We start from the raw sequence: 54,501 nt of genomic DNA, 5'->3' as shown, positions 1-54,501 counted from the left end.
GGCCACGAGCCAGATCCGTCGCGGGGCAGGTGCGGTCACGGGCGGGCCTCCAGGCCGAGCAGGAACAGGCCGAGCCGGTCGGCGGCAGCGACGGTCTCGGCCCGGTCGAGGATCAGGGTGGTGCCGGCGCCGACCGCGAGCCCGGCGCAGCCCGCCGCGGCGGCGTGCCGGACCGTGCGCGGGCCGATCGCCGGCAGGTCGACCCGCAGGTCCTGGCCAGCCTTGGCCTCCTTCACCAGCACCATCCCGGCCGGCGCCCGGCCGAGGCCGAGGGGGCGGCGCGCCAGCGCCCGGGCGCGGGCGAGCATCCGGTCGGTGCCCTCCGGCCCCTCGACCGCCAGCACGCGGTGCTCGGCGATCACGGCCGCCTGTCCGACATCGTGCGGCGACAGGCTGGCGAGGAGCGCGCGGCCGGCCGCCACGGAAGCCGGCGCGACGCCCTGCGGCGCGACGGCGCCGAGGAGTCCCGCCGGCGCCATCAGGTCGGGGGCGAGGTCGTGGACGCCGAGGATGCGGTGGCCGTGCTCCTCCAGGAGGTCGAGGACGCCGCGCAGCAGGCGGTCGTCGCCGCCCGAGGCCAGCGCCCGCAGGGCGTCGCGGTTGCGGTAGGCCGCGAGGGTGTTGAGGAGGGCGGCCGGGCTCGGCCGGGCGACGGCGCCGGCCAGGGTCACGCCGGCCGGCGCCCAGGCGGCGAGCCGGGCGAGGGTCCCGCGGATGTCGAGGAGGTCGACCGCGGCCTCGGCCCGGCGGCGGGTCGCCGCGTCGGCGAAGCCCCGGATCGCCAGGATCCGGCACGGGCGCCCGGCCCGGTCGAGGGCCTCCGCGATGAGCAGCGGCAGGCGCCCGGCCCCGGCCACGACGGCGACCGCCCCGGTCCCCGGCGCGCGCGCCGCGGCCGGGCGCGCGGCGTCCGCCTCCGGCATCAGGCGGCGCCCGGCGCCTCGCGTGGGGTGCAGACCGACCGCTTGCCCCCCACGCGGATGAAGGCGAGGATCTCCTGCACCACCGGGTGCTGGTCGAACTCCGCCGCCACGTCCTCGACCCGCTCCATCAGCGTGCCTTCCTGGGCGAAGAGCAGCCGGTAGGCGCGGCGCAGGGCGTGGATCGTCTCGCGGGAGAAGCCGCGGCGCTGGAGCCCGATGATGTTGAGGCCCGACAGGCTGGCGCGGTTGCCCATCGCCATGCCGTAGGGGATCAGGTCGTTCTCCAGGCCCGAGAGCCCGCCGACGAAGGCGTGGGCGCCGACCCGGGCGAACTGGATCACCGCCGCGCCGCCGCCGAGGATCGCGTAGTCGCCGACGCTGCAATGCCCGGCCAGCATCACGTTGTTGGAGAACACGACGTGGCTGCCGACGCGGCAATCGTGCCCGACATGGCTGTTGGCGAGGAAGGCGCAGGCATCGCCCACCACCGTCTCCAGCCCGCCGCCGGCGGTGCCGGGATTCATCGTCACGCCCTCGCGGACGAGGCAGTCGGCGCCGACCGCCAGCGTCGAGGGCTCGCCGCGGTACTTCAGGTCCTGCGGCGGATGGCCGAGGGAGGCGAAGGGATAGACCTTCGTGCGCGGGCCGATCGTCGTGCGCCCGGCCACCACGACGTGGCCGACGAGCTCGACCCCCTCGCCGAGGACGGCCTCCGGGCCGACATGGCAGAACGGGCCGATTACCGCGCCGTCGCCGACGACCGCGCCGTCCTCGACCACCGCGCTCGGATGGATGCGCGCCCCGCTCATTCGGTCACCAGCATCGCGCCGATCTCGGCCTCGGCCACCAGCACGCCGTCGACCTTCGCCTCGCCCCGGAACCACCACATGAAGCGGCGGTTCGTGATCTTCTTCATATGGTACTCGACCCGGTCGCCGGGCACGACCGGCTTGCGGAACTTGGCCTTGTCGATGGTCATGAAGAAGACCTTGCTCGGCTTGGCCTCGCCCGCGAGCTTGTGGGCGCAGCAGATCGCGCCGGCGGTCTGCGCCATGCCCTCGATCAGCAGCACGCCGGGAAAGACCGGCGCGGACGGGAAGTGGCCGGTGAATTGCGGCTCGTTGAACGTGACGTTCTTGATGCCGATGCAGCTGTCGTCGCCGTCGATCGCGATGATCCGGTCGACCATCAGGAACGGGTAACGGTGCGGCAGCAGCTCCATCACCCGCTGAATGTCGGCGGCGCCGAGCTCGGCAGGCTTGTCGGTCATCGGTGAGGGCTCCCTGGCGGCATCGGGAGCCGGCGCTGGGCGGCCGCCCGGTCGTGGATGTGGCGCCGTCTTTGGCGAGAAAGCCCGGCGATGCAAGGGCTTTGCGGCGGGAGCGGGGCGGGTGGCTACTCGGCCTCGTCGCCGCCTGCCCGGCTGCGGGCGGCCAGCGTCTTGAGGGTGGTGATCTCGCGGAACCACTCGCGCACGGGCTTGGCCGGCGTGCCGCCCCAGCGGGAGCCCGGCGGCACGTCCTTGTTGACGTTGCTCGACCCGGCGATCTGCGAGCCCATGCCGATGCGCAGGTGGCCGACGACCCCGACCTGCCCGCCGAGGACGACGTAGTCCTCCAGGGTGGTCGAGCCCGAGATGCCGACCTGGGCGACGATCACGCAGTGGCGGCCGATCACGACGTTGTGGGCGATCTGCACGAGGTTGTCGATCTTGGTACCCTCGCCGATCACCGTGTCGCGGCTGGCGCCGCGGTCGATCGTGGTGTTGGCGCCGATCTCGACGTCGTCCTGGACGATGACCCGGCCGACCTGCGGCACCTTCAGGTGCCCGCCCGCCCCCATGGCGAAGCCGAACCCGTCCTGGCCGATGCGGGCGCCGCCATGGATGATGACCCGGTTGCCGACGAGCGCGTGCAGCACCGAGGCGCCCGGGCCGACCGCGCAGCCGCGCCCGATGCGGACCTCCGGCCCGACGACGCAGCCGGCGGCGAGCACGGTCTCGGCCCCGATCTCGGCGCCGGGCCCGACCACGACGCCGGGATCGACCACCACGCCGGGTTCGAGCCGGGCCGAGGGGTGGACGAAGGAGCCGGGCGAGACGCCGGTGGCGCCAAACAGCGAGGTCGGCCGGGCGGCGCTCGGAAACAGCCGGGCCAGCACCCGGGCGAAGCCGCGATACGGCTCGCGGGTGACCAGGGCGACGACCCCCTCGGGCACCCGCCCGGCGAAGCGCGGCGAGATCAGGCAGGCCCGGGCCCGGGTCGCGGCCAGGGCCTCGCCGTACCGGGCGTTGTCCATGTAGGCGAGGTCGTCGGGACCGGCGCTCTCCAGGGGCGCCGTGCCGTGGATCGGCGTCTCCCCGTCGATGCCCTCCGGCAGGGCGGCGCCGGCAATCTCGGCGACGGCGCGCAGGGTCAGGGCGCCCCCGCGGGGAAAGAAGACCGGTTCTGACATGGGGCAACCCGGGACGCCGGAAGGGAGGCGCCCGCACTAGCGGCTCGGGTCCGGCGGCACAAACGAAAAGAGCCGGCTCCGCGAGGAGCCGGCCCGGCGATGTCCGTGGGTGATGGCGTCAGAAGCGCGAGCCGCCCGAGAAGCGGAACGCCTGGGTCTGGTCCTTGCCGACCCGGCCGACGCCGTCGAACACGCCCTCGTCCTTGGTCAGGGCGTAGGCGTAGTCGAAGCGGATCGGGCCCAGCGGGGAGTTCCACAGGATCGAGGCGCCGACCGACGAGCGGATCTTGGCGCTGTCGCGGACGTTCACGCATTCCGGCTCGACGCCGATCGTGTAGGCGCTGAAGTTGCACGAGCCGGACGGGCTGAAACCGTTGATGAACCCGTCGCCGTTGACGTCGAAGGTGCGGCGGGCCTTGTAGCCGAACAGCGTACCGGCGTCGGCGAAGACCGCGCCCTTCAGGCCGAGGTCGCGCGGCAGGCCCCAGATCGGGAACTGCACTTCGACCGAGGCGCCGACATAGGTCGTGCCGCCCAGCGCGTTGGAGCGGGAATCGCCGATGCCGATGTCGCGCGGGCCGATGCCGTTCGGAGCGAAGCCGCGCACCAGCGACGGGCCGAGGAAGAACTGGTCGGTGACGCGCAGGTTGCGGTCGGTCGGCTCGACGTGGCCGCCCTGGAACTTCACGAACCCGACGACGTCCTCCCACAACTCCTTGTAGTACCGGGCCTCGCCGGTCACGCGGAAGAACTTCGAGTCGCCGCCGATGCCGGCGAATTCAGGCTTGACTTCGCCGTAGAAGCCGTTGCGCGGCAGCTGCAGATTGTCGAGGGTCGAGTAGGCGAGCGTCAGGCCGGCGAGCGAGGTCAGGGTCGAGCCGACCGCCTCCTTGAGCGCGATCGACGCCTCGCCGTCATAGGCGCAGCCCGGATACTGCGACAGGCCGCCGACGTTCTGGCCATTGATGACCGTGCCGCCCGGATAGATCGCGGTGTAGCCCGGGATCGGCGCCGAGCAGTCGTTGTAGGGCCGCTTGAGCGTGTTCGGGATCTTCAGGTCGGTGTTGTACAGCGAGTAGCGCAGGGTGACGCCGAACTCCTCGGTGATCGGCAGGCCGAGGCGGAGCTGGCCGCCCACCACGTCGGTGACGTAGCGCGAGTAGCGGGTCAGGTCGCTGTACTTGTTGAAGACGTCGAAGCCGGCAGCGAGGCGGTAGCCGAGGAAGTACGGCTCGGTGAACGAGAAGTCGATGCCGCGGGTGTACTGGCCGGCCGAACCGGCGACGCGGACGTACTGGCCGCGGCCGAGGAAGTTCGATTCCGAGACCGAGACCTCGCCGATGATGCCGTCGGCGGTCGAGTAGCCGCCGGCGACCGAGAACGAGCCGGTCGGTTGATCCTCGACGTCGATGTTGACGACGACGCGGTCGGGGGCGGAGCCCGGCTCGTTGGAGAACCGGACCTTCTTGAAGAAGCCGAGGCCGTTCAGGCGCCGCTCGGCCCGGTCGACGAGGACGCGGTTGTAGGCATCGCCCTCGGTGATGTCGAGTTCGCGCCGCACGACGTAGTCGCGGGTGCGGGTGTTGCCGCGCACGTTGATGCGCTCGATGTAGACCCGCGGGCCGTCCTCGACGATGTAGCCGAGGGAGACGGTGCCGGTGGCGCGGTCGCGCTCGCCGGTCGGGCGGACCTGGGCGAAGGGATAGCCGCGCTTGGCGACCTCGGTCGTGACCTTGGTCAGCGTGCGCTCGACGTCCTCGGCGTTGTAGACGTCGCCGACATCGGTGCGCAGGTCGTCGCGCAGCACCGTGCCGTCGACGCCCGGGATGCGGGAATCGATCGCGACGTTGCCGACGCGGTACTGCTGGCCTTCCTCGACCGTGATGGTGAGGATCCAGCCGCCAGCGCCGTCGTCGTAGTTCGCGTCGGCGGAGACGACGCGGAAATCGGCGTAGCCGTTCTTAAGGTAGTAGCGCCGGATCAGGTCGAGGTCGTTGGCGATGCGGTCCGGATCGTAGACGTCGGAGGTCTTGATGAAGCTCAGGAGGTTCATCTCCGACGAGGTCATCAGGTCGCGCAGCCGGCCGTCGGAATAGGCCTGGTTGCCGTTGAACCGGATCTCCTTGATGCCGGTCTTGTCGCCCTCGTCGATGGTGTAGACGACGTCGACGCGGCCGTTCGGCAGGTCGACGGTGCGGACCGAGACCTTGGCCTGCCCGCGGCCGAAGCGGCGATAGACGTCGCGGATGCGCTCGAGGTCGGCGTTGACCACCGCCGGGCTGTAGCCGCCACGGGACTTGGCCTCGACGACGCCTTCCAGCGTCCCCTTCTCGACCTTCTTGTTGCCCTCGAAGACGACGCGGTTGATCGTGTTGTTCTCGCGCACGCTGACGACGGTGCGGCCGCCGCTCTGCGACACCCGCGCGTCCGAGAACATCCCGCTGGCGAGCAGGTTGCGGCGCGCCTCCTCGGGCGAGACCCCGGTCACGTAGGAGCGGACGGTGTCGGCGTCGATGCGGCTGTTGCCCTGCACGACGATCTGCTGGGCCTGAGCTGCGCCGGCGACCATAGCGGCTGCCATGACTATGGCGCCCGTGGCCGACACGCGCCGGCGCTTACCCGTCATCGACATCATCAAATGGCCCGTCTCATTCTTATCGATACGGGTTTGCACCCGCGGATCGTCGTTCCTCGCTTTGGGGCGAGGACGGCGTTCTTCTGGTCCCAGCCCGCTTCTATCGGGATTCCCCCGCAGCGCAAACGCCGAGGGGTCGGGCTTGCCGGGATTTTGCGTGGACGTGGCCTTCCTGTCACGGGGTACGGCCAAGCTTTTCAACGCTTAAGGTGAGCGGGGCCTGAAACGACGAGCGCCGCCGCATTCCCATTCTGGGCCTGCGGCGGCGCGAAACGGCCGGTCGGGAGGGGAGGGGGGTCAGGTCCCCCGCAGCGACGTGCCGAGATGGACGATGTCGTTCCAGGTCGCGAACAGCATCAGCATCAGCACCAGGGCGAGGCCGATGCGGAACCCGATCTCCTGCGCCCGTTCGCTGAGCGGCCGGCCGCGGACGACCTCGATGGCGTAGAACAGAAGATGGCCGCCGTCGAGGAGCGGCACCGGAAACAGGTTAATGAGTCCGATCGACACCGACAGCACCGCGATCAGGCCGATCAGGGCGCCGATGCCGCCGACCTTGGCGGCCTCGCCCGAGACGCGGGCGATGCCCATCGGCCCGGAGAGCTGGTCGGCGGATTCCCGGCCGGTGACGAGCTTGCCGAGGTAGTCGAAGGTGCGCTCGACGACGTAGTAGGTCTCGGACACGCCGATCGTCAGCGAATCGACGAGGCCGTAGCGCACGAGCTTGGCGTCGGAGGGGTCGCGCGGCCCCTGGATGCCGAGGCGGCCGAGGCGGTGGGTGCCGAACGGCGTCTTCTCCTCGACGCTGTCGGGCACCGCGGTCAGCGCGGTCGGCACGCCGCCGCGCTCGACCGAGATCGCCAGGGAATCGCCGGCGCTCGCCGAGACGGTGCGCTGCATCTCGGCGAAGTTGCGCACCGGCGCGCCGTCGATGGAGAGGACGAGGTCACCGGGCTGGAAGCCGGCGCGCTCGGCGGCGCTGCCCGGCTGCACCGCCGAGACCCGCGGCGAGACCTCATAGCGGCCCGAGACGTAGATCGCGCCGGCGAAGACCGCGATGGCGAGCAGGAAGTTGGCGATCGGGCCGGCCGCCACGACGGCGATGCGCTTCCACACGCTCTTGGTGTGGAAGCTCGCCGCCCGCTCGGCCGGGTCCATCCGGGCGATCGAGCCGGGATCGGGCACGCTGGCGCCGTTGGCGTCGCCGACGAACTTGACGTAGCCGCCGAGGGGGATCGCCGAGATCTTCCAGCGCGTGCCGCGCCGGTCGTAGAACCCGGCGATCTCCGGCCCGAAGCCGATCGAGAAGCTCGTCACGCCCACGCCGCACCAGCGCCCGACGAGAAAATGGCCGAGCTCGTGGATGAACACCACGATGGTGAGCACGAACAGGAACGGCACCACGTAGCCGAGGAGGCTCGTGGAGTAGCCGCCCAGGGCAGCAAGGAAATCCATCCTGATTGTCTTCCGGCGTCGCGCCGGCTCCTCTCGGTCGCTTCCGCCCGCGGGAAAGCCGCGATCCTAGCGCCTCGGCGCCCGTTGGGCCAGGGCGCCGATCAGGCGGCGAGGGCGGCCTGCGACCAGGTCCGCACCTCGGCGTCGATCGCCAGGGCCTCGTCGACGTCGGCCGGGGCGTCGGGGAAGCGCGGGGCGTGGTGCTCGCAGGCGCGCTCGACCAGGGCGGCGATGTCGTAGAAGCCGATGCGCCCGGCGATGAACGCCGCGACCGCGATCTCGTTGGCGGCGTTCATCACCGTCGGCTGCGCGCCGCCCGCCGCCATCGCCGCCTTGGCGATGCGCAGGCAGGGGAAGCGCTCCTCGTCCGGCTTCTCGAAGGTGAGGCTGCCGGTGGCGGCGAGGTCGAGGGGGCGGCCGCGGGCGATGCTCAGGCGCTCGCCGAGGCCGAGGCAGTGGACGATCGGCACCCGCATGTCGGGCAGGTAGAGTTCGGCGGTCACCGCCCCGTCGCGCCAGGTCACGAGGGCGTGGATGATCGATTGCGGATGCACCACGACGTCGAGGCGCTCGGGCTCGACGGAGAACAGGTGGTGGGCCTCGATCAGCTCCAGGCCCTTGTTCATCATCGTGGCCGAGTCGATGTTGATCTTCATCCCCATCGACCAGGTCGGGTGCGCCGCCGCCTCGGCGGCGGTCGCGGCGGCGATGCGCTCCCGCGGCGCGGTGCGGAACGGGCCGCCCGACGCCGTGATGGTCATCCGGGTGACGTCCTCGATCCGCCCGGCGCCGATCGCCTGGGCGAGCGCGCTGTGCTCGGAATCCATCGGCAGGATGCGGGCGCCGGAGCGGGCGGCGTCGCGCATGAAGGCGGCGCCGGCGCAGACGAGGCTCTCCTTGTTGGCGAGCGCCACCGTGCGGCCGAGCCGGATCGCCGCGTGGGTGGGCGCGAGGCCCGCGGCCCCGCTCACCGCCGCGACCACGAGGTCGGCCTCGCGGGTCGCCGCCTCGATCACCGCCGAGGGGCCGGCGCCGGAGGCGATGCCGGTGCCGGCGAGCGCCTCCTTGAGGGCGGGGCCGCCGGCCGGGTCGGCGAGCGCGGCGAACTGCGCCCTCAGGTCGATCGCGACCCGGGCCAGCGCGGCGGCGTCGCGCCCGCCGGCGACCGCGCCGACCCGGAACCGGTCGCGGTGCTGGTCGAGGAGGTCGGCGGTGGAGCGGCCGATCGAGCCGGTCGCACCCAGGACGGAGACGGTGAGGGTCACGGGATCAGGTCCTCGTTGGGCGCGGGATCAGGCGAGGCGGGCGAGGGCCAGGATCAGGCCGGCGAGCAGCGCCACCGCCCAGAAGCCGTCGAGCCGGTCCATCACGCCGCCATGGCCGGGGATCAGGCGCCCGGAATCCTTGGCGCCGCAGGCGCGCTTAAGCGCGGATTCGGCGAGGTCGCCGCCCTGGCTCAGCACCGAGCCCAGCGCCGACAGCGCCAGCGCCGGGACGAGCGGCAGGGCGTCGGCGGCGCCGAGATGGCGCGCGCCGGCCGCGATGGCGCCGCCGACCAGCGTGGCACCGACGAGGCCGCCGCAGAAGCCCGACCACGTCTTCTTCGGGCTCACCGCCGGCCACAGCTTCGGCCCGCCGAGGCTGCGGCCGGTGAAGTAGGCGGCGATGTCGGAGGTCCAGACGACGCCGAACAGCCAGAGCGGGCCGGCGAGCCCGATGCGGGGATCGTCGCGCAGCAGCACCGGCACCAGGGCGACGACCGCCGCGCTGGCGAGGCTGAGCGGCGCCCACAGCCGCCCCGAGCGCGGCCGCGCCGCGAGCGCGAGCACGGCGCACCCTGCGGCGAGCCCGGCGGCGAGCCAGGACGGGGGCCAGCCGAGCCGCGTCCCGACCGTCAGCGCGGCGAGCGCCACGGCGCCGACCGCCAGCAGCAGCCGGTGCGGGGCGGTGCGGGTCATGGCGAGCCACTCGCCGACGATCGCCACCGCGGCGATGAGCCAGACCGCCGCGAACATCCAGCCGCCGGTGAGGGTGGCGGCCAGCACGAGCACGCCGAGCACCAGCCCGGAGACCGCCCGCACCCCGAGTTCGGTCGCCGGCCAGGGCGGGCGGCCGCCGGGCCCCGCCGGCGCGCGCAGGCCGCTGCCGCCCCCGGCCGCCATCAGCCCGCCTGCGCGCCGAGGCCGCCGAAGCGGCGGTCGCGGCTCTGGTACTCGCCGATCGCGGCCGCGAAGGCGGCGTGGTCGAAGTCCGGCCACAGCTCCGGCGTGAACACGAACTCCGAATAGGCGGTCTGCCAGGTGAGGAAGTTCGAGACCCGCTGCTCGCCGGAGGTGCGGATCACGAGGTCGGGATCGGGGATGCCGCTGGTGTCGAGGGCGTCGGCGATCGTCGCGAGGTCGATCTCGCCGGGGGCGAGGCGCCCCTCCGCCACCGCGGCGGCGAGGCTGCGCACCGCGCGCACGATCTCCTGGCGGCCGCCGTAGTTGAACGCGACCTGGAGCGACAGGCGGGCGTTGCGGGCGGTGCGCTCCTCGGCCTCGCGCAGCACCTCCTCAATGTCGGGGGGCAGGCCGACGCGGTCGCCGATGATGCGCACCCGCACGCCGTTGCCGTGCAGTTCGGCGAGGTCGCGGCGCACGAACAGCTTGAGCAGGCCCATCAGGTCGGCGACCTCGGCCGCCGGCCGGCGCCAGTTCTCCGACGAGAAGCTGTAGACCGTGAGGAAGGGGATGCCGAAATGGATCGCCGAGCGCACCGCGCCGCGCACCGCCTCGACCCCACGGCGGTGGCCCTCGACCCGCGGCAGGCCGCGGCGGGAGGCCCAGCGGCCGTTGCCGTCCATGATGATGGCGACGTGGGCCGGCACCGGCCGGCCGGGAACGGGCCCGGCCGTGCCGAGGAGAGTTGCCGTCTTGCTGTCGCCCGCCATGCCCGTTCCGCCCCGTGCAGTCCGGACCCGTCCTCCTGCACGCCACCTCGCCCCGTTCGATCGTGCCGGCCGTCTCAGACCTGCATGATCTCCTTTTCCTTGGAGGCCAGAACGCCGTCGATCTCGGCGATGTGCTGGTCGGTCGCCTTCTGGACCTGATCGGCCTGACGCTTCTCGTCGTCCTGGCTGATCGCGCCGTCCTTCTCCAGCTTCTTGAGCAGGTCGAGGCCGTCGCGGCGGACGTGGCGGACCGCGACGCGGGCCTCCTCGGTGTACTTGTGCGCGACCTTGACCATCTCCTTGCGGCGCTGCTCGTTCATCTCGGGGATGCGCAGGCGGATGGTCTGACCCTCGGTCATCGGGTTGAGGCCGAGATCGGATTCGCGGATCGCCTTCTCGACCGCCGCCACCATGCCGCGGTCCCAGACCGAGACGCTGAGGAGCCGGGGCTCGGGCACGCTGATGGTGGCGACCTGGGCCATCGACATCGCGGCGCCGTAGGCGTCGACCGTGATCGGATCGAGGAGCGAGGGGGTGGCGCGTCCGGTGCGGAGCGAACCGAGATCGTGCTTGAGGGCGTTCACCGCGCCCTGCATGCGCCGCTTGATGTCGGCGAGGTCGAAGCTGGGGGTGGCCATTCTGCTCTTCCCGGGCGGAGTGGGACATCGCGGGGGGACGGACCGGCCCGTCCCCGGGGTCCGGCCTCAATGGACCAAAACCCGACCTGCCGCAAATGGCTGCGGGACCGGATCGGGTCCCGGGCGGGTCGGGAGCGACACTTTACGGCACGACCTGGGTCGCGGGCGCCCGGCCGGTGAGGATCGCCGTCACCGAACTCGGGGCGTGGACCGAGCCGACGACGATCGACAGCCGGCTCTCGCGGGCGAGGGCGAAGGCGGCGGTGTCCATCACCTTGAGGTCGCGGGCGATGGCCTCGTCGTGGGTGAGGCGATCGTAGCGCACGGCGTCGGGGTTGGTCTTCGGATCGGCGGAATAGACGCCGTCGACCTGGGTCGCCTTGAGCACGGCGTCGCAGCGCAGCTCGGCGGCGCGCAGCACCGCGGCGGTGTCGGTGGTGAAGAACGGGTTGCCGGTGCCGCCGGCCAGCACCACGACCTGCCCCTTGTCGAGATGGTGCAGCGCCGGCTGGCGGGCGTAGGTCTCGCAGATCGTCGGCATCGACACCGCCGACATCGTGCGGGCGGCGACGCCGGCGGCGTTCAGCGCCGTCTCGAGGGCGAGGGAGTTCATCACCGTCGCCATCATGCCGAGCGAATCGCCGGTGGCGCGGTCGATCCAGCCGGCGGCCGAGACGCGGGCCCCGCGGATGACGTTGCCGCCGCCGACCACCAGGGCGATCTGCAGCCCGGCCTTGACCGACCCGGCGATGTCCTCGGCGAGGGCGGCGAGCGTCGGCGGGTGCAGCCAGTAGCCGTCCGGGGCCGCCAGGGCCTCGCCGGAGAGTTTCACGAGCACGCGGCGAAACGGCGTCGTCTCCGACATCTGGCTCTCCTGCCGCCGCCCCGGGGGCCGGCTCACGGTTGGGAATCGGGCGGGCACGGGGTGCCCGGGCGGCTTCTACCCCCGGGCGCCGGCCCCGTCGAGGCGTCGCAGGCGCTCCGGCGTCCCGCGTTGCGGGCCGTGGGCGTCGCCGCCCGGCCCCGAAACGCGACGGGCCGGACCGCGGATTCGCGGTCCGGCCCGTGACCGGCGAGGGTCGACGCCCCGGGCGTCGGCCCGCGGCCTCAGCCCTTGGCGGCGGCCGCGACCTCGGCGGCGAAGTCCGGGGCCTCTTCCTTCTCGATGCCCTCGCCGAGCGCGTAGCGCACGAAGCCGGTGAGCTTGACCGGAGCGCCGGCCTTGCCCTCGGCCTCCTTGAGCACCTGGGCGACCGACTTCGAGGTGTCGTGCACGAAGGGCTGCTCGAGGAGGGTGACCTCCTTGTAGTAGGTCTTCAGGCCGCTCTCGACGATCTTGGCCAGCACGTGGTCGGGCTTGCCGGCGTTCTTCTCGCGCAGGATGTTGCTCTCGCGCTCCAGCGTGGCGGCGTCGACGCCCGAGGCGTCGAGGGCGACCGGGTTGGTGGCGGCGATGTGCATCGCGATCTGGCGGCCGAGCGTGCCGAGGAAGGCCACGTCGCCGGCCGATTCGAGGGCGACGAGCACGCCGATCTTGCCCAGCCCCTCGGCGACCTGGCTGTGGACGTAGCTCGCGATCAGGCCCTGGCTCACCTGGAGCGCGGCGGTGCGGCGCAGGGTCATGTTCTCGCCGATGGTGGCGATCAGCTCCTGCAGCTTGTCCTTGACCGTCGTCGGCGAGCCCGGGAAGTGGGTCGCCTCGAGGGTCTCGACGCTGCCGCCGGCACCGAGCGCGAGCTTGGCGGCCTCGCGGACGAAGGCCTGGAAGCCGTCGTTGCGAGCGACGAAGTCGGTCTCGGAATTGACTTCGAGGATCGACGCGTGATGGCCGGCGGACTCGACCGCGACCAGACCCTCGGCGGCGACGCGGCCGGCCTTCTTGGCGGCCTTGGCGAGGCCCTTCTTGCGCAGCCAGTCGACGGCGGCCTCGATGTCGCCGGCGGTCTCGTTGAGGGCGGACTTGCAGTCCATCATGCCCGCGCCGGTCTTCTCGCGCAGGTCCTTGACCATCGCTGCCGTGATGTTGGCCATGGGACGTCCTTTCGTGTGGTCTTCGATGGATCGCCCGAGATCGCCGTCGCGATGCCGCGACCGGCTCCGTCCGGGCGCCGCGCGGGCGGATGATCCGATAAAGGGAGCCCGGCGCTGGTGGGCGCCGGGCTGGAACGGTTCGGGGCCGGACGCGGCACGCGCCCGGCGGATGGCGGAACCGGCCGCTTGCGCCGCGGGGCGGCTCACGCCGCCGCGGCGGCCTCGACGAAGCCGCGGGCCTGGCCGACCCAGCCGTCGCGGTCGATGCGGCCGTTGAGCTTGAGGTCGGCATCGACCTTGGCGACGTCCTCGGGGGTCATCGCGGCGACCTGCCAGTAGTGGTAGATGCCGGCGTCGTTGAGCTTCTGGACGAGCTGCGGGCCGACGCCGGTGAGCTTGGTGAGGTCGTCCGGCGCGCCGCGGGGGGCGGCCAGCAGCTCGAAGGGCTCGCCGACATACGGCTCGTTGACGTCGACCGGCGCGACCTCGGGCTCGTTGAGGTTGGCCGGCAGTTCCTCGACCGCCGGCTCGTCGGACTCGCCGAGATCGATGCCGAGGGCGCCCTGGCCGCGGGAGATGCCGTCGATCGCCGCGCGGGCGATGAGGTCGCAGTAGAGCGCGATGGCGCGGCCGGCGTCGTCGTTGGCCGGGACCACGTAGGTGATGCCGTCCGGGTCGCAGTTGGTGTCGACGATCGCCGCGACCGGGATCCCGAGGCGCTTGGCCTCCTTGATCGCGAGCTGCTCCTTGTTGGTGTCGATCACGAACAGCAGGTCGGGCACGCCGCCCATGTCCTTGATGCCGCCGAGCGCCTTCTCGAGCTTGTCGCGCTCGCGCGACAGCATCAGGCGCTCCTTCTTGGTCAGGCCCTGGCCGCCGCCGGCGAGGGTCTCCTCGACCTTGCGCAGGCGCGAGATCGAGCCCGAGATCGTCTTCCAGTTGGTCAGCGTGCCGCCGAGCCAGCGCGAGTTGACGAAGTACTGGGCCGAGCGCTTGGCCGCGTCGGCGATGGTGTCGGCCGCCTGGCGCTTGGTGCCGACGAACAGCACCCGGCCGCCCTTGGCGACGGTGTCGCTCACCGCCTGCAGCGCCTGGTAGAGCGCCGGCACGGTCTGGGCGAGGTCGACGATGTGGATGTTGTTGCGGGTGCCGAAGATGTAGGGCTGCATCTTCGGGTTCCAGCGGTGCGACTGGTGACCGAAATGGGCGCCGGCCTCCAGGAGCTGACGCATGGTGAAATCGGGAAGGGCCATGGTGGTGTCTCCGGTTCTCTCCGCCGCGGAGGCATGCGACCGGCGCAGGGCACCGGCCACCGGAAGGGGCCTCATTGCTCCATGAGGCCGGCTCCGCGTGTGGGATGGGCGGCCCTTTATCGGATCGGGCGCACGATGGCAAGGTGGCCGGAACGGCCGGGCAGGGCCGTCGCTCGAACGCGATCGCCCTGGATTTTCGGCTCGGCCTCGAGCGCCGGCGTTCGTGCGCGACCCATCGTGTCGCCCGCTCACCCGGCTTTCGCTCCGCGCCCGGCACACGGCGCGATCGCTCTTCGCGCGATCGCCCTGAGCGGCCGGCCACCGAGGGTTGCAGCACGGCTTCTACCAGGAAAGGTTGTATGCGATAGCCGGCCCCGGCCGACGGGCGGGCGGGGACGCCTCTCCCGCGGCCGTCCTCATGCCCGGCGGCGGCCGGGAGGTGAGCCCGTCCCGCCGGACCTCAGGACGCTGCCCGCGATGTCCCACCGCTTCCTGCACGAGGCCCGCTCCGTCCTGCCCGACCGGGCGGAACTCGGCCGCGTGATGGCCGCGGCCCTGGCGGCGGGCGACGAGGTCGGATCCGGGGAACTCGTCGAGCTCGGCATCGTCGCCCGCGATGCGGGCCTGCGCGATCCGGCGCTCGCGATGCTCGACCGGGTCTGCAGGCGCAGCCCGACCGACATCGCGGCGCGCTACGAGAAGGCGGTCCTGTTCCTGCACGAGGGCCTGCACGTCGATGGCCTGCACGCCCTGCGGCGGATCCTCGCCGATCATCCGCACGAGGACCGCACCTGCCTGCTCGCCGCGCGGGTGCTGCACGGGCTCGGCGACCACGCGGAGGCGGCGCGCTGCCTCGACCGCATTCCCCTCGACCGGGTCCAGGACCGGGCGGCATGGGAGCAGCAGATCCGGATCGTGACCGAGTTCGGCCTCTATGCGGCGCGGTATCCGCGCGCGCGGGTCATGGCGATGGTGGCCCGGCTCGAAGCCTCGCCGCATTACCTGCCGGTCGCCGCGGTCGCGGACCGCATCGCCGCGGCCCTGCGCGAGCGCCGCGGGTTCGGCCTCGTGCGCTGCGGCGACGGCGAGGGCGCGTTCGTGTCCTTCGGCCATCTCGACGAGGCCCGCCACGCCCATCTCTACCGGGCCAACCGCCGGAACCGGGCGCAGGTCTGGTTCGCCGGCACGGTCGACGCCACGGCGGACCCGTTCCTCGGCCACGCCCTCGGCCTGACCGACGTGATCCGCGATGCCGACATCGTCGGGATGCCCTACACTGGCTGGTTGCAGCACGAGTACCGGATCCTGAGCATGACCGGGATCACGACGCTCGCCAACCTCCTGCGGGTCGACCGCCCCCCGGAGGCCCTGAGCTGCATCCAGCTCGTCCATGTCGAGCTGCACGAGACCGGGCTGCTCGCCGAGATCATGGCGTCGCAGGAGCGGATCGGCCTGATCTCCTGCCACGCCGAACTCCCCGACAGGCTCGCCGGCCGCTTCGGCTTCCGGGAGGTGGAGTACCACCACGTTCCCGGCGAGAAGGGGCACGGCCACCTCCTGAGCGAGGGGGCGGTCGCCGGCACGCACTGGCCCGACCGCTACGAACAGATCATCGAGGCCCTGACGCGGCCGCTCGACGGCCGGCTGTACCTCGTGGCGGCCGGCATCCTCGGCAAGTTCTATTGCGACCGGATCCGGCGATCCGGCGGCGTCGCGGTCGACATCGGCTCGATCGCCGATGGCTGGATGAACGCCCGCACCCGTCCGGGGATGGGGCGGCTGGCGCTCGGGCTGCGGCGGCCGGAGAGCGAGGCTTTCCTCCTGCCGGAATCGGACGAACCATGCCCGCGTCAGCCGTGCGAATAACCCAGGTCGTAGACATCGCCGGCCCGTCCGTCCCAGCGGACCAGCGCCGGGCCAACCTTGCGGATGAGACACCCACTCATGAGAAACGTTCCCGACCCGTCGATGCCCCGTAGCGGCCCGCCGCTGGCGAAGCGTGGGACGATCGCGGCGGCGTGTTCATACTCGGCGGCGACGACTTCGAACCCGGTGTGTCGGTTGAAAATCCCCCGCCAAGCGTCCTTGGAGTAGCGCCAGAAGTCCCATGGCTCCTCGTGCAGCGGCCAAGCGCCGTGCGACACAATGAGACCGAGCGCCCCGTCGTTGAGGACCGCGTTGAGCTCGAGCGCCACCTTCCACGGCATCAACAGGTGCTCGAAGACCGCCATCGAGAAAGCGAAGTCGAACCGCTCGCGCAGAACGTCGGTCAGATGGTGGGCATCGGCGACGATATCGACGTTGTCACCGGCCGTGATGTCGATCCCGACATAGCGGATCCCGGCTGGAAACCAGTCTCGATAGGTGACGCCGCTGCGAGCCCGCGAGCCGATCTCGACGAGGCTGCCGCCGCGTCGCGCGACCTCGTCTCGGAATGTGTCCCGCATTGCCGCGAACTGGGCGTCCGCTGGACGGAAGGCATCGGCCGGCGCCGTGATAGCCGTCCTGCGGTTCAGCCTCAGCATCAACTTCTCATGAGCGATGCCGTATTCGGGCATCGCCGCGCTTAAGCGGAAGCCCCATCGGGCTGCCTTCTCGCCGAAGGTGGGAACAAGATCCGGGCGAAGCACTTCACACGTGCTGATCTTCACACGACGGCCGTCGTAATACAAAACCGGGTTAAAATTTTCACACCACCCTTCGGCAATGATAGTGCCTCGAAAGATGGTGAATGTATCAAGATAGTGTCTAGTCATAGATGTTTGGAAGAAAAACATATACGATGTTTGCACAATTTTTCACTCGCGTCAACAAAATTGCGGTCGGCATACTACGAGAATCGATAAATTCGGCGAATAAAATTATTATCCAACATTGACAATAAATAATTTTTGCATTCACCTCCTAATATGAATAAACCCCGTAGATTTTACAGGATGACAAGCGACAATCTACCGCATATCTATACGAATTGTCGATCATTCCAACGGATTACTGCATCAAACACTGCATTGTATGCCGAAATATGCTGCCATGCGGATCTCATAATATAAGAGACTTGACACGACGCCTGTCCGAGATCATGCGTCGTCCCAACACTATGCCTATCATGCATGGTCGCTTTCTCACCCTACCCAAGAGTCCGAGACTGGATCGATGACCCATCCCAAACTCGTCACGGTGCATGGGCAGGTCGTTTCATACGATGCAGGGACGGACACCCTGACCGCTTCCAAGGATATCCGGGACCGTCATGCCGTCCGCATGATTGACATCGACGGTCTTGCATACCTCTATTTCAGAGACGAGAAAAACACGGCCGTGTACATCGCCTTCGATGGCGGAGCCACACGCGCGGTTGCCACGATACCAAACCGGTCCTGTGGGTTCGCCCTGAGTTCGCACGGGACGGCTTTCGTCTGTCTGGAGCAAAACGGCCTATTCCTTTCCGCTGAGCCGAATGGCATCATGAATTTGAAGCCGTGGATGGAAGTCTACGAGCGATTCTGGTTACTCCATGACGACTCTATAGAAAATCTCTTGATCAGCAACGACTGGATATCACCGTCGCTAAAACAGCGAATTCGGCGTGAAGATGTTTCATTCGAGGCAAACTTCAGCCTGAGGATCGGAAATTTCTCTACGTTTCTAGTTGATATTGCAAAGTATTCCTACACAGATCAGGCGCGGAGTGTCTATCTCATACACGACAAATACAAAATCGAACGTCTTGATCTTTTCAAGCCACTACTTTATTTTTCGGCGTATGGAAAGGATAATTCCTTTATACTTCTAAGAATGTGCATCTCTAGCATTGAAAATGCTGGCAATTATTGCGGCGATTATATGATTATTACCAATATGAGCGAAAATTACATAAAGAATATTCTCGATTTCATCGATCCCGCACGCTTGCACGTCGTCTTCGTGCCAGTCCATGATGTGATCGACATGGTCTGCGCTCGCTTCAAAGTCTACGACATCGACATAATCAGTCGTTACCAACCGATAATGTATTGCGATTTTGATATTATTTGCAACTCCAGCATCTTGGAAACCCTGATAAAGCTCTCAAGCCAATCTGGCATTTCTGTCAAATCGGAGGGAGCAATTGATCTTCCGCATTATGGATCAGTACTGATCGCAGGAGACGAACATTGCAAGCCGCAGAAGTTGCTCGGCTTCAATTCCGGAGTCATCGGATTTAGAAATATCGATGATGTGAGATGGGCCTTCAAAGCAGTGATACACTCAATTTATTCACATCTGCGGCATGGGCTAGCCCGAACGAGTCAGGAAGCCTACGATCAGCCGGCGGCAAATTATATTTTTAGCAAGCTGTCCAGCTACGACCTCGATGTCATGGAGCCATTTGTTCACCCGTGGCCGCCCGAGCGCAACGAGGACATTACCGGGCGAGGACTTGTCCATTTCTGCGGCGGCGTCGGCGCTGACCACAAAGTCAACAGGATTAGAAGCTACTACGACCACATCTTCTCTACCGCACCTGCCGTCAAACAAAATCGCCTCATGTCGAGCATGGAGCGGCTCATCGGGCGCTGACCTCCTCGGCGGGATCGGGCGGTATCATGGCGGTTGATCATGTCGAGGATAGTTGAGCCCGCGGATGCAACCCTCAAGACCGCTGCGGAATCGTTCGACCGCGGTAGCCCCCCATCGACCTGCTTCGAGCTGCGCCAGCATCGAGGTCGTGCGCCCTCCTGTCCGGTGACCCGCCGCTTGATGTCGCCGTCCTCGGTCGCGATGGTCCGCGGGCATCACCGGATGATCGTCCCCCTTTCCTGAAAAAAGCGGCCCACCCGATGTCCTATCCCGTTCACGCCACCCCCACGGTCTTCGTCGATCACGAGGGTCTTGCGAACCTCATCCGGGCCTGCGACGAGACCAGCGGGCCGGTGGTGCTCGTCGGCTTCGGCGAGTACGCCAAGCACGTCATCAACCTGCGCCCCGACCGCATCGCCGCGGTGTACGATCCCAACCCGCTCTATGCCGGCCGCGAGATGCGGTTCCGCGGCGTGCCGGTCGTGGACATCCCGCACCGGGTCGACGCCGCCCTGATCCTCGGCTGCGAGTACCGGCACCTGTACGAGTATCTCGGCCGGGTGGTCCGGCACTTCGGCTGGACGCGGCACTACTATCCGCCGAGGCTCGCCTACAAGGACACGACCGAGATCAAGCCCTACGAGCAGGAGGCGCTCTACCACGCCGTGCTCAGGAACGAGGCCGACGCCCCGGTTTCGATGATGAACCCGGAGAAGATCCGCTTCCTCGTCGAGCTGCTGCGGACCGGCCTGACCCTCTCGCCGGAGGCCAGCGTCCTGGAGATGGGAAGCTGGCAGGGCGGCAGTTCCTGGTTCATCGCCAGGACGCTGAAGTATCTCGGCCAGACCCGGACCTTCTACATGATGGACCTGTTCGAGACCCACATGATGGATCCGACCGCGACGATGTGCACGGACGAGATCGCGGTGCGGATGAACGAGGTCTACGACCACGTCGAGATGATCGTCGGGCTCGTCGACGACCCGGCCTGCCTCGCCCGGGTCCGGGGGCCGCTCTGCTTCGCCCATATCGACCTCGGCTGGCAGGAGCCGGGCCTGCGCTTCGCCTGGGACACCCTGCTGCCGGGCGCGCCGCTGCTGCTCGACAATTACGGGCATCTGGCCGCGCCGCCCTGGCGGTTCGACGACTTCTTCGAAGCGCGGGGAACGCGGGTGACGCGCCTGCCGTGGTCGGAGCAGGGGCTCGTCTTCAAGCGCTGACCGGCCGTCCGGCGCCGCCGCGGCGGCGCCGGGATCGGATCAGCCTTCCTTGAAGCCGTATTCGGGCAAGCCCTCCTCGTTGCCGTAATACTTGTAGGGCAGGAACTTGCCCGACATCTGCAGCTTCACCCGGTCGCCCTTGTTGTTGGGCTCGCGCTCCATGGTCATGTTGAAGTCGATCGCCGACATGATGCCGTCGCCGAACTCCTCCTGGATCAGCTCCTTCCAGGTGGTGCCATAGACCATCACCAGCTCGTAGAAGCGGTAGATCAGCGGGTCGGTCGGCGGCATCTGGGGGATCGAGCCGCGATAGGGCGCCTCGTTCAGCATCCGCTCCTCGGCCTCGCTCAGCCCGAACAGGGCCGCGGCCTTGGCCGCCTGGGCCTTGGGCAGCTTCATCTGGCCCATGCAGGCGGCGGTGATGAGGATCGGCGACAGGCCGCCGATCTCGTCCTGGATGTGCTTCCAGGTCCAGCCCTTCTCGCGCTTGATGTCGAGCAGCTTCTCGGTCAGGTCTTCGCGCTTCATCGCAGGCTCCCGGCGGCGGTCGCGGGGCACCCGCCCGCGAGGCGTTCCGGAGCCAGGGCCCACGACCGCGGGTGGTCCGCCCGGATCGCAAGCGGCGTGCCAGGGGCCTGCGTCAGCGCCGGCCCTGCGCCGCCCGGGTGCCGGCCACGAGGGCGAGGCCGGCCAGCGCCGCGAGGCCGAGGGCGCCGGCGAGCGAGCCGGGGGAGCGCGGCAGGCCCTTGCGGGCGCGCCAGCCGCCGCTCGCCGCCGTGCCGCGGTCGCTCGGCGCGCGCAGGGAGCCCTCGGTGACCGGCCCGGGCGCCGCCCGGTCGAGGGCGCGGGCCATGGCGAAGCCCATGAGGTTTTCCGTCAGCGCCGGCGCGAGGGCGTAGGCGACCTGCCCGGCCCGGGCCGGCCAGCCGACCGCGACCTCGCCGCGGGGGCGGCGCACCAGGGCGACGAAGGTCTCGGCCACCGCCTCGGGGGCGTAGAGCAGCGGGCCGATGTCGAGGGCGCGGCCGGTGACGTTGGCGCCGTGCTCGAAGCCCGGCGTGTCGACGATCGCCGGAAACACCCCGCAGACGTGGATGCCGGGATGGCCGCGCAGCTCTTGGCGCAGGCTCGTGGTGAGGCCGCGCAGGCCGAACTTGCTCGCCGTGTAGGCGGCGGCGAACGGGGTCGGCACCCAGCCGCCGAGCGAGACGGTGTTGATGAGCGTGCCGCGGCCCCGGCGCAGGAACAGCGGCAGCACCGCCGCGACGCCGTGCAGGGTGCCGAGCAGGTTGACCTCGATCGTCCGGCGGTGGAGGTCGAGCGCGGCGTTCTGGAACGGCCCGAACACCCCGGTCCCGGCATTGTTGATCCAGACGTCGATGCCGCCGAACGCCCGGACGGACGCCGCGGCGAGGCGCTCCACCGCCGCCGGGTCGGTGACGTCGGTCGCGACCGCCAGCGCCCGCCCGCCGGCCGCCTCGCAGTCGCGGGCCACCGCCTCCAGCACCGCGCCGCGGCGGGCGGCGAGGGTCACGCAGGCGCCGCGGCGGGCGAAGGCGAGGGCGGCGGCGCGGCCGATGCCGCTCGACGCCCCGGTGATGACGACCGAGAGGCCGTCGAGGTTGCGTGCCATGCGGCGGCTCCTGCGTCGCGAGGGATGGGCCGAAGCGGAGGCAGGCGATCAGCGCGTCCCGGGCGGCGGCCCCGGCGGGAAGAACGCGGCGGCGGCGAACAAGGTTCGGACCGGTGAGATGACCGGCCGACGCCGTCGAACCCCGATCAGGGCGGCCTCAAGGCCGGGCCTTCCCGCCTTGCGACGACATGGACCGGGACGCGGATGCTGGACCGGCCGGCCCTGCCGGTCGATATAGCCTGCCGACCGGCCCCGATCGGGCCCGTATCGGCCCGGATCGGGCCCATGACGACGATCCGACAGGCCGCACGCCTGCGTGGGAGGAGCCCGCTCATGTCCGCCGTCCCGTGCAGCGCCGCCCTCCGGCCGGAGCCGGTCGGGCCGACGACCGCCTCGACCGGCAGGCGGCGGCGTGTCTGATCCCGCCGACCTTGATCCCGCCGACCTGCGCCGCCGCCTCGCCGCCGCGGAGGCCGAAAGCGCGCGGCTGCGCGACGCGCTCCGGCAGGCCGAGGGGGAGGCGGGCGACCCGCTGCCGCGCCTCGACGAGCGCCGGCTGCGCGACGCCCTGGCGATCGAGACGGTCGGCGCGGTGCTGTTCGACCTCGACGGCCGCATCCTCGACGCCAACCCGTCGTTCCTGGCGATGAGCCGCTGCGACCCGGCCGCCCTGCGGGCCGGGCGGCTGTCGTTCCGCGACGTGACCCCGCCCGAGTGGCAGCCGGCGTCGGTGCGCGCCCTCGACGAGCTGCGCGCCACCGGGCGCACCGCCCCCTACGAGAAGGAGTTCCGGCGCCCGGACGGCGGCCGGTTCTGGGGGCTGATCTCGGCGCGGCTGATGGAGGACGGGGTCGGCCTCGCCTTCGTGGTCGACGTCACCGCCGGCAAGCAGGCCCAGACCGCCCTGCACCGGAGCGAGACCCGCCACCGCACGCTGTTCGACGCCATCGACGCCGGCTTCTGCATCGTCGAGATGCGGTTCGACGGAGCCGGGCAGGCCGAGGATTACCGCTTCCTGGAGGTGAACCCGGCCTTCGTGCGCCAGACCGGCATCGCCGGCGCCGTCGGCCGGTGGATGCGCGACATCGCCCCCGACCACGAGCCGCACTGGTTCGACCTCTACGGCCGGGTCGCCACCACCGGCGAGCCGGTGCGGTTCGAGAACCCCGCCCGGGCGCTCGGCGACCGCTGGTACGACGTCCACGCCTTCCGGGTCGACGAGGCCGGCGCGCACCGGGTCGGCATCCTGTTCAACGACGTCACCGACCGGCGCCGCCTGGAGCAGGCCCTGCGGCGCCTCAACGAGACCCTGGAGCGCGAGGTGGCCGCCCGGACCGCCGAGCGCGACCGGATCTGGCAGGTGAGCCGCGACATGCTCGGCGTCGCCGACGGCCGGGGGGTGTGGCTCAGCGTGAACCCGGCCTGGACCGCGACCCTCGGCTGGACCGTCGACGAGGTGGTCGGGCAGACCTCTGCGTGGCTGGAGCATCCCGACGACCAGGACAAGACCCGAGAGGAGGTGGCGCGGCTCGCCGCCGGCGAGCCGACGCTGACCTTCGAGAACCGCTTCCGCACCCGTGGCGGCGAGTACCGCACCCTGTCGTGGCGGGCGGTGCCGGCCGAGGGGCTGCTCTACTGCGTCGCCCGCGACGTGACCGAGCAGCGCGACCGCATGATGCGCCTCGCCCAGGCCGAGGAGGCGCTGCACCAGTCGCAGAAGATGGAGGCGGTGGGCCAGCTCACCGGCGGGGTCGCGCACGACTTCAACAACCTTCTGACCATCATCCGCTCCTCGGTCGACTTCCTGCGCCGGCCCGACCTCGCCGAGGAACGCCGCCGGCGCTACCTCGACGCGGTCTCCGACACCGTGGATCGGGCCGCCAAGCTCACCGGCCAGCTCCTCGCCTTCGCCCGCCGGCAGGCGCTGGCGCCGGAGGTGTTCGACGTCGTGGCGCGCCTGCGCGAGGTCGCGGAGATGCTCGATACGGTCACCGGCGCGCGCATCCGGGTGCTGACGCAGGTGCCGGACGCGCCGTGCTACGTGCGGGCGGACGTGAGCCAGTTCGAGACCGCGCTCATCAACATGGCGGTCAACGCCCGCGACGCCATGCGCGGCGAGGGCACGCTGACGCTGCGCATCGATTGCGGCGCCGCGATGCCGCCGATCCGCGGCCATGCCGCCGCCGCCGGCCCGTTCGCCGCGATGTCGCTGAGCGACAGCGGCTCGGGCATCGCGCCCGAGGTGCTGGGCCGGATCTTCGAGCCGTTCTTCACCACCAAGGAGGTCGGCAAGGGCACCGGGCTCGGCCTGTCCCAGGTGTTCGGCTTCGCCAAGCAGTCGGGCGGCGACGTCGACGTGGTGAGCCGGCTCGGCGAGGGCACCCGCTTCACCCTCTACCTGCCCGAGGTGTCCCCCGAGGGGCTGGTGGCGGGCCCCGGCCGCGACGAGGCCGAGCCGATGCCGGTTCCCGCCGGCCGGCGGGTGCTGGTGGTCGAGGACAACGTCGAGGTCGGCCGCTTCGCGACCCAGATCCTGCAGGATCTCGGCTACGAGACGACCTGGGCCGCCAACGCCGAGGAGGCGCTGGAGCGGCTGGAGCGCGGGGGTGGGTTCGACGCGGTGTTCTCGGACGTGGTGATGCCCGGCATGGGCGGCATCGCGCTCGCCAAGGAGCTGCGCCGGCGCCACCCGGACCTGCCGGTGCTGCTCACCTCCGGCTACAGCCACGTGCTCGCCCAGGAGGGCACCCACGGCTTCCCGCTGCTGAACAAGCCGTACTCGGCCGACCAGCTCTCGCGCCGGCTCGGCGCCGCGATCACCCGCGGGAGCCGCATCACCAGCCCGCGCGGCGCCTGAGCGAAGCCGAAATCCGAACCATTCGGATTTCGCATGAGGCGCATCAGCGCGCCTGAAACCGCGGGTCCGGCGGGGACGTTGTGCCGTCCATGGCTCTCTCCCCCCGAAGTGCCGGCCGCGCCCTGGCGCGGGCGCACCATTCGCCCATCGCGGCGAAGTTTCTCCATACCGTCGAGCCGTTCTTCGCCGGCCGCGAGGTGACCGGCGGGCCGCTGCTGATCGCGGCGGTCGTCGCGCTGGTCGCCACCAACACGGCCTTCGCCGGCGCCTTCGAGGCGTTCTGGGACACGAGCCTGACCTTCGGTTTCGGCGAGCGCAGCGTCGGCCACACCCTGGCCGAGTGGATCGACCACGCCCTGCTGCCGCTGTTCTTCGTGCTGATCGGCGCCGACGTGAAGCGCGAGCTGGTCGGCGGGGCGCTGTCGCGCTGGAAGACCGCGGCCTTCCCCCTCGCCGGCGCGGTCGGCGGCATGGTCGTGCCGGTGGCGCTGTTCCTGGCGGTCACCTACGGCACGCCGGAGGCCAAGGGCTGGGGCACGGTGGTGGCGATGGACACCGCCTTCGGCCTCGCGCTGATCGCGCTGTTCTCCGACCGGCTGCCGGCGGGGGTGCGGGCCCTGATGCTCGCCTTCGCGGCGGTCGACGACGTCGGCGGGCTCCTCGTCATCGCGCTCGCCTACACCGACGCGATTCATGCGACCGGCCTCGTCGTGGCGGCGCTGGCGCTCGGGGGCATCCTCGGCCTGCGCCGCCTCGGCGTGGTCTCGCCGCTGCCCTACGTCGCCCTCGCGCTGGCGGTGTGGGCCGGCGTGTTCGAATCCGGCGTCCACGCGACGATCGCCGGAGTCATGGTCGGGCTGACCGTGCCGGTGACGCCGCGGCTCGACCGCTCGACCTTCGCCGAGAAGGTCCAGAAGCGGATCGACGAGTTCCAGCGCGCGCACAGGACCGCCGAGGAGACCGACGACGAGGAGACCGCGATGGAGGCGCAGCAGGCGGCCGAGGCGCGGCTCGGCTACATCGAGGAGATGACGAGCGCGACCCACGTGACGAGCGGGCGCCTCATCGACGGGCTGACGCCGTGGGTGACCTACCTCGTTCTGCCGCTCTTCGCCCTGTCGAACGTCCGCGTCCACGTCTCGCCGGAACTGCTCGGGACCCTGGCCTCGCCGCTGGTGCTCGGCATCGTGGCCGGGCTGGCGCTGGGCAAGCCTCTCGGCTTCATGCTGTTCACCTGGGCCGCGACGGCGCTCGGCCTCGCGCGCCGGCCCGACCGGGTGAGCTGGACGATGGTGGCGGGGATCGGCGCGCTCGCGGGGATCGGCTTCACGATCTCGCTGTTCATCGCCGGCCTCGCCTTCGAGGACGAGGTGCGCGAGACCGCCTCGCTCGGCGTCCTGATCGCCTCGGTGATCTCGGCCGCGGCCGGCTACGCCGTCCTGCGCCGCGCCGCCGGATCCGCGGCCGCGTGATCGGCCGGATCTCTTCCGCCCGGCTCGTCTCCGCCGCATCTCTTCCGCGCGTCTTCCGCGCGGGGCGACCGCACCGGGCGGCCCCGCGCGGATCGCCGGCGCTCAGCGCGTGTAGACGGCGGTGAGTTGCGCCTTCGCGATCGTGTTCGCGCCGATCATGAAGCCGACGAGGGCGTTGCTCGCCTTCTCCGGCAGGGTCAGCCGCTCGGTCGCGAGGGCGTGGACCGTGACGACGTAGCGATGCATCGCGCCGGGCGGCGGACAGGCCCCGCCGAAGCCGGCGGTGCCGTAATCGTTGGTGGTCTCGACCGCTCCCGTCGGCAGCGCCCGGCCTCCGCTCGCGCCGGATTCGAGGGCGGTCGCGGAGGCCGGGATGTTGACGACGGTCCAGTGCCACCAGCCGGATCCCGTCGGCGCATCGGGATCGTAGAGGGTGATCGCGAAGCTCCTGGTGCCCTTGGGCGCACCCGACCACGACAGCTGCGGCGAGACGTTGCCGCCCTTGCAGCCGAAGCCGTCGAACACCTGCGAGGACGAGAGCGGCACGCCTTCGGACATCGACGCGCTGGACAGCCTGAACTCCTGTGCCTGCGCGGCGCCGGCCGCCATGGCGGTGAGCATCAGCGTGGCGAACAACCTTCCTGCAACCATCGTCGGGCTCCTGGGCTCGGGGTCGACCCGTCCCGGGATGTAGCCGCCCGCGGGAGCGTCCGCTTCCGCCGGACGATCAGAGACTGTCGGCGAGCGGTCATTTGCCGGCCGAGCGGATCCGTCGCGGCGCGATCCCGAACCGGGCGCGGAAGGCGTCGGAGAAATGCGAGGGCGTCTTGAAGCCGCAATCCAGAGCCACGCGGGAGACCGGCAGGTCCGTCGTCTGGAGCAGGGTCAGCCCGCGCTCCAGGCGCGTGCTGGACAGGATCGCGGAGAAGCGGTGCCCCGATCGGGCGAGCCAGCGCCGGAAGGTCGCCTCGCTCATGGCGAAGTGGGCGGCCACCTCCGGACGCTGCCACGACCGCGCGAGATCGGTCTCGATCAGGCGCCGGACCCTGCTGAACGGCTGCTCCTCGCCGCGACCGGAGAGGCGGACCCCGTTCTCGCGCAGCCAGATCAGCGGCTCCAGGAGCCGGTGCCGCCTGATCGGGGGCGGCAGGCCCGGATCGGCCAGGGTGTGCCTGAGCAGGTCGAGGACGAGTCCCGGCCGGTACGGCTCGGCCGCGAGCCGCTGGATGCCGACCGGGCCGGCCGGCGGATCCCGGCCGGAGAAGACCGCCTCGATCAGGTCGTCGGAGAAGCAGACGCCGTCGGCGCTGTAGCTCTCGTGGAGGAGGGGCCGGTTCTCCATCGTCACCAGCGACGCGGGAGGGAAGATCATCACGTCGCCCGCCTGCCCGACCAGCTCGCCGCTCACGGGGCACAGCACCCGCTTCGATCCGGTCCGGACGAAGAACAGGAACGTCAGCCGGAAATACAGGTTGGCGAAGGTCGCGGTGGTCGCCTGGGTGATGCGGAGGACCGAGACCCCGGGGTCCCCGCCGGCTTGTGGCGGATCGCGCAGCATCGCTCGCCGGCGTCTCGACCATGAGGGAGGAACTGGAGCGGGCGAAGGGATTCGAACCCTCGACCCCAACCTTGGCAAGGTTGTGCTCTACCCCTGAGCTACACCCGCTCTCGCGTTCCGCGGCCGCCTCGGCGGCGCCGGTGGAGGGCATAAACACCATCCGGCCCGGCGATGCAAGCGCCGCGTGACCGGGTTTGCGGATCCGTGCGGGGCGCCGCGGATTGTCCCCGTCGGCGGGCCGCGGACGGGCGTCGGGCCGGCGGCACGGGCAGGGGAGCGGGGCGGATGCGGCGGGATCGGGTGGTGGGCGGCGTCGAGCGGATCGCCGAGGGCGCGGTGACGCGGCAGGTCACCGGGCAGCTCACGGTGTTCAGCCGCGGCCGGGACTTCGTCGAGATCACCGCCGCGGCGGCGGAGTTCGTCGCCGGCAGCGGGATCGGCCACGGGCTGCTCACGGTGTTCTGCCGGCACACCTCGGCCTCGCTGACGATTCAGGAGAACGCCGACCCCGACGTGCGCACCGACCTCGCCGCGGCGCTCGACCGGCTGGCGCCCCGCGACGCCGGCTACGTCCACGGCCTCGAAGGCCCGGACGACATGCCGGCGCATATCCGCACGATGCTGACCGGCTCGACCCTGTCGATCCCGGTGCTCGACGGGCGGCCGGCCCTCGGCACCTGGCAGGGGATCTATGTCATCGAGCACCGCGACCGGCCGCACACCCGCAGCATCGTCCTGCATCTCGCCGGCGCCTGACCGGGATGCGCGGTGAAAACCCCGGGGGATGAGGCGTCGCGGAGAAATTGTCGGCGTGCCCGCGGGGGGATAAGATCGGGGGACGAGCGCCGGAATGCCGTCGACGGGGCGGCCCGGATCGGCTGGCGCGAGAGGCTTTCCTTGAGCACCGAGACCATCCTCATCGCCGACGACCACCCGCTGTTCCGGGGTGCCCTGCGCGGCGCGGTGGCGGCCCTGCTCCCCGAGGCCCGCATCGTCGAGGCGAGCGGCCTCGACGCCCTGACGGCCCATCTCGACGCGGAAGCCGAGGTCGACCTGATCCTCCTCGACCTGACCATGCCGGGGGTCCAGGGGTTTTCCGGGCTGATGTACCTGCGCGCCCAGCACCCGGCGATTCCGGTGGTAATCGTCTCGGCCAACGAGGACCCGGTGGTGATCCGCCGGGCGCTCGGCTTCGGCGCCGCCGGGTTCATCCCGAAGTCGCTCGACATCGACGCGATCGGCGCGGCGATCCGGCAGGTCCTCGACGGCGGCACCTGGGCGCCGCCCGACAGCGAGCTGCCGGCCTCCGAGGACAAGGAGACCGCGGACCTGATGCGCCGCCTCGCCACCCTGACGCCGCAGCAGGTGCGGGTGCTGATGATGCTGTCGGAAGGACTGCTCAACAAGCAGATCGCCTACGAGCTCGGCGTCTCCGAGGCGACCGTGAAGGCCCACGTCTCGGCGATCCTGCAGAAGCTCGGCGTCGAGAGCCGCACCCAGGCGGTGATCGCCTCCTCGCGCATCGGCGCGACGCTGCGCCCGCCGGCCGGGGTCGAGTGATACGAGTTCCGGACGATCCGTTCCGGACATCGTATCACCAGCCCGCGCGGTGGAGCCTTCGGCTCCACACGCTTGAGCGAAGCCGAAATCCGCATCGCGGCAGCGATTGCAGAGCAATCGCCACGATCCCGCAGGGATCGCCAGAAGCGATGATTCGGATTTCGCATAAGACCCGCTCAGGCCAGCGCCATCAGGAACCGCTCGATGAGTTCGAGGGCGCGGTCGCTCATCGCGATCGGGTAGCGGATGAAGACGTGGCAGCCGCCGGTATAGACCGCGGTGTAGCCGCCGTTGTTGGCCGCCGCCCAGCGCATCGACATGAACAGCGTGTCGTCGAGCAGGGGATCGCGGGTACCGACCGAGAACAAGGCCGGCGGCAGGCCGGCGAGGTCGGCGTAGAGCGGCGAGACGTCCGGCGAGCGCCGGGCCACCCCCTCGGGCACGAAGCCGTCGGCGAAGCGGCGCACGTCCTCGGAATTGAGCACCAGCCGCTCGGCGCCCCAGTTGCGGGCGCTGGCGGTGACGCCGAGGTCGAACAGGCCGGAGAACAGGTTGGCGCCGCGGAACGCCTTCGGCAGGGCGTGGCGGTCGCGCAGGCGCAGCATCGTCATCACGGCGAGGTGCGCGCCGACCGATTCGCCGCCGATCGTCAGCGCCTCGACCCCGAACAGGGCGCGGCCCTCGCGGTGCAGCCACAGGGCCGCGGCCTCGCAATCGTCGATCGGGGCCGGGTAGGGATGCTCGGGGGCGAGGCGGTAGGCGACCGAGACGCAGACGAAGCCGCAGCGGTCGGCGATGCGTTCGAGCCACGGATCCTGTTCGTCGGCCCCGCCCCACAGGAAGCCGCCGGAATGAACGTGCAGGTAGGCGCCGCGCGCCTTGCGCTGCGGCCGGATCACCCGGAGTTCCAGCGGCCCGCCCGGGCCGTCGATGGTCAGGGTCTCGGCCCGGGCGCTGCGCGCCATCGCGGGGATCGCCGCACTGCCGCGCCGGCGCCGCTCGCGCACCTCCTCGACCGGCATCGCCCACGGGTCGGGCGCCGCCTTCTGGGCGGCGATGATCTCCCGGTTCAGCCGCTCGGCCTCGGCATCGGCCTTCGCCGGGTCGAAGAGCGCGTGGTCGATCATGCGGGGCCGGGGCTCCTGTGACGGGCGGACGACGCTCCGATGTGCGGAAAAACCGCTTGGACTTCAAGGCGTCCGCGCGGGCGGGCGGCGGTTGGCTGGGGATCCGCCCGCCCGGCCCGCCTCACGCCGCCCGGGCGAGGCTCTCAAACAGGCCGCGTCCGTCGGTGCCGCCGACCAGATCCTCGACGAAGTTCTCCGGGTGCGGCATCAGCCCGAGCACGGTGCGGGTCTGCGAGTAGATCCCCGCGATGGAATTGACCGAGCCGTTGCGGTTGGCGTCCTCGGTCAGGGTGCCGGCGGCATCGCAGTAGCGGAACGCCACCAGCCCCTCGCCCTCGATCCGCGCCAGGGTCTCGGGATCGGCGTAGTAGTTGCCCTCGCCGTGGGCGACGCAGACGTCGATGACCTGCCGCTCACCGTAGGCGCGGGTGAAGGCGGTGTCGGTGCGCTCGACCCGCAGCAACTGCCGGTGGCAGATGAAGCGGCGGTTGACGTTGCGCATCAGCACGCCCGGCAGCAGGCCGGATTCGCACAGGATCTGGAAGCCGTTGCAGATCCCGAGCACGAGGCCGCCGCGGGCGGCGTGGGCCCGCACCGCGTCCATGGCGTTGGCCCGGCCCGCGATGGCGCCGCAGCGCAGGTAGTCGCCGTAGGAGAACCCGCCCGGCAGCACCGCGAGGTCGGTGCCGGCCGGCAGCGCGGTCTCGGCGTGCCACACCCGCGAGACCTCGGCCCCGGCCTGGCGCAGGGCCCGCACGACGTCGCCGTCGCGGTTCGAGCCCGGGAAGACGATGACGGCGGCCTTCATCACGCGATCTCGACCCGGTAGTTCTCGACCACGGTGTTGGCGAGCAGCCGGTCGCAGGCCGCCTTCACGGTCGCCTCGGCCTCGGCCCGGTCGGCGGCCTCGACCTCGACCTCGAAGAACTTGCCCTGGCGCACCCCGGCGATGCCGGCGATGCCGAGGGAGCGCAGGGCCCCCTCGATCGCCTTGCCCTGCGGGTCGAGGACGCCGTTCTTCAGGGTGACGGTGACGCGCGCTTTCATCGGCCAGACCTTCGGCGAAAGACAATGTTCATCAGGCGATAGTTCGGAACGTACCGGGAGGCAACGCCGGGGAGCGCAGTCCTGCGGGCACCCGGGCAAACCGTGCTAGAGACGCGCCCCGACCCGCCTGCCGAGCCCGCTCCCCGTGCCGCTCTCCCTCCCGCCCGCTCCGGTCCTCCGCGTGAGCCGGCTCTCGATCCTCGCGCGCCTGTCGGTGCTGGCGCTGGCGCTCACCGTGCCGATCCTGGTCTTCGCCGGAGTGCTGCTGTGGCAGTACGGCGCGGAGTCGCGCCGGCATCTCGAGCGCGAGGCCGACAACCGCGCCCGGGCCGCCGCCGCGACCCTCGACCAGGACGTCGCCGGGCTGATCGCCACCCTGGAGACCCTCGGTCTCGCCGGCTCGCTCCAGCGCGGCGACCTCGCGGCCTTCCGGGCGCAGACGGCGGCGCTCAGGCAGCGCACCGGCCTCGACGCGCTGCTGCGCGCCCCCGACGGCACGGTCCTGGCCGGGGAGCCGGAGGCCGGGGCCGGCCGCCTCGACGGCGCCGACCGCGCCGCCCTCGACGGGCGCCGGGCCGTGGTCTCGGACGTGCTGCGGACCGATCCGCCCGAGGCGTCGCGCTTCCGCATCGTCTCGCCGGTCCTGCGGGCGGGCACCGGCGAGGTCCTGTACCTGCTGGCGCTGGACCTGCCGGTGGAGCGCCTGCGCACCCTGCTCCTCGCCGACGGCCTGCCGGCGTCCTGGGTCGCGACGGTGTTCGACAGCGGCGACCGGATCCTCGCCCGCACCCGCGCCCCGGACCTCTACGTCGGCAGCCTCGTGCCCCGGAGCCTGCGCGAGCGCGCCACCGGGAGCGGCGGAAGCTGGAGCGGCGACTCGATGGAGGGAGAGCCGGTCTTCGTTACCTACGCCCGGGCCCCGCGCTCGGGCCTGCGGGTCGCGGTCGGCGTGCCGTTCGAGGCCCTGACGGCGCCGGTCCGGGCCTCGGTGCTGTGGTTCGTCGGCCTCGGCCTCGCCCTCGCGGCGCTCGCGGTCGCCCTCGCCCTCGCGGTCGCCCGGCACATCGCCGCTCCCCTGCGCGGGCTCGCCGCCCAGGCCGTCGCCCTCGGGCGCGGCGAGGCGGTCAGGCCGCTCGCCGACGTGCCGGCCGAGATCGAGGCGGTGAGCGCCGAACTGGCCCGTGCGGCGCAGCTCCAGCGCGACCGCGCCGCCGAGCGCGAGCGCGCCGCCGCCACCCTGCGCGAGGAGACCCAGCGCCTCGAAGTCATGAACCGGGTCGGCCTCGCGCTCAGCAGCGAACTCGACCGGCAGCGCCTCGGGCAGGCGGTGATCGAGGCGGCGACGCGGCTCACCGGCGCGGCCTACGGCGCGCTGTTCGAGCGCGTCCCGGCGAGCGTCGACGCGCCCGAGCGCTGGCACCTGCTCAGCCTCGCCGGGGCGCCGCTGGAGAGCTTCACCCGCTTCGGGCTGCCCCGCGCCACCGGCCTGTTCGCCCCGACCTTCCGGGCCGACGGCCCGGTTCGCAGCGACGACATCCTGGCCGACCCGCGCTACGGCAGCCTCGGCGGCATGCCGCAGGGCCACCTGCCGGTGCGCAGCTACCTCGCCCTGCCGGTGGTCTCGCGCACCGGCACCACGCTCGGCGCGCTGCTGTTCGGCCATCCCGAGCCGCGCCGCTTCGGCGACCGCGAGCAAACCCTCGTCGCCGGCCTTGCCGGGCAGGCGGCGGTCGCCCTCGACAACGCCGCCCTGTTCGAGTCGGTGCGCCGCTCGCAGGACCGCTTCGCCGCCGCCGTGCAGGCGGTGCGCGGCGTGCTGTGGACCAACGACGCGGGCGGCCGGATGGCCGGCGACCAGCCCGGCTGGAGCGCGCTCACCGGCCAGGGGCCCCAGCAGTACCGCGGCTACGGCTGGGCCGAGGCGGTCCATCCCGACGACCGCGCCGCCTCGGTCGAGGCGTGGAACGCCGCCGTCGCCGGCCGGCGGCTGTTTGCCCACGAGCACCGGGTGCGGCGCCACGACGGGATCTGGCGCACCTTCGCCATCAAGGCGGTGCCGGTGGTCGAGCCCGACGGCACGCTCCGCGAATGGGTCGGCGTCCACACCGACATCACCGAGCAGCGGGCGGCCGAGGCGGCCCTGCGCGAGTCCAACGACGAGATCCAGCGCTACGCCTACATCGTCAGCCACGACCTGCGCGCGCCGCTCGTCAACATCATGGGCTTCACCAGCGAGATCGAGGCGAGCCGCGGCGACATCGCGGCGGCGCTCGCCGGCCACCCGGAGGCCGGGCGGATCGACGCCGACCTCGCCGAGTCCCTCGGCTTCATCAAGGCGGCGATCACCAAGATGGACGGCCTCATCAACGCGATCCTGCGGCTGTCGCGGGAGGGCCGGCGCAGCTTCCATCCCGAGCCCCTCGACATGACGGCGGTGATGCACGACCTCGCCGACGCCCAGCGCCATCAGGCCGCGGCGGCCGGCGCGAGCGTCGAGATCGGCCCGCTGCCGGAGATCGTCGCCGACCGGGTCGCGGTCGGGCAGATCTTCGGCAACCTGCTCGACAACGCGATCAAGTACCTCGAGGACGGCCGGCCCGGCCGCATCGCGGTCACGGGCGCGGTGGTCGAGGGACAGGCGGTGTTCCGGGTCGCCGACAACGGCCGCGGCATCGCGGCCTCCGACCACGCCCGGGTGTTCGAGCTGTTTCGACGCTCGGGCCGGCAGGACCGGCCGGGCGAGGGCATCGGGCTCGCCCATGTCCGCACTCTGGCCCGGGCGCTGGGCGGCCAGATCGACCTTGCCTCGGTCGTTGGGGCTGGTACGACGTTCACCGTGACGCTCCCGCTGCGCCAGCCCTGAGCAGAGCGGCTCCGTGCAGCCCTGCCCGGGTTTTCCCCCGTGGCATTCCTCGCCGGAACGGTGACGGTTCCGGCGAATGGTGCTTAGATCCTGCCCGGTCCGGACGCGGTCCGCACCGAAGGAGATCCCCGTGCAGCCCGTGCACATCGTGATGGTCGAGGACGACGAGGGCCACGCCCGCCTGATCGAGCGCAACATCCGCCGGGCGGGGGTCAACAACCCGATCGAGCCGTTCCGCGACGGCACCTCGGCGCTCGCCTACCTGCTCGGGCCCGACGGCAGCGGGCAGGTCCATGCCGGCCGGCCGCTGCTGATCCTGCTCGACCTCAACCTGCCCGACATGACCGGGGTCGACATCCTGCAGGCGGTGAAGTCGAACCCGCACCTGCGCCGCTCGCCGGTGGTGATCCTCACCACCACCGACGACCAGCGCGAGATCCAGCGCTGCTACGACCTCGGCTGCAACGTCTACATCACCAAGCCGGTCAACTACGAGGGCTTCGCCAACGCGATCCGCCAGCTCGGCCTGTTCTTCTCGGTGATGCAGGTCCCGGAGACCGCGTGACCGGCCCCGCCGCCCCGCCGCCGGTCCGCGTCCTCTACGTCGACGACGATCCCGGCCTCGCGCGTCTCGTCGCCCGGACGCTGACGGCGCGGGGCTGCGCGGTGGAGCACGCGGCCGACGGCGGGACCGGGCTCGCCCGCCTCGGCGCCGGCGGGATCGACGTCGTCGCCCTCGACCACCACATGCCGGGCGAGACCGGCCTCGACCTGCTCGCCCGCATCCGCACCCTGCCCGACCCGCCCCCGGTCGTCTACGTCACCGGCTCGGAGGACAGCCGGGTCGCGGTCGCCGCGCTCAAGGCCGGCGCGGTCGACTACGTGTTCAAGGACATCCACGGCCATTTCCGCGACCTGCTGGCCGAGGCGGTGGCGACCGCCGTGCAGCAGGACCGCCTGCGCCGGGAGAAGGAGCGCGCCGAGGCCGAGGTGCGCGAGGCCCGCGACCGGGCCGAACTGCTCCTGCGCGAGGTCAACCACCGGGTCGCCAACAGCCTCGCCCTGGTGGCGGCCCTGGTGCGGATGCAGGGCAACGCCGTCGCCGACCCCGCCGCCCGCGCCGCCCTGGAGGAGACCCAGGCCCGCATCACCGCCATCGCGGGCATCCACCGGCGCCTCTACACCTCCGACGACGTCCGGATCGTGGCGATCGACGCCTATCTGGCGAGCCTCGTCGAGGAGCTCGACGCGGCGATGAACGCCAGCGGCCGTCGCCACCACATCCGCCTCACCGCCGACGCGGTCGAGGTCGCCACCGACAAGGCGGTCTCCCTCGGGGTCGTCGTCACCGAACTCGTCACCAACGCCTACAAGTACGCCTATCCGGACGGCGTGACCGGCGAGATCCGGGTCGCCGTCCTGCGCGAGGGCGAGGCCCTGCGCCTCGCGGTCGAGGACGACGGGGTCGGCTGGCACGGCACCGGCACGCCCCGCGGCACCGGCCTCGGTTCGCGCATCATCCGGGCGATGGCGTCCAACCTGCGCTCCGAGGTGCGCTACCTCGCCGACCGCAAGGGCACCGCCGCGACCCTGCTGGTGGCCCTGTAGCGGCGGCGTCGCGGGGGCCCCCCGACCTGCATTCTCGATTTCCGTAACCGGTCCTTAACGTCGATTTGCTGGTCCGCCCGGGCGTTAAGAGTCCGGAAGGGGTGCGGGCGCGATTCTGCGGACGTCATCGCGTGCAATGGACCCGTTCGATGCTCGAGATCCGCAGTCTGACCGCGGCGGTCTCTCCCACCCTCATCGAGGCGGAGGGGCAGGGATCGCCCATGCCCGCCCGTCGCGAGCCTCCCGAGAGCCCGCCCCTGGAGCCGGCGGTGACGCTCGACCTCAGCCCCGAGGCCAGGCGCTCCGCCTCCCAGGCGACCGAGGCGGCCGCGACGGCGCAGGCCCGCTACCGGCGCGACCCGGACACCCGCCAGATGGTGTTCCAGGTCGTCGACCCGACCTCGGGCAACGTGGTCGACCAGTTGCCGTCCGAGGCGGTGCTGCGGGCGCGCACCTACGCCCGCGAATCCGAGGCGCAGCAGACGACCGAGATCGGCACCACGGTGGCCCGGACGGCCTGAGCGGTCCGGGACCTCGTCGCGGCAAGCCGCGGTGTCCGGGATCCGGCGCCGGGGGGTTTCGGCGTGGGCGTTACCCGCCGGGAGCGGCTGTCAGGGGGCTCCCGCTCGGGCTATCGTCGACACGCCTCTCTCGATGATGCGCTGGTTCGCTCCTCTCCCCGCGGGCGGCAGGGCTGTCCAGGGAAAATAAGGAGCGCATCTCCCCTCTCCCGAGTGGGAGAGGGGAGATGCGCTTGATTCTAAACGGAATTTTCCCCTGACAGCCGTGCCGCAAGCGGAGCTAGGAGCACCCGCCCGCCGCGGCACCGCACGCGCCCCTTCACGGATTCCCGCGCAGGCCCGTCGCCAGTTCGCGGTTGATGCTGATGAGGGCGGTGAGCTTGTCGCGGTCGGGCTCGACCATCGCGTCGAGGGTGCGGGTGAGCACGAAGGCGCCGAGATGGGCCATCGAGGTCTTGAGTTCCTCCGGCAGCGGCGCGTCCGGCTCGGTCGCCGCGGTGGCGAGGATGGTCCAGACCTTCTGGTTGAATCCGAGCGCCTCGTTGACCGCCGGCAGCGGTTGCGGCCAGTTGTCCTGGATCGCCTGGAGGCGGGCGGCCGCCTTGATCAGCACGGCGGCCTCGGCCTCCCGCGGCGTCAGCACGGTCTGCGACACCCGGGCGTAAGCGCTCGCACCGTAGCTCATCGTCGGGTCTCCTGGCGGCCACCCGGGCCTCGGGCGGCGTTTGTCGCACGCGAGCGTTAAGCGTCGGTTGTGAACCTCGCCCTATGCCCACGCCATGAACAGGTCGCGGTTCGAGGCTTGCATGAGGGTCCCTGTCGCAGCGGAAGGTCCGGCCGGCGGATTCCGGCCCGCGCGCCGCCGTGCCGGCACGACCTGCCCCGAAACCGCTCAGATGTCGTCCCAAGGACCGGCCACTATGCTGAACTTCGTCATCGGTGCCGTCGCGGGCGCCCTCATGGCGGCCGTGGCGACGATCGCGGCCCTGCGCAATCCCGACGTCCAGCTCCGCATGGGGCTGGTCCAGCCCGCGCCGGTGATCCTCCCGTTGCGCCGGCCCGAGCCCGCCTGCCCGCCGGCCGCCCAGGCCGGGACCGGCGCGCCGCCGACGATCGGCCATCCCGACCTGCTGTTCTCCCGACGCCGGTTCTGGTCGGTGACGCCGTAGAAACGACAGCGGCTCCGCCGTCCCCCTCGCGGGCGGGGACGGCGGAGCCGCTGTCGTCGTGGTCCTCGGGGTCGCGACCGCCCGCCCGGGCGTCGCGCTCAGACGGCGCTGAGCAGGAACATCACCACCGTGGTCGCCGCGGTGGAGCCGAGGAAGCCGCACAGGGCGGCGGTGAACGAATGGGCCGCCGGCTTGACGTCGAGGCGGTGGGCGTCGGTGGAAGCGTGGGTCATGGCGGTGTCCTCGTCGGATCCAGTCAAATCGTGGAAGTCTTGATGACGGGTATACGCGCCGGCCGGCGTGCGCCGGCGCACCCGGTTAATCACAGCGGAAGAAGCGCTTCTCGCTGCGGATCGAGCGCTGGGCGCTCTTGATGTCGATCGACGCGACGCCGAGGCCGCAATCCTCGAACGCGTCGCGGGCCTCGTCGTAGCGGTCCTCGGCGTCGCCGAGGTTGTCGCAGACCCGGTCGCGGTCGCCGGTCCGGGCGTCCTGACGGGCCTGGAACCGCAGGGCGGCGGCCTCGTCGAGCTTGCGCTGGGCGCCGGAGCAGACCGGCTGGGCGAAGGCCGTGCCCGCCGCGAGGATGAGGATCGCGGCGAGGGCAGGGCGCAACAGGGCTGTGCCGTGCAAAAGCGGCATCGCTGCACTCTCGAACAAGATGTGGGTGGCGCGGCGTTCCGGGTTGACTTGGAGATCCGGGGGCGCCGCTCGCTGTCGTGTTCGAGGAACGTCGCCGTGCGGCTCAGGTTCCCGGGCGATGTTCCGGGTGACTCAGCCTGCGGTTGTACGGCGGCGGCGCGAGGCCAGGATCGTCGCCAGGGTCACCGGCCGGAAATCCCAGGCATCGACGCCGACGTCGAACTGGCGCGGGACCGGCTTGAGCTTGCCGTGCGAGTGGCCGTGCAGGTCGACGACGCCGCGTCCCATGCGGTTCCAGGTCCGGAAGGCGTAGTGGCACAGCACCAGCCGGCTGCCCTCGACCTCGATCTCGGCGTAATGCGCCACCGAGGCCCAGCCCGGGGCCGCGAGGGTCGCCGGACCGTCGTTGTTGCCGACGATGAGGTGCTTCTCGCCGTGCAGGCCGGCGAGCAGGTCCGCGACCCGGGCCGGCGGGGGGCCGAGGGCGAAGTCGCCGAGATGCCACACCGTGTCGCCCTCGGCGACGGTCCCGTTCCAGCGTTCGACCAGCGCGGCGTCGTGCTCGGCGAGGTCGGCGAAGGGGCGCCGGTCGATGCGCAGCACCCGCGGGTCGCCGAAATGGGTGTCGCTGGTGAAGTACACGGTCATACGATTTCCGATCGATCGCTTCTGGCGATCCCTGCGGGATCGCTTCGCGATGCGGAAATCGGCTTCGCTCATGCGCCGCGCAGGCTTCGATACGGTTTTTTTGGACTGATCGTCCAAAAAATCCGCATCGTGGCGCGTCCCGGGATCCGAATCCCGGGACAACACTGCGCTGCGGCGGGCGTTCGCCTACTGGAAGCGCAGCGGCACCGAGAAGCTCTGCTGCGCCCGGGTGACGCCCTCGGGCGCCGGCGGCATCGAGCCCGAGGTGGCCGCCAGCGCCGCGGCGTCGAGGGCGCCGTTGCCGCTGCTGCCGGCGAGCGAGGCGCTGAGCACGCGGCCGGACTTGGACACGGTGAAGCGGATCGAGACCGTGCCGCCGACCCCGGAGTGACGGACGCGGCTGCGGATCGTCGAGGTGATCATCGAGCCCCAGGCCCGCAGCAGGTTGGGCTCGTTCGACGAGGCCGCGGCGGCACCGGCCGATTCCTGGCGCGACGCATAGGCGGTGGTCCGGCGCTCCTGCCGCTCGGTGACCGAGCGCTCCCGCGCCGCGGCGGGCTTCGGCTTCTCGTGCTTGACCTCCTTGACCGGCTTGGGCGGCGGCGGCTTGCGCACGACCTTCGGCGGCTTTGGTGTCTCCTGCGGCTTGACCTCGCGGGCGACCACGGCCGGCGGCGGCGGCGCGACCGGCGCGAGGGCGTTGGTCGAGGTGATGACCTGCTCCTCGGGCAGCGGCACCGCCTCGGTCACCGTCTCGGGCGGCGCGGTCTCGGCCGGGGTCTCCTCCGGCTCGTCGAGGGGGGCGGTCTGCAGCTCGGTGTGCTGGACCTCGGTCGGCGTCTGGGTCTGGGTCTCGACCGGCGGCGCGGTCGGCTCCTCCGGCGGCTTGTCGGCGATGACCTCGGCCGGCGGCGGAACGTCCTCGACCTGGCGCGCCTCGTTCGGCTCGGAGACCTCGCCGGGAGCGGGGGCGAGGTCGATGGTGATCTCGTTCTCGCCCGGGGTCGGCGCACCGGCGCGCCACAGGGCGAGGGCGCCCAGCGCGCCGGCATGCAGCAGGAAGGCGACCAGGAAGGCGGCGGCGAGGCCGGAGCCGGATCCAGGCGGCTGCGGCCCCTCGGTGGTGGTGGTCAGGCTCGACATCGGGCTCTAGCGGGCGGGGGTGGGGACGGGGGCGCCGGAGGGCGCGTTGGCGACGAGCGAGACCTTGCCGAAGCCGGCCCGGCCGACGACGCCCATCACCTCCATCACCTTGCCGTAGGCCACGTCCTTGTCGCCGCGCACCAGCACGGTCTGGTTCGGGTCCTCGGCGGCGAGCGCCTTGAGGCGGGCGAGCGCGGCGTCGCCCTCCGGCAGCGGCTCCTTGGCGAGGAACGCGTGCCCGTCCTTGTCGACCGACACCACGACGGGCTTCTTCGATTCCGAGGTCTTGGCCGCGGCGGTCTTCGGCAGTTGCACCGGCACGCCGACGGTCATGAGCGGCGCCGCGACCATGAAGATGATCAGCAGCACCAGCATCACGTCGACCATCGGGGTGACGTTGATCTCGGAAACCGGCACCGCCTCGAACTCGTCGTCGGCCGCGCCGCCCGCCTGCAGCGGTCCCATGCCCATCTGGATCTCCCGGGGGTCTGAACGGAACGGCCGGACCGTGGTCCGGTCCGGCGGGATGCGGAAGGGGAGGGGGTCCCGCCTCCGGGGGCCGCGGCTACTCGGCGGCGGCGCTGCGGTGGTGCAGGGCCCGGTCGCGGGCGAGGCGGTTGCCGAGCGTGCCGATGCCGGCGACGAAGGAGGACTGGATCTTGCCGAGGTCGCCCGACAGCTTGTTGTAGGCGATGACCGCCGGGATCGCGACGACGAGGCCGATCGCGGTGGCGAACAGCGCCTCGGCGATGCCGGGCGCCACGACCGCGAGGCTGGTGTCCTGGCTCTTCGCGATCGACGAGAACGAGTTCATGATGCCCCACACCGTGCCGAACAGGCCGATGAACGGGGCGGCCGAGCCGGCGGTGGCGAGCAGCGGCAGGCCGACCTGGAGGCGCTTGACCTCCAGGGTCAGGGCGGCGCGCATCGCCCGCTCGATCCGCTCGCGGCGCTCGGCCCGGCTCTCGGTCGGATCCTGGTCGCGCCACGCCTCCTGGGCGGCGGCCACCACCCGGGCGGCGAGGCCCGAGCGCGCCTCCTCCAGGCTGCCGCCGCTCGCCGCGACGCGGCCGAACAGCCGCGCCTGCCGGCGGGCGGCGGCGAGGCGCACGATCTTCTCGACGATCACGGTCCAGCACGCCACCGAGGCGACGACGAGGAGGATCATCACCCCCTTCACGATCGGGTCGGCCTGCAGGAACAGGCCGATGAAGGAGAAGTCGTGGGCGGCCGCGGCGGCGGCCGCGTCGGGAGCGGTGGTGGGATCCATGGGGGTCTCTCGGGGGTTCGGGCGGCGGGCGCTCAGCGGACGAAGGGGGCGGCGCCCTTGGCGGAGGCCGGCTCGATGCGCTCGAGGCAGGTCTCGCGGGTCAGGTCGCCGCCCTCGCAGGCGGCGACGTCGTTGAGCAGGACCCGGCCGACCTTGGCGCAGGGAGTGGGCGCGATCTCGAACTGGCGCAGCACGGTCTTGCGCGCCACCACCGGGCCGAGTTCGACGAGCGCGCGCTTCTGCGCCACGCCGTCGTCGTCGAAGGCGTAGAGGTCGAGCTTGAGCGACTTGATCGCCCCGCCCTTGCCGTTCTCGACCATCATGGTCGCCTGGCAGGTCTCGCCGGTGGTGCTGAGCTTGTTGAGCTCGATCCGCAGCGGGGTCTCGGCGGCCTGCGCCAGGGCCGAGGCCAGCAGCACGACGGAGAGCACGAGGCAGAACAGCAGGTCCAGGGCGAGGTGCCCGATGCGGGCGCGGTACCAGGGCAGACCTTGGGTGAACACAGCCGTCGCTCCTTCTCGTCTCGTCGCGGTGGTGCCCGACCGGCCCCGCCGACGCGCCGCGCCGCCGGGATCGGCCCTGCGGGTCCGGATCCAGGCGTCGGCGGCGTGCATTCGCGATTCCCGGCGATTCTCGCGCGGTGGATGGGGCGGCCGGACCAGTCCGCGAAGTGGACGTTCCGTCGCCGGATGCGGCGATGCACTATCGCGGGAGGCGCCGGCGAATCAAGTGATCGAACAAAATTCAGAGCTGTTCCAAAGTGTTACTTGAGCTCGGCCGTATCGGCGTGCGGTCTTCCGGCGAACCCTGCGCCTCGGCGGCGCGGCGCGTCCGGCCGGATGCGTGCCGCGCGCGAAAATCCCGTCCGCGGCTGGACTTGCTCTAGGCGTTGCCGGTGTTGCGCCCTAAGGAACAGGTCGACGCCAAGGACGCAATGGGAACACGCAATGGCAAGTGACGATACGCTCGCGCAGGCTCTCGCCGACGTCAGCGAGCAGCGAGCGGCCCTCGAAGCCGAGTACGAGCGCATCAGCATGGAGCTGACGAAGCTGCGTCAGGCCGAGGCCGCCCTGCGGGCCATCGTCGAGAACACGCCGCTGTCCCAGGCGCAGATCCCGTCCCTGCCGGGCCTCGGCACCGAGGGCGGCCGCGGATCGCGGCGCGGCAGCCGCGGCCCGCGGGCGAACTCGGCCAAGGGCCGGCTGCGCCAATTGCTGCAGGAGGCCGGACCGCAGGGGCTGACCCCGGCCCAGATCATGCGGGCGCTGCCGGACGCCTCCCCGGCGACGGTGAACGCCTATCTCAGCGCGATGACCGGCGGCGGCGAGTTGCGGCGGGTCGACGACTTCTACGTCTTCACCCGGGGCCCGGATTCCGGCGCCTCCGAGAACGCCGCGTCGGACTCGTCCGACGCCTCCGACGACGAGTAGGACGCCGGGCGGACGCCCGGCATGGGACCCGTCCGACGCCTCCGACGACGAGTAGGACGCCGGGCGGACGCCCGGCATGGATTTCGAGGCCGTTCGTCCGAGAACCGGACCCTCCGGCGCAAACCCGGCGCGTCGATCGGACCGCTGCGGGTTTGACAGCGGGCCGGCCAGGGCGGATCCTCCATGATGTGGACGGCATGCCCACATTGTGGACCGTCCGGAGGACAACCCGATGAGCGACGCCGCTCCACCCCTCGATCCCGCCGCCGGCCTCGACGCGGCGACGCTGAAGCGGATGCCCTACCAGCACCCCCAGCCGGCCGGGATCCTGCCCGACCTCGTGGTCGCGCCGGCGATCCCGCAGGACGAGCGCATCTGGGTGCCGCAGGCCGAGAACGTGTGGTTCCGGCCGCTCTGCCTCAACGTGGGGGGCGGCTACTGGATGAACCTGCTGCGGGTGCGCAAGTCCGGCATCCTCAGCCGCCACCGCCATCCCGGGCCGGTCCACGCCTTCGTGCTGAAGGGAAGCTGGCGCTACCTCGAACACGACTGGGTCGCCACCGAGGGCTCCTACGCCTTCGAGCCGCCGGGCGAGACCCACACCCTCGTGGTCGACGAGGGCGTCGAGGAGATGATCACCTACTTCCAGGTCAACGGCTGCATGTACTACGTCGACCCGTGGGGCCGGCACACCGGCTACGAGGACGTCTTCACCAAGATCGAGATGTGCCGCAAGCACTACGACGCGGTCGGCCTCGGCGCCGACTACGCCGACCGGTTCGTCCGATGACCTTCCGGCCCGACCTGCTCGCCGGCCGCACCGCGATCGTCACCGGCGGCACCACCGGGATCGGCGCCGGCATCGCCGAGGCGCTCGCCGGCCTCGGCGCCCGGGTGATCGCCGCCGGGATCGAGGCCGGGGCCTATCGCGCTCCGGCCGGCCTCGACGTCGCGCCCCGCGAGCTCGACGTCACCGACGAGGCCGGGGTCGCTTCGCTGGTCGAGTCCTGCCCGCGCATCGACGTCGTGGTGAACTGCGCCGGCATCATCCGGCGGGTCGAGGAGCACCGGCTCGACGTGTTCGAGCGGGTGCTGGCGGTGAACCTCACCGGCACGATGCGGGTCTGCACCGCCGCGCGGCCGAAGCTCGCGGCGAGCGGCGGCTGCATCGTCAACACCGCCTCGATGCTGTCGTTCTTCGGCGGCAGCCTCGTGCCGGCCTACAGCGCCAGCAAGGGCGCGGTGGCCCAGCTCACCAAGTCCCTCGCCCTCGCCTACGCCCCCGACGGGATCCGGGTGAACGCGGTCGCGCCGGGCTGGATCGCCACGCCCCTGACCCGGGCGCTCCAGGACGACCCGGCGCGGTCGCAGCCGATCCTCGCCCGCACGCCCCTCGGCCGCTGGGGCACGCCCGGCGACGTGGCCGGGGCGGTGAGCTTCCTCGTCAGCCCGGCGGCGTCCTTCATGACCGGGGTGATCCTGCCGGTCGACGGCGGCTACCTGGTCGCCTGAGCGCGATGCCGCCCGACCCGACCGGTGATCCGCCGCGGGCCGAGGTGCCGGGCACGGCGGCGTTCGGCAAGTTCATGCGCGTGCTCCAGGCGGTGGCCGACGGGCCGGGCGAGGCCACCGTCGCCCGGCTCGCCCTCGCCACCGGCCTGCCGCGGCCGACCGTGCACCGCATCGCCGCCGCCCTGGTGGCCGAGGGCCTGCTCGGCGAGGACGGGCAAGGCCGCCTGCATCTCGGGCCCCGGCTGGTCAGCCTCGCCTTCCGGGCCCGGGACGGCTCGCCCCTGCGCGCGGTGGCGGGCGGGCCGCTCCTGCGCCTGCGCGACGCCCTCGACGAGACGGTGCATCTCGCCGAGCACGACCGCGGCGAGATGGTCTACCTCGACAAGCTGGAGAGCCGCCGCGCCGTCCGGATGGCCTCGCGCATCGGCACCCGGGTGGCGCTGCACGCGACCGCGGTCGGCAAGGCGTGGCTCGCGGCCCTCGCCGAGGCCGACCTCGCGCCGCTGCTCGCCCGCGCCGCCCTGACGCCGCGCACGCCCCACAGCCTCGTCGATCCCGACCGGCTGCGCGCCGAGATCGCCCGCACCCGCGACCGCGGCTATGCCCTCGACCGGCAGGAGAACGAGCTGGAGATCTGCTGCTACGGCCGGGCCCTGCGGGGTCCGCGGGGGCGGGTGCTCGGCTGCATCAGCGTCAGCATGCCGACCTACCGCTTCGAGGCGACCGACCGCGACGCGGTGCTGGCGGCGATGCAGGTCTGCGCCGAGGAGGTGGCGCGGGCGGCGGGGGCGTAGGGACCTGCGCCGGGGCGGAAACGCCGCCGCGCCGGACGGAACGTCCATGGGCCGTCATCATCCACCGATCACACGGTTCTCCGGCGAAAATCGTCAAGAAAAAATCTCAAGAACCGATGTTCAGGAATCGAACGACCCGTCGAGGCCGCAATCTTTTTCCCGAGTGCCTTGCTATCCATCGGCAGGGGGCCCATACTCCATAAATCGATTTTTGGCCGGACGACCGGGCCTCTTCGCCCTGCACGCGGGGCGCACGCTCCCCCACCCTTCCCAAATTTATCGATCACTCGAGGCTTGGCCGCACTGATCGTGCGTCAGGCTCAGCGTACACCTATGGATTCAAGGACACGATCATGAACGTCGGCACCGTGAAGTGGTTCAACGGCCAGAAGGGCTTCGGTTTCATTCAGCCGGACGACGGCGGCAAGGACGTGTTCGTCCACATCTCCGCCGTCGAGCGTTCGGGCATGCAGACGCTGTCGGAAGGCCAGAAGGTCTCGTACGAGATGGAGACCGACCGCCGCAGCGGCAAGCAGTCCGCCGGCAACCTGCGGGCGGCCTGATCTCCCGACAGACACCGGCGGGGCCGCCTCCGTAGGCGGGACGGCCTCCCGGACGCCTTCCGGCGGGATGCGATCGGACGACGATCGCGTTCCGCGAGGGCCGCAGCAGGATCGGCACGCATCGCGATGCCCGTGCCGGTCTGCCTCGTGCCTACGACAATCATGGCATGTTCAGGAACAGATTTTGAATTTTTCCTTTGTGACGACTGAGACGGTACCCGCTCCGACGATGGAGCCCGCCACCTTCCGGGTGCGGCGGCTGTGGCAGCAGACCGACGCCAAGCGTCTCGACGTCAGCCATCTGATCGACCGGACCTACGGCTACCACTCGGAACGGGAACTGCGCTGGCATCTCGCCGACCGGTTCGCGAGCCCCGTCCGCTCGCTCACCGTCAGCCGGCTCTAGCCGATGGCCAGCTTCCAGGACGTCTCCCTCGGCGACCGGCTGACATCCTCCGGCAGCGCCCGGGACGCCATGCTGCTGCGCTTCAAGGCGCGGCCCGCCGGCGACGACCCGGCGGTGGCGGCACGACGGGCCGCGCGGCGGTTGGCCGGCGAAGCACGCCATCGTCGTTTGACCGAGCGCGACGCCGCGCGCCGGGCGGAAGCCGCCCGCACCGAGGCCGAAGCGCTTCGCCTGCGCGAGCGGGAGGAAGCCGACCGGGCGCGCGACGCGGCCGAGGCCATCGCCCGCGCGGGCGCGCTCGAAGCCGAGCAGAAGGCCGCCCGCGACGCCCGCTACGCCGCCCGCAAGGCCCGGCGGCGCGCCTGACGCCTCGCACGGCCGGGGCCGATTCCCCGGCCGGCCCCGACGAAGGACACCGAGCCCATGCAACACAAGTTCAAGCTGCACCAGCAGGTGCAACTCGTCCGGCCCGGAGTGTCGGACAGCCAGGCGGTGAGCGCCGGCATCTTCGAGATCGTGCGCCTGATGCCGGAGGACCGGAGCGGGGAAGCGTCCTACCGCATCCGCTCCCGGATGACGGAACGGGCGGTCCGCGAGAGCGAGATCGTCGTCGTCTCGTAGCCTGTTTGAGCGATGGTCCATCGTATTTATCGCGCGAAGCACCCCTTTCCCGGACGACTGAAGCGATAGCGGAAGGAGATCCGGGATCCAGACGTCAGATGTGCCGCGAAGCGGCTCCGTGTGCCGGCACTGTCGCTGCATATGGACGCTTCGCGACTTCTTGTGCTGGATCCCGGATCTCCTTCCACTGCGTTCCAGTCGTCCGGGAAAGGGGGAGCTTTTTCTTTAGATCGAGAGTCAAACAGGCTCTCGTAGCGACCCGCCTGCCGGAGGATCGCACGGCGGAACGCGTCTCCGATCCCGTCCGGCTGCGAAAGCAAAGCCTCGTCCTTGTTCTGCCGATCCGGCGACATCGACGCGATTCCGCTGTTCCACGCGCAAGAAGCTGCTAGACTGCGACCGGTCCAGCGCAGGTGAATGCCGTGACGGATCGCTCGATCGAACTCGACGAACGACGCGGGACGGCGGCCCGGAAAGCCAGCAATCCTGCGCTGCGAGCACTCGGGCGCGAAGGCGCAGCACGACGCCCTGGCGGCGCGCCGGCGCGACCTCGAAACCGTCCTGTTCGAGGCGGCGGGGTGGCCCGAGGCCGACGGGACGGCGCGCGACCTGCCCGAACGCTTCGCGGCCTCGCCGTCCTGCGACGACCCTCGCCTGCAGAGCATGGTCGCCGCCGTTCTCGCCGACTTCACCCGCCTGACCTCGGCCGGTCGATCCCGACCGGCGCGATCCAGGCAATCCGGACGAGCCAGGAGAGCCCCATGAGCGGAGATCGCAAGCGCGGCAATCGCGAGGTGAAGAAGCCGAAGCAGAAGGCGCCGAAGACCATCGCGGCCGCCCCGAGCACCAAGGGGCTGGCGACCGAGAAGGCCGGCACGAAGCGCTGACGGCATTCCCAATGGGTCTGGCGGGACGGGCGGGCCCTACCGTTTGCCCGCCGGCGCCGTGATGTCCGGCCGCTCGGGGTTGATCGGCAGCGTGGGCACGACCCTGTCGGCCGGCGGAGTCGGGCCGACCTCGGGCGCCGGAATCGCCGAGACGTCGCGAGCGCCCTCGACCCGGGTGGTGACGGCGGAATCCGGCGGCTGGCGCTCGCGGCCGGTGAGGACCCGGAACACCGTGCCGACATCGGCGAGCGCCGCGCCGAGGCGGTCGCGGCGGTCGGCGGTCGGGTCGGCGATCGAGACCGTCGCGGTCATGCCGGCGACCAGCGGCACGCCCTGCGGCACCTGCTCGATGCGGATGCGCACCGGCACCCGCTGGGCCAGCCGCACCCAGGTATAAACCGGGTCGACGTTCGGCAGCCCCTGCGTGCTCGCCGCGGCGTTGGCGGTGGCGATGCCGCGGGTGATGCTCTCGACCCGGCCGCGAATCGGCTCGGCATAGCCCATCAGCGCCACCTCGGCCTCGGCGCCGAGGCGGATGCGCGCCATCTTGGTCTCCTCGAAATAGCCGTCGATCCAGTACGAATCGGCATCGACCACCGAGATGTTGGCCGTGCCTGCGCTGGCGTAGTTGCCGACCCGCAGCAGCAGGTTGGTGACGTAGCCGTTGACCGGGCTCCTCACCTCGGTGCGCTCCAGGTTGACCTTGGCCTGGGCGAGCTGGGCCTGGGCCGAGGCGTAGGCGGCCTCGGCGATCTTGGCGGTGCCGGCATATTGCTGCTTCTCCTCGACCGAGGTCGAGACCGTGGTCAGCGCCTCGCGCCGGGCCGCTTGGGCGCGCTTGACCTGGAGGTCGGCGGCGCGGTTCTCGACCTCGGCCTTGGCGCTGTCGAGGGAGACCTGGAAGTCGAAGGGATCGATGACGTAGAGCACGTCGCCCTTCTTCACGAACTGGTTGTCGACCACCCGCAGCTCGGTGATCTGGCCCGAGACCTGGGGCGCGATCGCGGCGACCTGCACCCGGACGCGGCCGTCGCGGGTCCACGGCACCAGGACGTAGAACTGCCACACGAACAAAGCGGCCACCACCGCGACGGCGAGGATCGCCGTGGTGGCGGCGAGCCGCAGGAGCCTGCGGCCGCGCCGTCGCCGCGGGGGCGGCGCGGTGGCGGGCGCGGCGGCGTCGCCGTCGGGGCGCGGCGCGTCGGAGCGGGGATCGTCGTCGTCGGCCATCACAGGAGCCCGATCACGAGGGCGAGGAGACAGACGTAGACGCTCGCCTCGACCAGGGGGAGGTTGGCGACGTAGCGGCCGAGGCGCAATGGCCGCACCAGCCGCCGCAGCACCAGCAGCAGCAGGAAGGCCGCGAGCGCGCACGGCACGAAGGACGAGATCAGCAGCCCGCCGAGCGTGAGGTCGTGGTGGGACAGCGAGACCATGCTCACGCCTCCACGAGGCGCAGCCGCCGCAGCAGGCGGCCGTGGCGGGCGATCAGCCACGAGGCGGCGGCGAGGTCGGCGGCGGCGCGGGCGAGGGTCAGGCGGGTCTCGGGCTCCGCCGCACGCCCGGCGGTCACGAGGGCATCGGCGGCGCGGGCCAGCCCGGCGCCGAGGCGGCCGAGGGCCGCCGGCCCCAGCGAGGCCCGGCACCGCGGCGAGGCGCCGGAGCTGGGCATGCGCCCGGGCGGCGGCGGCCTCCAGCCGCAGCAGGGCGACGGCGTGGCGCAGGCTCGCCCGCCGGGCGGCGCCGCTGCCCGAGGTCCACCGCGAGAACTGCACCAGCCGGTCGGCGTTCAGGCTGGTGCGGGTGGTGGCGTCGCCGCCCTCGCCCGCCAGGGCATCGGCGAGGTCGCGCCGCACCGTGTCGAGGGCGAAGGCCCGGTGCCGGCCGGCGCTGACCGGCAGCACGAGGCGGACGGTCAGGAACAGGATGAACCCCGCGGCCACGATCAGCAGCGCATTCATGAGGAAGGTCCCGGCCTCGTAGGTCTGCGGGTTGGCGGGCGCGATCAGCACCGGCGTGAACACCAGTAGGATGAAGCCGATCCCGGCGGTGGCCGGCCGCAGCGACAGGAAGCAGGCGAGGAAGACCGTCGGCGCCAGCGCGATCGCGAACAGCGGGAAGCCCTGGCCGTGGATGAGCACGCCGTAGAGCGTCAGCCCGGCGAGGACGACCGCGACCGGCATCGCGATGGCGACCGAGCGGGCGAACCCGCGCGGATCCGGCGTCACCGAGGACAGGGCGCAGGTGGCCGCGACCTGGACCAGCGCGAAGGTCGTCTGCGGCAGCCCGAGCGCGACGAACAATGCCGCCGTCAGCCCGAAGGCGAGGGCGACCCGCAGCGCCGCCCGCAGCGCCTCCTGCACGTCGCGGTGGGTCGGCAGGTGGGCGTCGCGCAAGGGCCGCGCGCCGGTCGCCAGCGCGCGGGCGCCGTCCTCGGCGAAGGTCGCGGCGTTGGCGAGATCGAGCGCCCGTTGCAGCGCCGCGACCTCCTCGACGGCGCGCCCCGCCCCGACCGCGTCCGCGACCAGCGCGCGCCGCGACGAGGGCGTGGCAGGCGGCGATCTGGGTGTAGAGGGCCGCGATGGCGCTGCGCGCGCCCGCGGCCCGGTGGCGGCCCCGGCGCTCGGTCTCGACCGCGTGGGCGTCGGCGCGGATCGCCGCGACCTGCCGGATCAGCGCCGAGGCCCGCTCGGGCGCCGGCTCGGCGCCGTCGAGCACGCTGGCGCAATAGGCGTCGGTCCCGCTCCTGGCCGTGGCGAGGCCGTCGCGCACCCCCGGCCAGGTGACCGGCGCCCCGAGGGCGTCGTTGACGACACTGATGACGACGATGCCGAGGACGATCGCAGCCACCCGCTCGACCGCGGCGCCGAACACCTGCTGCGGCGCGTCGATCTGCGCCACGGCGATGATCGCGACGGTGTAGCCCGCCAGCACCGCCCCGTAGGCGCGGGTGTCGCGCAGGTATTGCGCGACGAAGACGCAGCCGGCGAGCCAGACCGCGAACGCGACGAGCAGCAGCGTCCGGTCCTGCGCGAACGCCGCCACCATCGCGACCGCCACGACGCCGCCGACGAGGGTGCCGACGAGGCGGTAGACCGCCTTCGACAGCGCCTGCCCGCGCTTGGGCTGGGCCAGGATCGCGACGCAGACCAGCGCCGAGGAGGCGCTGGACAGCTGGAGCCAGAACGCGAGCCCGAGCGCCAGCATCATCGCGAGCCAGATCCGCAGCGCGTAGAGCCACTGCTCCGTCGGCGGCACGATCCGGTCGATCCGGTCGAGGCTACGGTCGAGGACGGCCGGGATGCTCGCCATCGCGACGGGACGCTTCCTGTACGAACGCGGCCGCCGGAAACGGTCCGCGGCCCTGGTGGAGAACCGGGGAGGAAGGTCGGGGTTGCGTCGGGGGGAGGGGGAGGATGGGGATTCTGGTTCGGCGGCTAGTCCAAGCGTAAGTCTTCTAGCAGCCTGTGCGATTGATGAATTGGGAGATTCCTTTCTTGGTTATCATAGCCGAAAAACGATAATCTAAGTCAATAATATAGAATTCAACTCAATAAATCAAATATAAAAAGCGCACTAGGAGTCCATGTGATCTGCTGTCGACTGAAGGTCTCAATAGCTATTCCTCTGACAGGTTCTAAAACGGCCTTATGAAGGTTGTCTGACATGACTAGTATTGTAATTTGCGGTAGATGCGGGCTCCGTGTGTCTTGATTGCATCGCAGCCAGCCTGAGCGCGGCTGAAATGAAGGTTGCTGTCCGAGCAACACCGTGCATTATGAGGGTGGATTGCTAAAGGCGACCTCATTGCTGAATGCGATGATGGCCCAACAGAGAGCAAAATGAAACAGATTGCGATATTTAATCATAAGGGCGGCGTGTCGAAGACGACAATGACGTTCCATCTTGCATGGATGCTTGCCGCGCTCGGCAAGAGAGTGATGGTTGTTGATTGCGATCCTCAATGTAATCTTACGGGCGTATTTATCGGAAATTTGGATACGGATGATTATCCATTCGAAAGTGAGTCGCCCCAAAAGCCGCGAAACATACGAGACGCGGTGCGACCGGCTTTTGAGTCGCGCCCATACACAATAACCGCAACAGAACTTTATGAATCTCGATTAAGGCCAGGGCTCTTTTTGCTTCCTGGGCATGTCGGCCTATCCGAGTATGAAAGCCAATTGGCCGTTGCTCATGAACTTAGCAATACACTCTCCGCCCTGCAAAATATACCAGGCGCTCTTCATCACGCTATAGACCGCGCAGCAATCGCCAATAATATCGATTATGCGTTTGTCGACATGAGTCCGAGTCTGGGTGCTATCAATCAAAATCTCTTCATGACAAGTGACGGCTTCATTCTTCCAATGGCGCCAGATTTGTTCTCATCAATGGCTCTGCGCTCATTGGCGAGGACCCTTCCCAAGTGGGGGGAATGGGGCAAGAAAGCTGCATCGAACTTGATTCTTAAAGAAGCCGATTATCCCTTTCGACCAGTTACACCTGCTTATCTAGGAGCTACTGTTAACAACTTCCGCAAAAGAGCAAGAGGGGGCGAGGAGGCCAAGCCAACAATGGCTTTTCAGAGATGGTTTGATCGATTAGCAGAAGTTCGAGATACTGAACTTCTCCAAGCTCTAGGAGCAGCTCGAATGCTTCTGAGTCCCGAGGTTTACGCCAAGGCCCATGCCCCAACGAACCAATTTCTTATGGAGATTGGATCCCTCGACGGCCTTATTGCGACCGCTCAAGAATTAGCTAAGCCCGTATTTGCCATTGATTTGCCGCAAGATACGGATTTCAGGGGAGGGGTTGCCGAAACATATCAAGCCAAGATTGATGTTGTCGGAAATGGATTCAGACAAGGCGCTGAGAAAGTCATCGCACTGACGGACCAGTTCTAGCAATGAATCGCTTCGATGATGCCGCTGCTACTTTTGATCATGCTATGGATCGGGCGCGCCAGATGATTTCGCTGTACGACGCACTCTCAGCGTTGCGGCCGCGGGAGCCTGCCAACGATGATGCTCTGAGATCAGCGTATTTTCTAGCGGTGAGTTCGTTCGACTTCTTCGCGCATGAGTTGGCGGCTGTCGAGGCAAAGCACAGACTCGCAAATGGTCTCAAAACCAGAAATATACATCTTCCCATGGAAATAATGACTATTTCGGATGACAGTCTGCGAATATCTACTGCTGAAACGCATGTAAGACAGACTAATGCATACAAGGCATTTGTAGATCCTGGGAAACTCGCAGAAATGCTATCTTGTTATTGTACGAAACCGTGGGAAAATTTGGCAGCGCGCATAAATGCTGACCTGCCTAAATCGGACGCAAGACTAGTAGAAGACATCAAGGGGCAGCTCAAGAGTGTGTGGAAAAGAAGAAATCAGATTGCTCACGAAGCTGATGTAAATCCGACCTTGTCCGGCGTCGCGCTTTGGCCGATCGATAAAGTCGACACATCGATCACTATCGATTTCATTGTTTCAATTGGCAGACACATGCCTGCGGTCATAGCCGAGCCTTTAGCAGAATAACTGCACGCAATTTGTAAATCAGATCATCGATAGACTGCTAGATATTCCCATGGCTATCGCAGATATCATATAATATTTGATTGCAGATATAATGTTTTACTGATAAATTGGTAGTATTTGCGCTGTCCAGATAGTTGAAGGTAAACACTACCGCCCCCCCTCCGCCCGAGCCACCACCGCAGCCGGCTCCCGCCCCATCAGCGCATCGACCGCCCCGCCGAGATTCGCCAGGACGGTCGCAGCGATTCCCCGGTCGCGGCCGTCGGGGTCGGCGAGGGCGACCGTCGCGGTCAGGCCGGCGACGAGGGGCAGGTCGCGCGGGGCCTCGTCGATGCGGATGCGCACCGGCACCCGCTGGGCCAGCCGCACCCAGGTATAGACCGGGGCCACCGACGGCAGGCCCTGCGGGCCAGCGGCGGCGTTGGGGGCGGCGATGCCGCGGGTGATGCTCTCGACCCGGCCGCGCAGGGGTATGGGCGAGCCCATCAGCCGGATCTCGGCCGCGGCGCCGGGGCGGATGCGGGCGAGCTTCGTCTCCTCGAAATAGCCGTCGACCCAGAACGTGTCGGCGTTCACCAGCGACAGGGCCGGCCGGCCGGTCTCGGCGTAGGTGCCGACGCTCAGCAGCAGGTTGGTGACGTAGCCGTTGACCGGGCTGCGCACCTCGGTGCGTTCCAGGTCGATGCGGGCCTGGGCCTCGCGCGCCTGCGCCGCCGCGTGGGCCGCCTGCGCCATGCGCGCCGCCGCGACGTAGCGCTGCTTCTCCTCCTCGGAGATCGCGTCGGGACCGAGCGCCTCGCGGCTCGCCGCCTCCTCGCTGCGGATCTTCAGGTCGGCGGCCCGGCTCGCGACCTCGGCGGCCGCGGCGGCCAGCGCCGTGCGGTAGTCGAACGGATCGATGGAAAAGAGCAGGTCGCCGCGCCGCACGACCTGGTTGTCGGTGACGGCGAGCGCCGTGATCGGGCCGGAGACCTGCGGCGCGACGTTGGCGACCTGCGCCCGCACCTGCCCGTCCCGGGTCCACGGCGACAGGACGTAGAACTGCCACACCACCGCGCCGGCGAGGACCGACACCGCCAGGATCGCCGCCGAGGCGGCGAGACGGAGCGCCCGGCCGAGACGGGGCGTGGGCCGTGGGTCGGCCGAAGCGGGCTTGGCCGCAGCAGGCTTGGCCGCGAGGGGGTCGTCGTGGGTCATCACAGCAGCACGATCAGGAGGGCGAGGAGGCAGAGGGCGAGGCCGGCCTCGGCGAGGGGACCGTTGGCGGTCCAGCGGTCGAGCCGGGCCAGCCGCAGGGCCGGGCGCAGGGCGAGCATCACGAGGCAGGTCGCGAGCACGAAGCCGGCGAAGGACGAGACCAGCAACCCGCCGATCTCGATGTCGCGGTGTCCGAGCATGGTCCTCACCCCTCCGTGGCGCGCAGGTGGCGCAGGAGCCGGCCGTGGCGGCCGATCACCCGGGCGGCGGTCGCGAGGTCGGTCGCCGCCCGGGCGAGCGCGGCGCGCCGGGCCGGCTCCGCCG

Annotated in this window: 56 protein-coding genes, 1 tRNA gene and 2 pseudogenes (1 of these 59 only partly in view); 23 read left to right on the top strand and 36 right to left on the bottom strand. The window is 70.6% G+C overall.

Going from position 1 to position 54,501, the window contains the following annotated elements:
- The 14 genes from lpxB to EOE48_RS14520 form a co-directional block, all read right to left on the bottom strand.
- Positions 1-39 carry the beginning of a lipid-A-disaccharide synthase gene (gene lpxB / locus EOE48_RS14585; protein ID WP_127730325.1) on the bottom strand. It extends 1,134 nt beyond the left edge of the window, so the window shows 39 of its 1,173 coding nt (coding positions 1-39); its start codon is at positions 37-39; its stop codon lies beyond the left edge, outside the window.
- Entirely contained in the window at positions 36-923 is an 888-nt protein-coding gene (locus EOE48_RS14580; protein WP_127730324.1) for an LpxI family protein, read from the bottom strand. Before EOE48_RS14580 ends, lpxB begins: the two co-directional genes overlap by 4 nt.
- Positions 923-1,732 (bottom strand): acyl-ACP--UDP-N-acetylglucosamine O-acyltransferase, encoded by an 810-nt coding sequence (lpxA, locus tag EOE48_RS14575; RefSeq protein ID WP_127730322.1) that lies wholly within the window; start codon positions 1,730-1,732, stop codon positions 923-925. Before lpxA ends, EOE48_RS14580 begins: the two co-directional genes overlap by 1 nt.
- Positions 1,729-2,193, bottom strand: a complete 465-nt coding sequence (gene fabZ / locus EOE48_RS14570) for a 3-hydroxyacyl-ACP dehydratase FabZ (RefSeq protein WP_127730320.1) — start codon at positions 2,191-2,193, stop codon at positions 1,729-1,731. Before fabZ ends, lpxA begins: the two co-directional genes overlap by 4 nt.
- A gap of 125 nt (positions 2,194-2,318) precedes the next feature.
- The gene (gene lpxD, locus EOE48_RS14565; protein ID WP_127730318.1) at positions 2,319-3,377 is read right to left on the bottom strand and encodes a UDP-3-O-(3-hydroxymyristoyl)glucosamine N-acyltransferase; all 1,059 of its coding nucleotides are present in this window, start codon (positions 3,375-3,377) and stop codon (positions 2,319-2,321) included.
- A 118-nt stretch (positions 3,378-3,495) separates the two neighbouring features.
- Positions 3,496-6,012, bottom strand: a complete 2,517-nt coding sequence (gene bamA / locus EOE48_RS14560) for an outer membrane protein assembly factor BamA (protein WP_127730316.1) — start codon at positions 6,010-6,012, stop codon at positions 3,496-3,498.
- Positions 6,013-6,309: 297 nt separating this feature from the next.
- Positions 6,310-7,467, bottom strand: coding sequence for an RIP metalloprotease RseP (rseP, locus tag EOE48_RS14555; protein ID WP_127730314.1), 1,158 nt, complete (start codon positions 7,465-7,467; stop codon positions 6,310-6,312).
- A gap of 101 nt (positions 7,468-7,568) precedes the next feature.
- Complete coding sequence (dxr, locus tag EOE48_RS14550; RefSeq protein ID WP_127730312.1) at positions 7,569-8,732, bottom strand: 1-deoxy-D-xylulose-5-phosphate reductoisomerase; 1,164 nt, start codon at positions 8,730-8,732, stop codon at positions 7,569-7,571.
- Positions 8,733-8,759: 27 nt separating this feature from the next.
- Positions 8,760-9,629 carry a phosphatidate cytidylyltransferase gene (locus EOE48_RS14545; RefSeq protein ID WP_127730310.1) on the bottom strand — a complete coding sequence of 290 codons (870 nt, stop codon included), beginning with the start codon at positions 9,627-9,629 and terminating at the stop codon, positions 8,760-8,762.
- Complete coding sequence (locus tag EOE48_RS14540; RefSeq protein ID WP_127730308.1) at positions 9,629-10,399, bottom strand: isoprenyl transferase; 771 nt, start codon at positions 10,397-10,399, stop codon at positions 9,629-9,631. Before EOE48_RS14540 ends, EOE48_RS14545 begins: the two co-directional genes overlap by 1 nt.
- A 74-nt stretch (positions 10,400-10,473) precedes the next feature.
- Entirely contained in the window at positions 10,474-11,037 is a 564-nt protein-coding gene (frr, locus tag EOE48_RS14535; RefSeq protein ID WP_127730306.1) for a ribosome recycling factor, read from the bottom strand.
- A 142-nt stretch (positions 11,038-11,179) separates the two neighbouring features.
- Complete coding sequence (gene pyrH, locus EOE48_RS14530; protein WP_127730304.1) at positions 11,180-11,902, bottom strand: UMP kinase; 723 nt, start codon at positions 11,900-11,902, stop codon at positions 11,180-11,182.
- A gap of 242 nt (positions 11,903-12,144) precedes the next feature.
- On the bottom strand, positions 12,145-13,068 hold the full coding sequence (gene tsf / locus EOE48_RS14525) for a translation elongation factor Ts (protein WP_127730302.1): 924 nt from the start codon (positions 13,066-13,068) through the stop codon (positions 12,145-12,147).
- Positions 13,069-13,271: 203 nt separating this feature from the next.
- A complete protein-coding gene (locus EOE48_RS14520) occupies positions 13,272-14,321 on the bottom strand; it encodes a 30S ribosomal protein S2 (RefSeq protein ID WP_127730300.1) in 1,050 nt (349 codons plus the stop codon).
- A gap of 477 nt (positions 14,322-14,798) precedes the next feature.
- On the opposite strand from EOE48_RS14520, the gene EOE48_RS14515 reads away from it, so the two are divergent.
- Positions 14,799-16,187 (top strand): GT-D fold domain-containing protein, encoded by a 1,389-nt coding sequence (locus EOE48_RS14515; protein WP_127730298.1) that lies wholly within the window; start codon positions 14,799-14,801, stop codon positions 16,185-16,187.
- Here EOE48_RS14515 and EOE48_RS14510 read toward each other — a convergent pair.
- Complete coding sequence (locus EOE48_RS14510; protein WP_246154417.1) at positions 16,172-16,972, bottom strand: methyltransferase domain-containing protein; 801 nt, start codon at positions 16,970-16,972, stop codon at positions 16,172-16,174. The two genes, EOE48_RS14515 and EOE48_RS14510, sit on opposite strands and share 16 nt — an antisense overlap.
- Before the next feature lie 505 nt (positions 16,973-17,477).
- On the opposite strand from EOE48_RS14510, the gene EOE48_RS14505 reads away from it, so the two are divergent.
- Both EOE48_RS14505 and EOE48_RS14500 read left to right on the top strand, forming a co-directional pair.
- Positions 17,478-18,884, top strand: coding sequence for a hypothetical protein (locus EOE48_RS14505; protein WP_127730294.1), 1,407 nt, complete (start codon positions 17,478-17,480; stop codon positions 18,882-18,884).
- Positions 18,885-19,144: 260 nt separating this feature from the next.
- Complete coding sequence (locus EOE48_RS14500) at positions 19,145-20,104, top strand: hypothetical protein (protein ID WP_127730292.1); 960 nt, start codon at positions 19,145-19,147, stop codon at positions 20,102-20,104.
- A gap of 39 nt (positions 20,105-20,143) precedes the next feature.
- On the opposite strand, the gene cynS is transcribed toward EOE48_RS14500, so the two are convergent.
- Both cynS and EOE48_RS14490 read right to left on the bottom strand, forming a co-directional pair.
- Positions 20,144-20,632 (bottom strand): cyanase, encoded by a 489-nt coding sequence (gene cynS / locus EOE48_RS14495; RefSeq protein ID WP_127730290.1) that lies wholly within the window; start codon positions 20,630-20,632, stop codon positions 20,144-20,146.
- Between the two features lie 112 nt (positions 20,633-20,744).
- On the bottom strand, positions 20,745-21,737 hold the full coding sequence (locus tag EOE48_RS14490) for an SDR family oxidoreductase (protein WP_127730288.1): 993 nt from the start codon (positions 21,735-21,737) through the stop codon (positions 20,745-20,747).
- 412 nt (positions 21,738-22,149) lie between these two features.
- Between EOE48_RS14490 and EOE48_RS14485 the strand changes: the two genes are divergently transcribed.
- Both EOE48_RS14485 and nhaA read left to right on the top strand, forming a co-directional pair.
- On the top strand, positions 22,150-24,594 hold the full coding sequence (locus tag EOE48_RS14485) for a hybrid sensor histidine kinase/response regulator (protein ID WP_246154414.1): 2,445 nt from the start codon (positions 22,150-22,152) through the stop codon (positions 24,592-24,594).
- A gap of 89 nt (positions 24,595-24,683) precedes the next feature.
- On the top strand, positions 24,684-26,066 hold the full coding sequence (gene nhaA / locus EOE48_RS14480; RefSeq protein WP_127730286.1) for a Na+/H+ antiporter NhaA: 1,383 nt from the start codon (positions 24,684-24,686) through the stop codon (positions 26,064-26,066).
- Positions 26,067-26,168: 102 nt separating this feature from the next.
- Here nhaA and EOE48_RS14475 read toward each other — a convergent pair whose 3' ends face one another.
- From EOE48_RS14475 to EOE48_RS14465, 3 genes are all read right to left on the bottom strand, one after another.
- Positions 26,169-26,717: a YbhB/YbcL family Raf kinase inhibitor-like protein gene (locus tag EOE48_RS14475; RefSeq protein ID WP_127730284.1), complete on the bottom strand. Its 549-nt coding sequence runs from the start codon at positions 26,715-26,717 to the stop codon at positions 26,169-26,171.
- 97 nt (positions 26,718-26,814) lie between these two features.
- Positions 26,815-27,624 carry a helix-turn-helix transcriptional regulator gene (locus EOE48_RS14470; RefSeq protein ID WP_127730282.1) on the bottom strand — a complete coding sequence of 270 codons (810 nt, stop codon included), beginning with the start codon at positions 27,622-27,624 and terminating at the stop codon, positions 26,815-26,817.
- A 33-nt stretch (positions 27,625-27,657) separates the two neighbouring features.
- Positions 27,658-27,732, bottom strand: a tRNA-Gly gene (locus EOE48_RS14465).
- Positions 27,733-27,909: 177 nt separating this feature from the next.
- On the opposite strand from EOE48_RS14465, the gene EOE48_RS14460 reads away from it, so the two are divergent.
- Together EOE48_RS14460 and EOE48_RS14455 are read left to right on the top strand one after the other, a co-directional pair.
- Positions 27,910-28,380 carry a secondary thiamine-phosphate synthase enzyme YjbQ gene (locus EOE48_RS14460; RefSeq protein ID WP_127730280.1) on the top strand — a complete coding sequence of 157 codons (471 nt, stop codon included), beginning with the start codon at positions 27,910-27,912 and terminating at the stop codon, positions 28,378-28,380.
- A gap of 141 nt (positions 28,381-28,521) precedes the next feature.
- Positions 28,522-29,184, top strand: a complete 663-nt coding sequence (locus EOE48_RS14455; protein WP_127730278.1) for a response regulator — start codon at positions 28,522-28,524, stop codon at positions 29,182-29,184.
- Positions 29,185-29,360: 176 nt separating this feature from the next.
- On the opposite strand, the gene EOE48_RS14450 is transcribed toward EOE48_RS14455, so the two are convergent.
- From EOE48_RS14450 to purS, 3 genes are all read right to left on the bottom strand, one after another.
- Positions 29,361-30,311 (bottom strand): alpha/beta hydrolase fold domain-containing protein, encoded by a 951-nt coding sequence (locus EOE48_RS14450; RefSeq protein WP_127730276.1) that lies wholly within the window; start codon positions 30,309-30,311, stop codon positions 29,361-29,363.
- 121 nt (positions 30,312-30,432) lie between these two features.
- Positions 30,433-31,119: a phosphoribosylformylglycinamidine synthase subunit PurQ gene (gene purQ / locus EOE48_RS14445; RefSeq protein ID WP_127730274.1), complete on the bottom strand. Its 687-nt coding sequence runs from the start codon at positions 31,117-31,119 to the stop codon at positions 30,433-30,435.
- On the bottom strand, positions 31,119-31,358 hold the full coding sequence (purS, locus tag EOE48_RS14440; RefSeq protein ID WP_127730272.1) for a phosphoribosylformylglycinamidine synthase subunit PurS: 240 nt from the start codon (positions 31,356-31,358) through the stop codon (positions 31,119-31,121). The genes purQ and purS overlap by 1 nt, the downstream gene beginning before the upstream one ends.
- Positions 31,359-32,238: 880 nt before the next feature.
- Between purS and EOE48_RS30485 the strand changes: the two genes are divergently transcribed.
- The 4 genes from EOE48_RS30485 (at position 32,239) to EOE48_RS14420 (ending at position 36,350) form a co-directional block, all read left to right on the top strand.
- Positions 32,239-34,221 carry an ATP-binding protein gene (locus EOE48_RS30485; RefSeq protein WP_425463664.1) on the top strand — a complete coding sequence of 661 codons (1,983 nt, stop codon included), beginning with the start codon at positions 32,239-32,241 and terminating at the stop codon, positions 34,219-34,221.
- 151 nt (positions 34,222-34,372) lie between these two features.
- Positions 34,373-34,786, top strand: coding sequence for a response regulator (locus EOE48_RS14430; RefSeq protein ID WP_127730528.1), 414 nt, complete (start codon positions 34,373-34,375; stop codon positions 34,784-34,786).
- Positions 34,783-35,829, top strand: a complete 1,047-nt coding sequence (locus EOE48_RS14425; RefSeq protein WP_127730270.1) for a sensor histidine kinase — start codon at positions 34,783-34,785, stop codon at positions 35,827-35,829. The genes EOE48_RS14430 and EOE48_RS14425 overlap by 4 nt, the downstream gene beginning before the upstream one ends.
- Positions 35,830-36,050: 221 nt before the next feature.
- Positions 36,051-36,350, top strand: coding sequence for a flagellar protein FlaG (locus tag EOE48_RS14420; protein ID WP_246154408.1), 300 nt, complete (start codon positions 36,051-36,053; stop codon positions 36,348-36,350).
- Between the two features lie 319 nt (positions 36,351-36,669).
- Here the strand turns inward: EOE48_RS14420 and flaF are convergent, their stop codons facing one another.
- Positions 36,670-37,035 carry a flagellar biosynthesis regulator FlaF gene (gene flaF / locus EOE48_RS14415; protein ID WP_127730266.1) on the bottom strand — a complete coding sequence of 122 codons (366 nt, stop codon included), beginning with the start codon at positions 37,033-37,035 and terminating at the stop codon, positions 36,670-36,672.
- A 235-nt stretch (positions 37,036-37,270) separates the two neighbouring features.
- On the opposite strand from flaF, the gene EOE48_RS14410 reads away from it, so the two are divergent.
- A complete protein-coding gene (locus EOE48_RS14410; protein WP_127730264.1) occupies positions 37,271-37,519 on the top strand; it encodes a hypothetical protein in 249 nt (82 codons plus the stop codon).
- 98 nt (positions 37,520-37,617) lie between these two features.
- Here EOE48_RS14410 and EOE48_RS30265 read toward each other — a convergent pair whose 3' ends face one another.
- The 7 genes and pseudogenes from EOE48_RS30265 to EOE48_RS14380 form a co-directional block, all read right to left on the bottom strand.
- The gene (locus EOE48_RS30265) at positions 37,618-37,752 is read right to left on the bottom strand and encodes a hypothetical protein (protein WP_281292771.1); all 135 of its coding nucleotides are present in this window, start codon (positions 37,750-37,752) and stop codon (positions 37,618-37,620) included.
- Between the two features lie 85 nt (positions 37,753-37,837).
- Complete coding sequence (locus EOE48_RS14405; RefSeq protein WP_127730262.1) at positions 37,838-38,161, bottom strand: hypothetical protein; 324 nt, start codon at positions 38,159-38,161, stop codon at positions 37,838-37,840.
- 132 nt (positions 38,162-38,293) lie between these two features.
- Positions 38,294-38,809 (bottom strand): metallophosphoesterase family protein, encoded by a 516-nt coding sequence (locus tag EOE48_RS14400; RefSeq protein WP_127730260.1) that lies wholly within the window; start codon positions 38,807-38,809, stop codon positions 38,294-38,296.
- A gap of 186 nt (positions 38,810-38,995) precedes the next feature.
- Positions 38,996-39,952, bottom strand: a complete 957-nt coding sequence (locus tag EOE48_RS14395) for an energy transducer TonB family protein (RefSeq protein WP_127730258.1) — start codon at positions 39,950-39,952, stop codon at positions 38,996-38,998.
- Positions 39,953-39,958: 6 nt separating this feature from the next.
- On the bottom strand, positions 39,959-40,423 hold the full coding sequence (gene tolR, locus EOE48_RS14390) for a protein TolR (RefSeq protein WP_127730256.1): 465 nt from the start codon (positions 40,421-40,423) through the stop codon (positions 39,959-39,961).
- 193 nt (positions 40,424-40,616) lie between these two features.
- Positions 40,617-41,120, bottom strand: a pseudogene (locus tag EOE48_RS14385) (MotA/TolQ/ExbB proton channel family protein); the annotation flags it as partial.
- Positions 41,121-41,254: 134 nt separating this feature from the next.
- On the bottom strand, positions 41,255-41,725 hold the full coding sequence (locus EOE48_RS14380) for a Tat pathway signal protein (protein ID WP_246154406.1): 471 nt from the start codon (positions 41,723-41,725) through the stop codon (positions 41,255-41,257).
- 444 nt (positions 41,726-42,169) lie between these two features.
- On the opposite strand from EOE48_RS14380, the gene EOE48_RS14375 reads away from it, so the two are divergent.
- From EOE48_RS14375 to EOE48_RS30260, 9 genes are all read left to right on the top strand, one after another.
- Complete coding sequence (locus tag EOE48_RS14375) at positions 42,170-42,652, top strand: hypothetical protein (protein ID WP_127730252.1); 483 nt, start codon at positions 42,170-42,172, stop codon at positions 42,650-42,652.
- A 232-nt stretch (positions 42,653-42,884) separates the two neighbouring features.
- Entirely contained in the window at positions 42,885-43,442 is a 558-nt protein-coding gene (locus EOE48_RS14370; protein ID WP_127730250.1) for a 2,4'-dihydroxyacetophenone dioxygenase family protein, read from the top strand.
- On the top strand, positions 43,439-44,164 hold the full coding sequence (locus EOE48_RS14365; protein ID WP_127730248.1) for an SDR family NAD(P)-dependent oxidoreductase: 726 nt from the start codon (positions 43,439-43,441) through the stop codon (positions 44,162-44,164). The genes EOE48_RS14370 and EOE48_RS14365 overlap by 4 nt, the downstream gene beginning before the upstream one ends.
- A 5-nt stretch (positions 44,165-44,169) precedes the next feature.
- A complete protein-coding gene (locus EOE48_RS14360; RefSeq protein WP_127730246.1) occupies positions 44,170-44,958 on the top strand; it encodes an IclR family transcriptional regulator in 789 nt (262 codons plus the stop codon).
- Between the two features lie 353 nt (positions 44,959-45,311).
- Positions 45,312-45,521 carry a cold-shock protein gene (locus EOE48_RS14355; protein WP_127730244.1) on the top strand — a complete coding sequence of 70 codons (210 nt, stop codon included), beginning with the start codon at positions 45,312-45,314 and terminating at the stop codon, positions 45,519-45,521.
- A 229-nt stretch (positions 45,522-45,750) separates the two neighbouring features.
- Positions 45,751-45,927 carry a hypothetical protein gene (locus tag EOE48_RS29210; protein WP_187371422.1) on the top strand — a complete coding sequence of 59 codons (177 nt, stop codon included), beginning with the start codon at positions 45,751-45,753 and terminating at the stop codon, positions 45,925-45,927.
- Positions 45,928-45,930: 3 nt separating this feature from the next.
- Entirely contained in the window at positions 45,931-46,293 is a 363-nt protein-coding gene (locus EOE48_RS14350; RefSeq protein ID WP_187371421.1) for a DUF6481 family protein, read from the top strand.
- 57 nt (positions 46,294-46,350) lie between these two features.
- On the top strand, positions 46,351-46,548 hold the full coding sequence (locus EOE48_RS14340) for a hypothetical protein (protein WP_127730240.1): 198 nt from the start codon (positions 46,351-46,353) through the stop codon (positions 46,546-46,548).
- 761 nt (positions 46,549-47,309) lie between these two features.
- Positions 47,310-47,435: a hypothetical protein gene (locus tag EOE48_RS30260; RefSeq protein ID WP_281292770.1), complete on the top strand. Its 126-nt coding sequence runs from the start codon at positions 47,310-47,312 to the stop codon at positions 47,433-47,435.
- A gap of 36 nt (positions 47,436-47,471) precedes the next feature.
- On the opposite strand, the gene EOE48_RS14330 is transcribed toward EOE48_RS30260, so the two are convergent.
- The 3 genes and pseudogenes from EOE48_RS14330 to EOE48_RS29905 all read right to left on the bottom strand — a co-directional run.
- On the bottom strand, positions 47,472-48,665 hold the full coding sequence (locus EOE48_RS14330) for an efflux RND transporter periplasmic adaptor subunit (protein ID WP_127730238.1): 1,194 nt from the start codon (positions 48,663-48,665) through the stop codon (positions 47,472-47,474).
- Entirely contained in the window at positions 48,665-49,912 is a 1,248-nt protein-coding gene (locus EOE48_RS29910) for an FUSC family protein (protein WP_425463663.1), read from the bottom strand. The genes EOE48_RS14330 and EOE48_RS29910 overlap by 1 nt, the downstream gene beginning before the upstream one ends.
- A 114-nt stretch (positions 49,913-50,026) precedes the next feature.
- A pseudogene (locus EOE48_RS29905) lies at positions 50,027-50,642 on the bottom strand (FUSC family protein); the annotation flags it as partial.
- Between the two features lie 635 nt (positions 50,643-51,277).
- On the opposite strand from EOE48_RS29905, the gene EOE48_RS14315 reads away from it, so the two are divergent.
- Positions 51,278-52,342 (top strand): ParA family protein, encoded by a 1,065-nt coding sequence (locus EOE48_RS14315; RefSeq protein WP_127730234.1) that lies wholly within the window; start codon positions 51,278-51,280, stop codon positions 52,340-52,342.
- A 2-nt stretch (positions 52,343-52,344) separates the two neighbouring features.
- Positions 52,345-52,980 (top strand): HEPN domain-containing protein, encoded by a 636-nt coding sequence (locus EOE48_RS14310; RefSeq protein ID WP_127730232.1) that lies wholly within the window; start codon positions 52,345-52,347, stop codon positions 52,978-52,980.
- Between the two features lie 147 nt (positions 52,981-53,127).
- Here EOE48_RS14310 and EOE48_RS14305 read toward each other — a convergent pair whose 3' ends face one another.
- A complete protein-coding gene (locus EOE48_RS14305; RefSeq protein WP_127730230.1) occupies positions 53,128-54,177 on the bottom strand; it encodes an efflux RND transporter periplasmic adaptor subunit in 1,050 nt (349 codons plus the stop codon).
- A complete protein-coding gene (locus EOE48_RS14300) occupies positions 54,177-54,377 on the bottom strand; it encodes a DUF1656 domain-containing protein (protein WP_127730228.1) in 201 nt (66 codons plus the stop codon). The genes EOE48_RS14305 and EOE48_RS14300 overlap by 1 nt, the downstream gene beginning before the upstream one ends.
- Positions 54,378-54,501 lie beyond the last annotated feature (124 nt).

Source organism: Methylobacterium oryzihabitans, assembly GCF_004004555.2.
Taxonomy (GTDB): Bacteria; Pseudomonadota; Alphaproteobacteria; order Rhizobiales; family Beijerinckiaceae; genus Methylobacterium; species Methylobacterium oryzihabitans.
The sequence above is the reverse complement of the archived record's forward strand: the minus strand, read 5'-3'. Positions and strand labels throughout refer to the sequence as shown.

What these genes read in the sequence shown, in the direction of transcription:
- EOE48_RS14430 (WP_127730528.1), top strand. Translation starts at nt 34,373, where the DNA reads ATGGTCGAGGACGACGAGGGCCACGCCCGCCTGATCGAGCGCAACATC.
- EOE48_RS14520 (WP_127730300.1), bottom strand. Translation starts at nt 14,321, where the DNA reads ATGGCCCTTCCCGATTTCACCATGCGTCAGCTCCTGGAGGCCGGCGCC.
- tsf (WP_127730302.1), bottom strand. Translation starts at nt 13,068, where the DNA reads ATGGCCAACATCACGGCAGCGATGGTCAAGGACCTGCGCGAGAAGACC.
- EOE48_RS14330 (WP_127730238.1), bottom strand. Translation starts at nt 48,665, where the DNA reads ATGGCCGACGACGACGATCCCCGCTCCGACGCGCCGCGCCCCGACGGC.
- EOE48_RS30260 (WP_281292770.1), top strand. Translation starts at nt 47,310, where the DNA reads ATGAGCGGAGATCGCAAGCGCGGCAATCGCGAGGTGAAGAAGCCGAAG.
- cynS (WP_127730290.1), bottom strand. Translation starts at nt 20,632, where the DNA reads ATGAAGCGCGAAGACCTGACCGAGAAGCTGCTCGACATCAAGCGCGAG.
- bamA (WP_127730316.1), bottom strand. Translation starts at nt 6,012, where the DNA reads ATGATGTCGATGACGGGTAAGCGCCGGCGCGTGTCGGCCACGGGCGCC.
- lpxA (WP_127730322.1), bottom strand. Translation starts at nt 1,732, where the DNA reads ATGAGCGGGGCGCGCATCCATCCGAGCGCGGTGGTCGAGGACGGCGCG.
- purQ (WP_127730274.1), bottom strand. Translation starts at nt 31,119, where the DNA reads ATGAAGGCCGCCGTCATCGTCTTCCCGGGCTCGAACCGCGACGGCGAC.
- EOE48_RS14355 (WP_127730244.1), top strand. Translation starts at nt 45,312, where the DNA reads ATGAACGTCGGCACCGTGAAGTGGTTCAACGGCCAGAAGGGCTTCGGT.
- EOE48_RS14365 (WP_127730248.1), top strand. Translation starts at nt 43,439, where the DNA reads ATGACCTTCCGGCCCGACCTGCTCGCCGGCCGCACCGCGATCGTCACC.
- EOE48_RS14500 (WP_127730292.1), top strand. Translation starts at nt 19,145, where the DNA reads ATGTCCTATCCCGTTCACGCCACCCCCACGGTCTTCGTCGATCACGAG.
- EOE48_RS14305 (WP_127730230.1), bottom strand. Translation starts at nt 54,177, where the DNA reads ATGACCCACGACGACCCCCTCGCGGCCAAGCCTGCTGCGGCCAAGCCC.
- EOE48_RS14395 (WP_127730258.1), bottom strand. Translation starts at nt 39,952, where the DNA reads ATGTCGAGCCTGACCACCACCACCGAGGGGCCGCAGCCGCCTGGATCC.
- EOE48_RS14470 (WP_127730282.1), bottom strand. Translation starts at nt 27,624, where the DNA reads ATGCTGCGCGATCCGCCACAAGCCGGCGGGGACCCCGGGGTCTCGGTC.
- EOE48_RS14490 (WP_127730288.1), bottom strand. Translation starts at nt 21,737, where the DNA reads ATGGCACGCAACCTCGACGGCCTCTCGGTCGTCATCACCGGGGCGTCG.
- EOE48_RS14475 (WP_127730284.1), bottom strand. Translation starts at nt 26,717, where the DNA reads ATGGTTGCAGGAAGGTTGTTCGCCACGCTGATGCTCACCGCCATGGCG.
- flaF (WP_127730266.1), bottom strand. Translation starts at nt 37,035, where the DNA reads ATGAGCTACGGTGCGAGCGCTTACGCCCGGGTGTCGCAGACCGTGCTG.
- EOE48_RS14540 (WP_127730308.1), bottom strand. Translation starts at nt 10,399, where the DNA reads ATGGCGGGCGACAGCAAGACGGCAACTCTCCTCGGCACGGCCGGGCCC.
- EOE48_RS14340 (WP_127730240.1), top strand. Translation starts at nt 46,351, where the DNA reads ATGCAACACAAGTTCAAGCTGCACCAGCAGGTGCAACTCGTCCGGCCC.
- EOE48_RS14450 (WP_127730276.1), bottom strand. Translation starts at nt 30,311, where the DNA reads ATGATCGACCACGCGCTCTTCGACCCGGCGAAGGCCGATGCCGAGGCC.
- EOE48_RS14420 (WP_246154408.1), top strand. Translation starts at nt 36,051, where the DNA reads ATGCCCGCCCGTCGCGAGCCTCCCGAGAGCCCGCCCCTGGAGCCGGCG.
- EOE48_RS29210 (WP_187371422.1), top strand. Translation starts at nt 45,751, where the DNA reads ATGGAGCCCGCCACCTTCCGGGTGCGGCGGCTGTGGCAGCAGACCGAC.
- EOE48_RS14400 (WP_127730260.1), bottom strand. Translation starts at nt 38,809, where the DNA reads ATGACCGTGTACTTCACCAGCGACACCCATTTCGGCGACCCGCGGGTG.
- EOE48_RS14405 (WP_127730262.1), bottom strand. Translation starts at nt 38,161, where the DNA reads ATGCCGCTTTTGCACGGCACAGCCCTGTTGCGCCCTGCCCTCGCCGCG.
- EOE48_RS30485 (WP_425463664.1), top strand. Translation starts at nt 32,239, where the DNA reads ATGGAGGGAGAGCCGGTCTTCGTTACCTACGCCCGGGCCCCGCGCTCG.
- nhaA (WP_127730286.1), top strand. Translation starts at nt 24,684, where the DNA reads ATGGCTCTCTCCCCCCGAAGTGCCGGCCGCGCCCTGGCGCGGGCGCAC.
- EOE48_RS14370 (WP_127730250.1), top strand. Translation starts at nt 42,885, where the DNA reads ATGAGCGACGCCGCTCCACCCCTCGATCCCGCCGCCGGCCTCGACGCG.
- frr (WP_127730306.1), bottom strand. Translation starts at nt 11,037, where the DNA reads ATGGCCACCCCCAGCTTCGACCTCGCCGACATCAAGCGGCGCATGCAG.
- fabZ (WP_127730320.1), bottom strand. Translation starts at nt 2,193, where the DNA reads ATGACCGACAAGCCTGCCGAGCTCGGCGCCGCCGACATTCAGCGGGTG.
- EOE48_RS14350 (WP_187371421.1), top strand. Translation starts at nt 45,931, where the DNA reads ATGGCCAGCTTCCAGGACGTCTCCCTCGGCGACCGGCTGACATCCTCC.
- EOE48_RS14460 (WP_127730280.1), top strand. Translation starts at nt 27,910, where the DNA reads ATGCGGCGGGATCGGGTGGTGGGCGGCGTCGAGCGGATCGCCGAGGGC.
- purS (WP_127730272.1), bottom strand. Translation starts at nt 31,358, where the DNA reads ATGAAAGCGCGCGTCACCGTCACCCTGAAGAACGGCGTCCTCGACCCG.
- EOE48_RS14310 (WP_127730232.1), top strand. Translation starts at nt 52,345, where the DNA reads ATGAATCGCTTCGATGATGCCGCTGCTACTTTTGATCATGCTATGGAT.
- EOE48_RS14545 (WP_127730310.1), bottom strand. Translation starts at nt 9,629, where the DNA reads ATGGCGGCCGGGGGCGGCAGCGGCCTGCGCGCGCCGGCGGGGCCCGGC.
- rseP (WP_127730314.1), bottom strand. Translation starts at nt 7,467, where the DNA reads ATGGATTTCCTTGCTGCCCTGGGCGGCTACTCCACGAGCCTCCTCGGC.
- EOE48_RS30265 (WP_281292771.1), bottom strand. Translation starts at nt 37,752, where the DNA reads ATGACCCACGCTTCCACCGACGCCCACCGCCTCGACGTCAAGCCGGCG.
- EOE48_RS14315 (WP_127730234.1), top strand. Translation starts at nt 51,278, where the DNA reads ATGAAACAGATTGCGATATTTAATCATAAGGGCGGCGTGTCGAAGACG.
- tolR (WP_127730256.1), bottom strand. Translation starts at nt 40,423, where the DNA reads ATGGGCATGGGACCGCTGCAGGCGGGCGGCGCGGCCGACGACGAGTTC.
- pyrH (WP_127730304.1), bottom strand. Translation starts at nt 11,902, where the DNA reads ATGTCGGAGACGACGCCGTTTCGCCGCGTGCTCGTGAAACTCTCCGGC.
- EOE48_RS14410 (WP_127730264.1), top strand. Translation starts at nt 37,271, where the DNA reads ATGCTGAACTTCGTCATCGGTGCCGTCGCGGGCGCCCTCATGGCGGCC.
- EOE48_RS14580 (WP_127730324.1), bottom strand. Translation starts at nt 923, where the DNA reads ATGCCGGAGGCGGACGCCGCGCGCCCGGCCGCGGCGCGCGCGCCGGGG.
- EOE48_RS14515 (WP_127730298.1), top strand. Translation starts at nt 14,799, where the DNA reads ATGTCCCACCGCTTCCTGCACGAGGCCCGCTCCGTCCTGCCCGACCGG.
- EOE48_RS14375 (WP_127730252.1), top strand. Translation starts at nt 42,170, where the DNA reads ATGGCAAGTGACGATACGCTCGCGCAGGCTCTCGCCGACGTCAGCGAG.
- EOE48_RS14300 (WP_127730228.1), bottom strand. Translation starts at nt 54,377, where the DNA reads ATGCTCGGACACCGCGACATCGAGATCGGCGGGTTGCTGGTCTCGTCC.
- EOE48_RS14505 (WP_127730294.1), top strand. Translation starts at nt 17,478, where the DNA reads ATGACCCATCCCAAACTCGTCACGGTGCATGGGCAGGTCGTTTCATAC.
- EOE48_RS14360 (WP_127730246.1), top strand. Translation starts at nt 44,170, where the DNA reads ATGCCGCCCGACCCGACCGGTGATCCGCCGCGGGCCGAGGTGCCGGGC.
- lpxD (WP_127730318.1), bottom strand. Translation starts at nt 3,377, where the DNA reads ATGTCAGAACCGGTCTTCTTTCCCCGCGGGGGCGCCCTGACCCTGCGC.